The sequence below is a fragment of the Proteus sp. TJ1640 genome (assembly GCF_003144445.1).
Lineage (GTDB): Bacteria > Pseudomonadota > Gammaproteobacteria > Enterobacterales > Enterobacteriaceae > Proteus > Proteus penneri.
In genome coordinates this window covers 346027-403697 of the sequence record NZ_PENY01000022.1, presented here as the reverse complement: position 1 = coordinate 403697, position 57671 = coordinate 346027, and the positions used below count along the sequence as shown (strand labels likewise).

51 protein-coding genes (2 of these 51 only partly in view) are annotated in these 57671 nt (G+C 38.5%); 36 read left to right on the top strand and 15 right to left on the bottom strand.

The annotated features are described in order from the left end of the window. Both metH and DK861_RS11165 read left to right on the top strand, forming a co-directional pair. Positions 1–577: the 3' end of a methionine synthase gene (gene metH / locus DK861_RS11170; protein ID WP_109400134.1), read on the top strand. The gene continues 3101 nt to the left of window position 1, outside the view; only the last 577 of its 3678 coding nucleotides appear in the window; the start codon falls outside the window, past its left edge; the stop codon is at positions 575–577. A 133-nt stretch (positions 578–710) separates the two neighbouring features. Next, the gene (locus DK861_RS11165) at positions 711–1289 is read left to right on the top strand and encodes a hypothetical protein (RefSeq protein WP_237612576.1); all 579 of its coding nucleotides are present in this window, start codon (positions 711–713) and stop codon (positions 1287–1289) included. A gap of 86 nt (positions 1290–1375) precedes the next feature. Here DK861_RS11165 and lysC read toward each other — a convergent pair whose 3' ends face one another. Next, positions 1376–2755: a lysine-sensitive aspartokinase 3 gene (lysC, locus tag DK861_RS11160; protein WP_109400132.1), complete on the bottom strand. Its 1380-nt coding sequence runs from the start codon at positions 2753–2755 to the stop codon at positions 1376–1378. Positions 2756–3021: 266 nt separating this feature from the next. Between lysC and pgi the strand changes: the two genes are divergently transcribed. The 3 genes from pgi (at position 3022) to ubiA (ending at position 6282) form a co-directional block, all read left to right on the top strand. Further along, complete coding sequence (gene pgi / locus DK861_RS11155; RefSeq protein WP_109400131.1) at positions 3022–4668, top strand: glucose-6-phosphate isomerase; 1647 nt, start codon at positions 3022–3024, stop codon at positions 4666–4668. Positions 4669–4889: 221 nt separating this feature from the next. Then, on the top strand, positions 4890–5399 hold the full coding sequence (ubiC, locus tag DK861_RS11150; RefSeq protein WP_072065203.1) for a chorismate lyase: 510 nt from the start codon (positions 4890–4892) through the stop codon (positions 5397–5399). 28 nt (positions 5400–5427) lie between these two features. Next, a complete protein-coding gene (ubiA, locus tag DK861_RS11145) occupies positions 5428–6282 on the top strand; it encodes a 4-hydroxybenzoate octaprenyltransferase (RefSeq protein ID WP_006536376.1) in 855 nt (284 codons plus the stop codon). 102 nt (positions 6283–6384) lie between these two features. Here ubiA and plsB read toward each other — a convergent pair whose 3' ends face one another. Continuing rightward, entirely contained in the window at positions 6385–8868 is a 2484-nt protein-coding gene (gene plsB / locus DK861_RS11140; RefSeq protein ID WP_109400130.1) for a glycerol-3-phosphate 1-O-acyltransferase PlsB, read from the bottom strand. A gap of 130 nt (positions 8869–8998) precedes the next feature. On the opposite strand from plsB, the gene DK861_RS11135 reads away from it, so the two are divergent. Further along, complete coding sequence (locus DK861_RS11135) at positions 8999–9370, top strand: diacylglycerol kinase (protein WP_006536373.1); 372 nt, start codon at positions 8999–9001, stop codon at positions 9368–9370. Between the two features lie 127 nt (positions 9371–9497). Next, positions 9498–10109: a transcriptional repressor LexA gene (lexA, locus tag DK861_RS11130; RefSeq protein WP_023583074.1), complete on the top strand. Its 612-nt coding sequence runs from the start codon at positions 9498–9500 to the stop codon at positions 10107–10109. A gap of 110 nt (positions 10110–10219) precedes the next feature. Here the strand turns inward: lexA and zur are convergent, their stop codons facing one another. Both zur and ssb1 read right to left on the bottom strand, forming a co-directional pair. Continuing rightward, entirely contained in the window at positions 10220–10750 is a 531-nt protein-coding gene (gene zur, locus DK861_RS11125) for a zinc uptake transcriptional repressor Zur (RefSeq protein ID WP_006536370.1), read from the bottom strand. Positions 10751–11086: 336 nt separating this feature from the next. Next, positions 11087–11611, bottom strand: a complete 525-nt coding sequence (gene ssb1, locus DK861_RS11120) for a single-stranded DNA-binding protein SSB1 (RefSeq protein ID WP_109400129.1) — start codon at positions 11609–11611, stop codon at positions 11087–11089. 252 nt (positions 11612–11863) lie between these two features. Here ssb1 and uvrA point away from each other — a divergent pair, with 252 nt between their 5' ends. From uvrA to DK861_RS11105, 3 genes are all read left to right on the top strand, one after another. Further along, positions 11864–14698: an excinuclease ABC subunit UvrA gene (uvrA, locus tag DK861_RS11115; RefSeq protein WP_109400128.1), complete on the top strand. Its 2835-nt coding sequence runs from the start codon at positions 11864–11866 to the stop codon at positions 14696–14698. 666 nt (positions 14699–15364) lie between these two features. Continuing rightward, on the top strand, positions 15365–16696 hold the full coding sequence (locus DK861_RS11110) for an amino acid permease (protein ID WP_006536365.1): 1332 nt from the start codon (positions 15365–15367) through the stop codon (positions 16694–16696). 64 nt (positions 16697–16760) lie between these two features. Beyond that, a complete protein-coding gene (locus DK861_RS11105) occupies positions 16761–18110 on the top strand; it encodes an L-serine ammonia-lyase, iron-sulfur-dependent, subunit alpha (protein ID WP_109400127.1) in 1350 nt (449 codons plus the stop codon). Between the two features lie 106 nt (positions 18111–18216). Here DK861_RS11105 and DK861_RS11100 read toward each other — a convergent pair whose 3' ends face one another. The 3 genes from DK861_RS11100 to dnaB are packed head-to-tail and all read right to left on the bottom strand — an operon-like array spanning position 18217 to position 22008. After that, the gene (locus tag DK861_RS11100) at positions 18217–19413 is read right to left on the bottom strand and encodes an amino acid aminotransferase (RefSeq protein WP_109400126.1); all 1197 of its coding nucleotides are present in this window, start codon (positions 19411–19413) and stop codon (positions 18217–18219) included. Positions 19414–19466: 53 nt separating this feature from the next. Next, positions 19467–20558: an alanine racemase gene (gene alr, locus DK861_RS11095; RefSeq protein ID WP_006536361.1), complete on the bottom strand. Its 1092-nt coding sequence runs from the start codon at positions 20556–20558 to the stop codon at positions 19467–19469. Positions 20559–20598: 40 nt separating this feature from the next. After that, positions 20599–22008, bottom strand: a complete 1410-nt coding sequence (gene dnaB / locus DK861_RS11090) for a replicative DNA helicase (RefSeq protein WP_023583065.1) — start codon at positions 22006–22008, stop codon at positions 20599–20601. 155 nt (positions 22009–22163) lie between these two features. On the opposite strand from dnaB, the gene DK861_RS11085 reads away from it, so the two are divergent. Both DK861_RS11085 and DK861_RS11080 read left to right on the top strand, forming a co-directional pair. Then, on the top strand, positions 22164–23147 hold the full coding sequence (locus DK861_RS11085) for a quinone oxidoreductase (RefSeq protein ID WP_109400125.1): 984 nt from the start codon (positions 22164–22166) through the stop codon (positions 23145–23147). 196 nt (positions 23148–23343) lie between these two features. Beyond that, positions 23344–23658 carry a hypothetical protein gene (locus tag DK861_RS11080; protein WP_072065183.1) on the top strand — a complete coding sequence of 105 codons (315 nt, stop codon included), beginning with the start codon at positions 23344–23346 and terminating at the stop codon, positions 23656–23658. Positions 23659–23700: 42 nt separating this feature from the next. Here DK861_RS11080 and dusA read toward each other — a convergent pair whose 3' ends face one another. Further along, complete coding sequence (gene dusA, locus DK861_RS11075; RefSeq protein WP_109400124.1) at positions 23701–24735, bottom strand: tRNA dihydrouridine(20/20a) synthase DusA; 1035 nt, start codon at positions 24733–24735, stop codon at positions 23701–23703. Positions 24736–24904: 169 nt separating this feature from the next. Between dusA and cbrC the strand changes: the two genes are divergently transcribed. From cbrC to potD, 6 genes are all read left to right on the top strand, one after another. Then, positions 24905–25495: a PF03691 family colicin E2 tolerance protein CbrC gene (cbrC, locus tag DK861_RS11070; RefSeq protein ID WP_109400123.1), complete on the top strand. Its 591-nt coding sequence runs from the start codon at positions 24905–24907 to the stop codon at positions 25493–25495. A 409-nt stretch (positions 25496–25904) separates the two neighbouring features. After that, positions 25905–26942 carry a S8 family serine peptidase gene (locus tag DK861_RS11065; RefSeq protein ID WP_239452166.1) on the top strand — a complete coding sequence of 346 codons (1038 nt, stop codon included), beginning with the start codon at positions 25905–25907 and terminating at the stop codon, positions 26940–26942. Positions 26943–27488: 546 nt separating this feature from the next. Continuing rightward, the gene (potA, locus tag DK861_RS11060; protein WP_072064477.1) at positions 27489–28604 is read left to right on the top strand and encodes a spermidine/putrescine ABC transporter ATP-binding protein PotA; all 1116 of its coding nucleotides are present in this window, start codon (positions 27489–27491) and stop codon (positions 28602–28604) included. Beyond that, the gene (potB, locus tag DK861_RS11055; protein ID WP_072064476.1) at positions 28588–29448 is read left to right on the top strand and encodes a spermidine/putrescine ABC transporter permease PotB; all 861 of its coding nucleotides are present in this window, start codon (positions 28588–28590) and stop codon (positions 29446–29448) included. Before potA ends, potB begins: the two co-directional genes overlap by 17 nt. Next, positions 29445–30224 carry a spermidine/putrescine ABC transporter permease PotC gene (gene potC, locus DK861_RS11050; RefSeq protein WP_036934543.1) on the top strand — a complete coding sequence of 260 codons (780 nt, stop codon included), beginning with the start codon at positions 29445–29447 and terminating at the stop codon, positions 30222–30224. The genes potB and potC overlap by 4 nt, the downstream gene beginning before the upstream one ends. Before the next feature lie 114 nt (positions 30225–30338). Next, positions 30339–31382 (top strand): spermidine/putrescine ABC transporter substrate-binding protein PotD, encoded by a 1044-nt coding sequence (gene potD / locus DK861_RS11045; RefSeq protein WP_006536345.1) that lies wholly within the window; start codon positions 30339–30341, stop codon positions 31380–31382. Positions 31383–31517: 135 nt separating this feature from the next. Here the strand turns inward: potD and DK861_RS11040 are convergent, their stop codons facing one another. The 6 genes from DK861_RS11040 to DK861_RS11015 form a co-directional block, all read right to left on the bottom strand. Beyond that, on the bottom strand, positions 31518–31829 hold the full coding sequence (locus DK861_RS11040) for a helix-turn-helix transcriptional regulator (protein ID WP_072064475.1): 312 nt from the start codon (positions 31827–31829) through the stop codon (positions 31518–31520). 25 nt (positions 31830–31854) lie between these two features. Then, entirely contained in the window at positions 31855–32928 is a 1074-nt protein-coding gene (locus tag DK861_RS11035; protein WP_109400121.1) for a fimbrial protein, read from the bottom strand. Then, positions 32928–33446 carry a fimbrial protein gene (locus tag DK861_RS11030; RefSeq protein WP_072064473.1) on the bottom strand — a complete coding sequence of 173 codons (519 nt, stop codon included), beginning with the start codon at positions 33444–33446 and terminating at the stop codon, positions 32928–32930. Before DK861_RS11030 ends, DK861_RS11035 begins: the two co-directional genes overlap by 1 nt. Next, entirely contained in the window at positions 33446–35965 is a 2520-nt protein-coding gene (locus tag DK861_RS11025) for a fimbria/pilus outer membrane usher protein (protein ID WP_109400120.1), read from the bottom strand. Before DK861_RS11025 ends, DK861_RS11030 begins: the two co-directional genes overlap by 1 nt. Before the next feature lie 36 nt (positions 35966–36001). Continuing rightward, entirely contained in the window at positions 36002–36682 is a 681-nt protein-coding gene (locus tag DK861_RS11020) for a fimbria/pilus periplasmic chaperone (RefSeq protein WP_109400119.1), read from the bottom strand. A gap of 98 nt (positions 36683–36780) precedes the next feature. Beyond that, complete coding sequence (locus DK861_RS11015; RefSeq protein WP_006536338.1) at positions 36781–37341, bottom strand: fimbrial protein; 561 nt, start codon at positions 37339–37341, stop codon at positions 36781–36783. Between the two features lie 878 nt (positions 37342–38219). On the opposite strand from DK861_RS11015, the gene yddG reads away from it, so the two are divergent. The 18 genes from yddG to DK861_RS10925 all read left to right on the top strand — a co-directional run bounded on the left by yddG (position 38220) and on the right by DK861_RS10925 (position 55159). Next, entirely contained in the window at positions 38220–39134 is a 915-nt protein-coding gene (yddG, locus tag DK861_RS11010) for an aromatic amino acid DMT transporter YddG (protein WP_109400118.1), read from the top strand. 230 nt (positions 39135–39364) lie between these two features. Continuing rightward, complete coding sequence (locus tag DK861_RS11005) at positions 39365–40639, top strand: bifunctional O-acetylhomoserine aminocarboxypropyltransferase/cysteine synthase (protein WP_109400117.1); 1275 nt, start codon at positions 39365–39367, stop codon at positions 40637–40639. Positions 40640–41102: 463 nt separating this feature from the next. Continuing rightward, positions 41103–41690 carry a TetR/AcrR family transcriptional regulator gene (locus DK861_RS11000; RefSeq protein ID WP_109400116.1) on the top strand — a complete coding sequence of 196 codons (588 nt, stop codon included), beginning with the start codon at positions 41103–41105 and terminating at the stop codon, positions 41688–41690. 26 nt (positions 41691–41716) lie between these two features. Next, a complete protein-coding gene (locus DK861_RS10995; protein ID WP_109400115.1) occupies positions 41717–42571 on the top strand; it encodes a winged helix family transcriptional regulator in 855 nt (284 codons plus the stop codon). After that, entirely contained in the window at positions 42571–43089 is a 519-nt protein-coding gene (locus DK861_RS10990) for a FidL-like protein (protein WP_006536331.1), read from the top strand. Before DK861_RS10995 ends, DK861_RS10990 begins: the two co-directional genes overlap by 1 nt. A gap of 738 nt (positions 43090–43827) precedes the next feature. Next, the gene (locus DK861_RS10985; protein WP_004249182.1) at positions 43828–44106 is read left to right on the top strand and encodes a BMC domain-containing protein; all 279 of its coding nucleotides are present in this window, start codon (positions 43828–43830) and stop codon (positions 44104–44106) included. 20 nt (positions 44107–44126) lie between these two features. Continuing rightward, entirely contained in the window at positions 44127–44411 is a 285-nt protein-coding gene (locus DK861_RS10980) for a BMC domain-containing protein (protein WP_006536329.1), read from the top strand. Between the two features lie 14 nt (positions 44412–44425). Beyond that, complete coding sequence (locus DK861_RS10975; RefSeq protein WP_006536328.1) at positions 44426–44704, top strand: BMC domain-containing protein; 279 nt, start codon at positions 44426–44428, stop codon at positions 44702–44704. Between the two features lie 73 nt (positions 44705–44777). Next, entirely contained in the window at positions 44778–46445 is a 1668-nt protein-coding gene (locus DK861_RS10970; protein WP_072069146.1) for an acetaldehyde dehydrogenase (acetylating), read from the top strand. 26 nt (positions 46446–46471) lie between these two features. Further along, the gene (locus DK861_RS10965; protein WP_006536325.1) at positions 46472–46735 is read left to right on the top strand and encodes a EutN/CcmL family microcompartment protein; all 264 of its coding nucleotides are present in this window, start codon (positions 46472–46474) and stop codon (positions 46733–46735) included. A gap of 7 nt (positions 46736–46742) precedes the next feature. Continuing rightward, the gene (locus tag DK861_RS10960) at positions 46743–47891 is read left to right on the top strand and encodes a 1-propanol dehydrogenase PduQ (RefSeq protein ID WP_109400114.1); all 1149 of its coding nucleotides are present in this window, start codon (positions 46743–46745) and stop codon (positions 47889–47891) included. Positions 47892–47947: 56 nt separating this feature from the next. Further along, entirely contained in the window at positions 47948–51376 is a 3429-nt protein-coding gene (gene cutC / locus DK861_RS10955; protein WP_109400113.1) for a choline trimethylamine-lyase, read from the top strand. Between the two features lie 100 nt (positions 51377–51476). Continuing rightward, complete coding sequence (gene cutD / locus DK861_RS10950) at positions 51477–52427, top strand: choline TMA-lyase-activating enzyme (RefSeq protein ID WP_109400112.1); 951 nt, start codon at positions 51477–51479, stop codon at positions 52425–52427. A 13-nt stretch (positions 52428–52440) separates the two neighbouring features. Next, positions 52441–52932 (top strand): BMC domain-containing protein, encoded by a 492-nt coding sequence (locus DK861_RS10945; RefSeq protein ID WP_109400111.1) that lies wholly within the window; start codon positions 52441–52443, stop codon positions 52930–52932. Continuing rightward, the gene (locus tag DK861_RS10940) at positions 52932–53576 is read left to right on the top strand and encodes a phosphate propanoyltransferase (RefSeq protein WP_109400110.1); all 645 of its coding nucleotides are present in this window, start codon (positions 52932–52934) and stop codon (positions 53574–53576) included. Before DK861_RS10945 ends, DK861_RS10940 begins: the two co-directional genes overlap by 1 nt. A 17-nt stretch (positions 53577–53593) precedes the next feature. Further along, positions 53594–54298: a hypothetical protein gene (locus DK861_RS10935; protein ID WP_109400109.1), complete on the top strand. Its 705-nt coding sequence runs from the start codon at positions 53594–53596 to the stop codon at positions 54296–54298. 35 nt (positions 54299–54333) lie between these two features. Beyond that, positions 54334–54750: a multidrug efflux SMR transporter gene (locus tag DK861_RS10930; protein ID WP_109400108.1), complete on the top strand. Its 417-nt coding sequence runs from the start codon at positions 54334–54336 to the stop codon at positions 54748–54750. 82 nt (positions 54751–54832) lie between these two features. Next, positions 54833–55159 carry a multidrug efflux SMR transporter gene (locus tag DK861_RS10925; RefSeq protein WP_004245856.1) on the top strand — a complete coding sequence of 109 codons (327 nt, stop codon included), beginning with the start codon at positions 54833–54835 and terminating at the stop codon, positions 55157–55159. A 111-nt stretch (positions 55160–55270) separates the two neighbouring features. Here the strand turns inward: DK861_RS10925 and DK861_RS10920 are convergent, their stop codons facing one another. Then, positions 55271–57671: the 3' portion of a MexW/MexI family multidrug efflux RND transporter permease subunit gene (locus tag DK861_RS10920; protein WP_109400107.1), read on the bottom strand. The gene runs 677 nt beyond the window's last position; the window shows 2401 of its 3078 coding nt (coding positions 678–3078); its start codon lies beyond the right edge, outside the window; the stop codon is at positions 55271–55273.

The following is a 57671-nucleotide window of genomic DNA, read 5'->3' as shown; positions in this document are numbered from 1 at the left end:
AAAAGAGTTTCCTAACTACTGTTTAGCCGATTTTATTGCTCCTGTAGAAAGTGGTGTTCCTGACTATTTCGGTGCTTTTGCTGTAACAGGAGGGTTAGAAGAAGACACGCTCGCCAATGCTTATGATAATGCTCATGATGATTACAATAAGATTATGGTGAAAGCACTATCAGACCGTCTTGCTGAAGCTTTTGCGGAATACCTTCACCAACAAGTGAGAACAAAAATTTGGGGATATAACCCTGATGAAGCTCTCTCTAATGACGAGCTTATTCGAGAAAAATATCAAGGAACACGACCTGCACCAGGATATCCGGCTTGTCCTGAACACACAGAAAAAGCCAAAATTTGGCAACTGCTTGATGTTGAAAATCGTATTGGTATGAAGCTAACAGATGCTTATGCAATGTGGCCAGGTGCTTCAGTATCCGGTTGGTATTTTAGTCATCCTGAAAGTAAATATTTTGCAGTTGCTCAAATTCAAAAAGATCAGGTTGACGATTACGCAAAACGTCGAGGGATGAGTGTTAGTGAAGTTGAACGTTGGTTAGCGCCTAATTTAGGGTATGAGTCTTAATTTGTCTTTATTCTAAGATCTTCAACAATATAATAATCTAGAGGGGATAGCGATATCCCCTTGTTATTTCCTCTCGCAGTTCCCATTAAAGGTGTATAAGCTATAAGCCTGTATCAGAAAAAAGGACATGACGATGAACTATACTTTGTACCTTCAGAAAACCCCACCTGCTGGCGTTGAGGTGCCGTTTCCTTCTTTAGCAAAAGGGAATTATCCATTAAGTGAAGTTTTAATTAATGCTTTTTTAAATCTGATGCAATTAACAGGAAGTTTAGATACAGAGGCAATTTTAGACGAAAAAGCATTTGACAATATTTGGCTAAAAGCAGAAATGACGCCTGCACGAATTGAAGAAGTTGGAGACTATATTTATCATAAAATTCCTACTTCTCCAGAGCCTGTTGAAGAAGAAATCGTGTTATTTAAGCAGGCAATGAAAGAGGAAGAGGCGTTATTAGCCAAAGAAAGTGACAAAGAAGGTCATATTCCTATTCATAAATTTGCCACTAATGATGGTTGGATTGTCACTCCGAATGAGTGTGAAATCATTGCAGCTACGCTTACCGCTAAGTTACTAGAAGATAACCGAGTTTTTGTTGAGAAAATTGCAAAGATGTCTCATCTAGCTCATCGTTCTTTAGAAATTGCTTTAATTGATTTTGGTAAATTTAACCAATTTGCGAAAAAATATGGCGGTTATCGAGTGTATTAAAAATAAAATATTTTTAATGTAACGTATGAAAAGTAGAAGAGAAATAATGTCTTATCTCTCTTCTATATCTTGAAATTAGTCATTAATTAAAACAGTGTATCATGTAATTTACGCACAATATTATCCGCATCTTTGCCATCAACTAATAAGCATAAATTGTGAGTACTTGCACCATGGCTGATCATCCGAATATTGTAATCTTCTAATGCGCCAAAAATCTGGCTTCCTAAGCCATTCACTTGTGAGAGTGAATTACCGATAATCGCAACCAGAGCCAAATTTTCTTCTACTTCAACACGACATAATGCGGATAGTTCCGTTAAGAGCGCATTGGTTAATAAACTACCTGATGCGCTGGTGGTACCTGTTGTATCGAGGGTTAACGCAATGCTTACTTCAGATGTGGTTATCACATCAACAGAGATATGATGACGCGATAAAATAGTAAATATTTCTGCTAAAAAACCGCGTGCATGAAGCATTTTCAGGCTATGTAACGTGAGTAAAGTTTGTTTTCTACGTAGCGCAATCGCGCGAAATACAGGTGGATTTTCTGTTTGAGCACAAACTAATGTGCCACCTTCTTCGGGGGCTTTACTTGAGCCAACAAATACAGGAATACCACTACGAACTGCGGGTAATAATGTCGCAGGATGCAAAATTTTAGCGCCAAAAGTTGCCATTTCAGCCGCTTCATCAAAAGCGATTTGATCGATACGATGCGCCTCTGGCACTATTCTTGGGTCAGTGCTGTAAATGCCTGGTACATCTGTCCAGATATCTACACGAGACATTCCCAGCGCCTCACCAATCAGAGCAGCCGTATAATCACTACCACCACGACCTAGCGTTGTTGTTCTACCTTTTGGCTCTTGACCAATAAAGCCTTGTGTGACAATCACTGTTTCCTCTAAACGAGGTTGAATAAGGCTTTGTGTGAGCTCTGTTAATTGCATCATATCGGGTTCAGCATGGCAAAACAGATCGTTGGTTTTCATCACTTTTCTGACATCAAACCAGTCTGCTTGTACACCTTTTTCACGCAATAGTTCAACAAAGAGCAATGTTGACATTAATTCACCGTGGCTGACTAATTCATCTGTTAATGCATCAGATGTGGCAAGTGACGCTGCTTCTGAGAGCATCTCAATATTCTCAAGCAGGCGATTTATTTCTTGAGAAATAATTTCTGGCTGAGAAAGCTGATTGATAATCGCATACTCAATATCACGCACTTGTGAGAGTAAAGCTTCTCGTTGTGAAAGTTCAGTCCCTGATGCAAGTTCAATTAATAAATTAGTTATTCCCGCAGATGCCGAAAGAACGACGACACGAACTGATTTTTGTTTAAGAATAATATCTGCACACTTTTCCATTGCTGAATAGTTAGCAACACTAGTGCCACCAAATTTAGCGATAGTGTATGGCGATGATGCAGATGAAGGCGTAGCAGTATTATCAGTCATTGTCGTATTCCTTTAGGCAAAAATGAGATGTTGGACACAACTTAGAAATATCGGTTATTAAGTAGAGAGTCAATGTAGAGTGAAGAATAATCAATTTAATTAATAATCAGCTCTGCATTATCGGTTTTACCTATGAAAGTAATTAGTACTAGATTTGTTGAATGGTTTTGACCAATATCATCAAATGAGAAAGAATTGACTGTAACTATTAAATGTCAGGCTACAATCTGAGAATATCAGATTGTAATCTTAAGAGAGTATTGTGAATGAAAAATGTAAACCCAACCCAAACACTCGCCTGGAAGGCATTAGAAAACCATTTTTCGGTTATCAAAGATACCGAGATGAAAACACTTTTTGCTCAGGAACCATCACGCTTTGAGCAATTTTCAAAAGTATTTTCAGACCAAATTCTAGTGGATTTTTCAAAAAACCGTATTACGAAAGAAACATTAGATAAATTGCAGGCTTTGGCTAAGGAATGTGACGTAGAAGGTGCGATACATAGCATGTTTACGGGTGAAAAAATCAACCGTACTGAAGATCGTGCTGTATTGCATACCGCATTACGTAATCGTAGCAATACTCCCGTCATCGTTGATGGCAAAGATGTCATGCCAGAAGTTAATGCCGTGCTGAATAAAATGAAACAGTTCAGTGAACGTATTATTAGTGGCGAATGGAAAGGTTATACAGGCAAAGCAATTACTGATGTTGTAAATATTGGTATCGGTGGGTCCGATCTCGGCCCTTATATGGTAACAGAAGCATTACGTCCGTATAAAAACCACCTTACTATGCATTTCGTTTCGAATGTTGATGGTACACATATTGCCGAAACACTGAAAAAATGTGATCCCGAAACGACATTATTCTTAATTGCGTCAAAAACATTTACCACACAAGAGACCATGACAAATGCGCATTCAGCAAGAGATTGGTTCTTAGCATCAGCGAAAGAGAGTGCTTTTGTCGCTAAACATTTCGTCGCGTTATCTACGAATAGCACCGAAGTTGAAAAATTTGGTATTGATACGGCTAACATGTTTGAGTTTTGGGATTGGGTCGGTGGTCGTTATTCATTATGGTCAGCAATTGGTTTATCTATCGCGTTATCTGTTGGTTATGACAACTTTGAGCAATTACTGGAAGGTGCTCATGCAATGGATAACCACTTTAGAACCGCTGATGCTGAAAATAACATCCCAACAATCCTTGCACTGATTGGCATTTGGTATAACAATTTTTTTGGTACAGAAACTGAAGCGATTCTGCCATACGATCAGTACATGCATCGTTTTGCTGCTTACTTCCAACAAGGCAATATGGAGTCAAATGGTAAGTATATTGATCGCGATGGAAATAAAGTCAGTTACCAAACAGGGCCTATTATTTGGGGCGAACCGGGTACAAATGGCCAACATGCGTTTTATCAACTGATCCATCAAGGTACAAAAATTATCCCTTGTGATTTTATTGCACCTGCAATTAGCCATAATCCTCTATCTGATCATCATGCAAAACTGATGTCTAACTTTTTTGCTCAAACAGAAGCACTCGCTTTTGGTAAAACTCGTGAGCAAGTTGATGCTGAATTTGCCGCAGCAGGAAAAGATCCTAAAACCATGGACTATGTTGCACCTTTTAAAGTATTTGAAGGTAATCGACCAACAAACTCTATTTTATTAAAAGAAATTACGCCTTATTCATTGGGTGCATTGATTGCCATGTATGAACATAAGATCTTTGTACAAGGTGTTATTTTCAATATCTTCACGTTTGACCAATGGGGTGTTGAATTAGGTAAACAGCTAGCTAACCGCATTCTTCCTGAATTAGAAGGTAAGGAAAGTGTTAACAGCCATGATAGCTCAACAAATAATCTGATTAATCGTTATAAAGCATGGCGTTAATCGAATAAACTGAATATAAGTAGTCGGTTAGATACAAAGGAGGTTTTTATGGCCTCCTTTATTTTTCGAATGTTTCGTGCTCAATCTAATTTTCTTTTAACGCTTTTTTAGATTATTTATGCGAAATGTTATCAGCTTTTAACTTCCCTTAGTCACATCATGATATCCTTATGAATAATAAATCGCACAAGCTAGGATCATCAACGCGTGATGATGAAATAATGTTCAAAAAATCAATAATTACTCCCGCTCCTATCCATTGGTTACCTAATGAGGAACACGAAAGTATTAAAGAAAGTACATTAAGTTGGTTAATGGAATTAGGCTCGATGACTCGACGTTTTGAGCAATATTGTAATAAAGTCACTGTAATGCCTTACCAAGAAGGATTTGTTGACTTTATTGAACCCGCTGACGAAAGAGCGTGTTTACCCAAAAGTCAGCGTTATTGGTTAAGAGAAGTGGTATTGTGTGGTGATGATATTCCTTGGTTATTAGGGCGGACGTTAGTGCCAGAAGAGACATTGACAGGCGAAGACAGAAAACTGGTCAATCTAAGAACCGTTCCACTTGGGCGTTATCTGTTTCAGGAAACAACCTTAAGTCGTGATTTTATTCATATCGGGCAACAAAATGGGTATTGGTTACGCCGTTCTCGTTTTCAGCTTTCAGATAAACCTTTATTATTAACCGAGATGTTTCTACCTGCATCACCAGTTTATGAGAAGTAATTAAGGGGAGCTAAAATTGGAGGGAAGTATGACGCAAAGTAAATGGCAAGCATATAGCCGTTTAATGCGTATAGATAAACCTATCGGAGCGCTATTACTACTTTGGCCAACTTATTGGGCTTTGTGGATTGCTGCTAAAGGCTTTCCAGATTGGCATATTCTGATTGTCTTTACTATTGGCGTGTTCTCTATGCGTGCCGCTGGGTGTGTAATAAACGACTTTGCTGACCGAAAAATTGATGGCAGTGTTGAACGAACTAAAAATAGACCATTACCTAGTGGGGCAGTGACAGAAAAAGAGAGCAAAATCTTATTTATCGTTTTGGTACTCTTGTCATTTGCATTAGTTCTAACACTTAACACCATGACTATTTGGCTCTCTGTGGCAGGGCTTGCACTGGCGTGGTTTTATCCTTTCGTTAAACGGTTTAGTAACTTACCTCAGCTTATTTTAGGTATGGCTTTTGGCTGGTCAATTCCAATGGGATTTGCCGCCGTTTCTGAAACTTTGCCGTTAGTGTGCTGGCTATTATTCCTGGTTAATATTGTCTGGTCTGTTATTTACGATACGCAATATGCAATGGTTGATCGTAATGATGATATAAAAATAGGGGTTAAATCTACTGCTATTTTATTCGGTCGTTATGACAAAATTATTATCGGTATTTTACAACTGGTGATGCTGGCATTATTAGTGGGTATTGGTATTTTGCTGAATTTGAAAGGTATCTACTACTGGTCGCTATTGTTAGTCACAGCTCTGTTTATTTATCAACAGAAGCTTATTGCAGAGCGTGAAAGAGCGCCGTGTTTCCAAGCTTTTATGAATAATAACTATGTTGGTTTTGTTTTATTTGCGGGTATTTTATTTAGTTATTTTTAAGATAAATAAGCGCTAAAGTATTCTCTAGTATTGAGTAGAAATAAAAAGGGATAAGCAATGAGCTTATCCCTTTTCTATTTCGGTCATAATGCTATTTACTGATTATTCATCAGCTTTAGGCTCACTTTTTTCGTCAACAGTTTGTACTAAATTGTTATCTTCAGTGATCCCGACGCTTTCAATGGTTAAGCGAATTTCTGGTGACATTAATTTTGCAATCACTTGGTAAAGGGCAGATGCATCTGCTTTTAGGATATCTTCATTATCATTGAGATACCCTTCTTCACGTAGCGTTGAAACTAAGGTAGAGAATACCGCTTTATCAAAGAATTCAGGTGCGTTGATACCATGCAAAACTGAAAGACGTTGTGCCAAGATACGGCTCTCTTTTTCCAATAATGCACGGCTAATTTCAGGTGCAAAATTGAGTAAAGAGAGTGTAATGCCATAGCGTTGCAGTGTTTCTCTGACGCTGGCGGCTAAAAGCTGTAATGGACGAATACGCGCTGGGTTGATACGCAGTAAGCCATCACTATCACAACAAATCAGGCGCTGACGGCACAATTCTGCAATCAAAGTATTAATGACTTCAGGGAGTTCTTCTTTCTCATAACGAATAAATAGTTCCGCTTTAATAAGAGGGAAGATGAGCTCAACTTGTTTCATTAAATCATCACGATGAATTTTTTCATGATGTAAGACGATGCTTGCAATTAATGACGGAGTGATCATTAAGTGGATTGTGTTATTGCGGTAATAAGTCATTAATACCGCGCTTTCACGAGGGAGTACCACAATATCACCCAAACTGTCTTTTTCGACTTGGAATTTATCTGACTGTAGAGCGTGTTCTAATAAGGCTTTAGCGTTTTTATCAGACACAATCATATCCGTCGAATAAGGCACATTGCGTAATAATTGTAGATAACAATCTATTTGCTCTAACAGTTGTTCTCTCGTGAGTGCGCGTTGACGTGATGCCAATAAAGCTGTTGAAACAAGATTGATTGCATTAATAGATGCTGCATTATTGATATGAACCATAATGTTATCAGCGAGTGTGCTTACTGTTGGGTTTAACCAACTTGGGCGCTGTGGCTCAATGGGGTCAATATCATCACGCCATTGTGGTACAGCTTGATTTAAGTATTGTACAACAGAAATTGGCTCACCAAAGTTCACATAGCCTTGACCAAGGTTACGTAATTTACGTAATCCTCTGACCATCTGCATAAAGCCTTCTTTCTCTTTTGTTGCGCCACGTAATTCTTTGGCATAAGTTGCCACTTCCATAACGTGTTCATAACCAATGTAAATTGGAACAACAGAGATAGGACGTGTTTCACCACGCAACATGGCTTGTACCGTCATTGAAAGTGTTCCTGTTTTAGGATCTAACAATCGACCTGTACGAGAGCGACCACCTTCAACGAAATATTCAATGGAGTAGCCACGTGTAAATAGCTCGCCTAAATATTCACGAAAAATGGTGGAGTAAAGCTTGTTACCTTTAAAGGTTCTTCGAATAAAGAAAGCCCCTAAACGGCGGAAAATAGGGCCGGCTGGCCAGAAATTGAGGTTAATACCTGCTGCTATATGTGGGGGGACTAAACCTTGGTGGTAAAGTACATAAGAAAGCAGTAAGTAGTCCATGTGGCTACGGTGACAAGGAACATACACGATTTCATGCCCATCTTGCGCGAGTTTACGTACTCGTTCGGCATTATAAACGTTGATACCTTGGTAGAGCTTATTCCATGTCCAACTTAATACGCGATCACTAATACGCACTGCTTCATATGAGAAATTAGCTGCAATTTCTTCCATGATATCTGTGGCATTTTTACGCGCTTTGTCAAGTGAGATTTTCTTCGCTTTTGATTCATCTTCAATCGCTTTTTCAATTGCTTTTGATGAAAGCAATTTATTGAAGAGATCTTGGCGTGCTGGCAATTTAGGGCCAACAGCGGCTAAACGCTGGCGTGAAAAGTGAATACGTGCAACACGTGCAAGTTTTCTCGCTATACTCGTGTCCGTGCCGTGTTCGTTCGCCATTTCACGCATTGATACAGTGGGTGAAAAACGAACAAAACTATCACGACCTAACCAGAGGATAGCGATAAATTTTTGGATACCGTTAAGCACGCGTAAATGTGGAACACCATTATGGCCTTCACGACCAGGAGAGCGTCCAAACATCACAGAAACTGGCAACATCTCGATATCAAGATGTGGGTTATTACGGTGCGCATCAAGATAAGCGTGGAATGTCTTCACGGAATCTTTACGAGGATCGGGGGAGTAGTAACGGAATACTCTTGGGCCGTCATCAATAAAGACATAAGCAGGAAGCTTCGTACCGCCTATCTCAATGGGTTGCAGTGGATCAGGCAATCCTAAAGATAAACATTGCTGTCTTAATGTCAGTAAGTCCGCCTTTGAATGATAAGGCAGAACATAAAGGAAAGATCGCGACGTATCTAACCCTAATTCAGTGATAGGATCAGTCGGAACTCGTTTGCTTTTTACCAGTAATTTTAGTGGTAAATTCAATGTGTTATAATATAGTTTACGCCAAGCTGACATAAATAGTTGTAGCCTCTTATTAGCAATACTTCGAAAGCATAACAGAAAGTCTTTCGTAGATCTGTGGTGCTGTGACAATATTAATAGAGAAAAGTGGCAAAATAATCGTTTGTTTTCGATAGAGTTTATTATGGCTAATCAAAATAAAGGTCTTACCCGAATCATCAAAGCAGGTGGCTATTCATACAAAGGCATTCGTGCCGCTTGGATTAATGAAGCCGCTTTTAGACAAGAAGCAATTGTGACCTTGGTTGCAATTATCCTTTCATTTTTCATCGATGTCAGTGGTCTAGAGCGCATTTTACTCATTGGTTCCGTTGTATTGGTTGTGATCTTGGAACTGGTAAATAGCGCAATAGAAGCGGTTGTCGATCGAATTGGATCTGAATACCATGAATTATCCGGACGTGCAAAAGATATGGGTTCTGCCGCCGTTCTGATTGCTATTATATTGGGATTATTTACTTGGGTAACCATTCTTTGGGGGCATTTCTTCGCATAAAGTTAAAAATTTCGCTTTTTGTCGAAAAATAATCCAGAGATGCGTGTTTTATATTCATTTAAGGTTTCAAATCGTCATATACCTGTATATACTCACAGTTTGACTGTATAAACAAACAGGGGGCGGAATGAAAGCATTAACTGCAAGGCAGCAGCAGGTTTACGATTTGGTTCGTGATCACATTTCGCAAACGGGTATGCCACCAACACGGGCTGAAATAGCTTCCCAGCTTGGGTTTCGCTCACCAAATGCGGCAGAAGAGCACTTAAAAGCTCTTGCTCGTAAAGGCGTGATAGAAATTGTCTCTGGTGCATCCAGAGGTATCCGTTTGCTAATGGAAGAAGAGCCAGAAGGATTGCCATTAATTGGGCGAGTCGCGGCGGGTGAACCACTTTTAGCGCAAGAGCATATTGAAAGCCATTATCAAGTTGACCCAATGCTATTTAAACCAAGTGCAGATTTTTTATTGCGCGTTAATGGCATGTCAATGAAAGATATCGGTATTATGGATGGTGATTTACTTGCTGTGCATAAAACACAAGATGTTCACAATGGGCAAGTGATTGTGGCGCGTATTGAAGATGAAGTGACAGTAAAGCGCTTCAAGAAAAGCGGTAATAAAATTGAGCTTCATGCAGAAAACCCAGAGTTTTCACCAATTATCGTCGATTTACGCGAACAAAGCTTTACTGTGGAAGGTTTAGCCGTTGGGGTTATTCGTAACGGCGAATGGCTGTAATTTGTGCCAAAGTAAGTCAACAAAACTTATTTTAAAAAGATGCAGATGATGTGTAAAAACATAAAATCATCTGCATTTTTTTATGTCTAGACTTACTGACAGTTGCTCAATCAACGTGGCTTATAGTCACCGGTTTTTTTCTGCTTAAGATTATCATCCATACTATGATCATGATGACAACCTTCAGGATGGGTACACTCTTGTGCTTCGTGGCATTGTGAACACAATCCATGAATTTCGATGACGCTATGTCGTAAATGAAATCCACTCTCTTTTGCTAGTAATGAAATCGCATCTTCGATTTTATGACTATTCTTTTCAGTGACAGATAAGCAACGGTCACAAATTAGCATTACTGACGTATGTTCAACATCATCAAAATGATGACAAAGCACATAACTGTTGGTGGATTCTATTTTATGAATAAATCCTTGCTCAAGTAAAAACTCTAATCCGCGATAGACTGTTGGCGGTTTTGCTTGAGGCTCAACTTGGCGTAATAAATCCAATAAATCATATGCGCTGATAGCAGAAGGTTGCTGGATTATCAGACGTAATACTGCCAGACGTTGTGAAGTCAGGCGAACACCTCGTTTCTGGCAGATCTTTTCTGCCTGAGCGAGCAATTTCTCTTCATTCATGGGGATAAGATGCTCTCAGACGTTGTTAATAACATAGATCCTATCATATTTTTCAAGAGTAAACCTTTGTGTAAAGTGAGGTTTTGTGAAAATAACTGTAGGATTACATCCTTTTTAACAGGATCTGCTGTTCGATAAAAAACATGTTTTCTTTCAACAATATAAAGTAGGTACTTTTAAAGAGAGATAAATACGTAATAATTTATCGTGTAAAGCAAGTTGATTCACATGGGCGAAATAGTTTTTCATGTTGATATGTACTGACCATTAGTAACAAAAAACCCAGCCTAAGCTGGGTTAATTTTTTAGATGGTTTTAGATAATTTTTTCTGAACCTTAAAACGGAATGTCGTCATCAAAATCCATTGGTGGTTCATTGCTTGGTGCTGGAGCTGCAGCGGGTTGTTGTGGGCGAGATTGAGCACCACCGCTAAATTGTTGTGATGCTTGTGGCTGTTGTGGTTGACCCCAACTGCCTTGGCCACCTTGAGATGGCGCGCTATCTTGGCCGCCACGGCCACCTAACATCTGCATTGTGCCGCCGATATTAACAACAACTTCAGTGCTATATCTGTCTTGGCCGCTTTGGTCTTGCCATTTACGTGTTTGTAATTGGCCTTCGATATACACTTGTGAACCTTTACGCAGATATTCGCCTGCAATTTCCGCTAATTTGCCGAAAATTACCACACGGTGCCACTCGGTTTTTTCTTTCATTTCACCGGTTTGTTTATCGCGCCAGCTTTCTGATGTTGCCAATGTTAGGTTGGCAACTGCACCGCCACTTGGCATATAACGGATTTCTGGATCCTGCCCTAAATTACCGATAAGAATAACTTTGTTTACGCCTCTGCTCGCCATGTGAGGTACTCCTGCGAAAGTAAATTTTTTGAAATCATAAGCGAATAAGTTTATCACGTACGCTAAAATTTGAATATGACGTGTGATGAATTTCTCAATTGTGAACATTGTCGAAATTTTTTTGTCTCAAAATGACAGGTTTACATCATCATTCAATTTCACTATATATACTGTATATCCATTCAGTTAACTTTGTGTCATAATTATCCGATTATTTCTTTTTCGGCGACTCTCTCAATCCGGGATATATTCATGGATAAAATCGAAGTACGGGGCGCTCGCACCCATAATCTAAAAAATATCAATTTGGTCATTCCTCGCGATAAACTTATTGTTATTACGGGACTTTCAGGCTCAGGTAAATCCTCTTTAGCCTTTGATACGCTTTATGCAGAAGGGCAACGACGTTATGTTGAATCACTTTCTGCTTATGCTCGTCAGTTTCTTTCGTTAATGGAAAAGCCTGATGTTGATCACATTGAAGGTTTATCTCCCGCTATTTCGATTGAACAAAAATCTACATCACATAACCCACGTTCAACGGTGGGAACCATCACCGAAATACACGATTACCTACGTCTCTTATTTGCGCGTGTTGGTGAACCTCGTTGCCCTGATCATGATATTCCATTAGCCGCTCAAACAGTGAGCCAAATGGTTGATAATGTACTTGAGCAACCAGAGGGTAAGCGCTTAATTCTGTTAGCACCTGTGGTGAAAGAACGTAAAGGTGAGCATATTAAGCTACTCAATAATCTTGCTGCTCAAGGTTATATTCGTGCGCGTATTGATGGCGAAGTGTGTGATCTTTCTGATCCACCAACATTAGAATTACAGAAAAAACATACCATTGAAGTGGTAATTGACCGTTTTAAAGTACGTGACGATCTGGCTCAACGCTTAGCGGAATCTTTTGAAACTGCGTTAGAACTTTCAGGTGGTACTGCCGTTATCTCTGATATGGATGATAACAATGCAGAAGACATTATTTTTTCTGCAAACTTTGCTTGTCCTGTTTGTGGCTACAGCATGAGCGAGTTAGAACCTCGTTTATTCTCTTTTAATAACCCCGCAGGGGCTTGTCCAACTTGTGATGGTTTAGGTGTTCAGCAATTTTTTGATCCTGAATTAGTGATCCAAAATAGAGACATCTCCCTTGCTGGTGGTGCCATCAAAGGGTGGGATCGCCGTAACTTCTACTATTTCCAAATGTTACGCTCATTGGGTGAGCACTATCATTTTGATGTTGAAGCACCATTTAATTCGTTACCAGATAATATTCAAAAAGTCATTTTAACGGGATCAGGTAAAGAGAATATTGAATTTAAATACACAAACGATCGTGGTGATGTTGTTGTTCGTCATCATCCTTTTGAAGGTGTATTAAATAATATGGAACGCCGTTACCGCGAGACAGAATCTAGTGCGGTACGTGAGGAGCTTTCTAAATATATTAGTAATCGTTCTTGTGCTTCTTGTGGAGGTACACGTTTACGCCGAGAAGCGCGCCATGTGTATGTTGAAAACACCACATTGCCTGAAATAGCAGATTACAGTATTGGTCATGCCATGACCTTTTTCCAAAATCTAAAATTGAGCGGTCAGCGAGCGAAGATTGCAGAAAAAGTCTTAAAAGAGATCAGTGACCGATTAAAATTTTTGGTCAATGTGGGATTAAATTACCTCACACTTTCTCGTTCTGCAGAAACTTTATCAGGTGGTGAAGCTCAACGTATTCGCTTAGCCAGTCAGATTGGTGCGGGATTAGTTGGTGTGATGTATGTATTGGATGAACCTTCGATAGGGTTACATCAACGAGATAACGATCGTCTACTTGAAACGCTGATCCACTTGCGTAATTTGGGTAACACTGTGATCGTCGTAGAACATGACGAAGATGCCATCCGTGCCGCTGATCATGTTATTGATATTGGTCCTGGTGCCGGTGTTCATGGTGGTGAAATTGTCGCTCAAGGGACGCTTGAAGATATTATTAATAACCCGAATTCATTAACGGGGAAATTCTTAAGTGGTGAACGTCGCATCGCAATTCCAGAACAACGAGTGCCTGTTGATCGCGAAAAAATGCTGACCATTCTTGGCGCAAAAGGTAATAACCTAAAAAATGTAAATCTAAAATTACCAGTAGGTTTATTTACCTGTATTACAGGTGTTTCAGGATCAGGTAAATCAACGTTGATCAACGATACGTTATTCCCTATCGCACAACGCCAATTAAATGGGGCGACAAATAGTGTACCTGCACCTTACTTAGATGTTGAAGGGCTAGAATATTTCGATAAAGTGATTGATATTAACCAAAGCCCAATTGGTCGTACTCCTCGTTCAAACCCCGCAACTTATACCGGTGTTTTTACGCCTATTCGTGAGCTATTTGCGGGTGTACCTGAATCTCGTACTCGTGGTTATACACCGGGACGGTTCAGTTTCAACGTAAAAGGTGGGCGTTGTGAAGCTTGCCAAGGTGATGGCGTTTTAAAAGTTGAAATGCATTTTTTACCTGATGTGTATGTACCTTGTGATCAATGTAAAGGCCAGCGTTATAACCGTGAAACTCTTGAAGTTAAATACAAAGGAAAAAATATCCACGAAGCGTTAGATATGACCATTGAAGAGGCGAGAGAGTTCTTTGATGCTGTGCCTGCATTGGCTCGTAAGCTACAAACATTGATTGATGTTGGCCTTTCTTATATTCGCTTGGGACAATCAGCAACGACGTTATCGGGCGGTGAAGCGCAACGGGTTAAGTTAGCAAAAGAGTTGTCAAAACGTGGTACGGGACAGACTCTCTATATTCTCGATGAGCCCACAACAGGGCTTCACTTTGCTGATATTGAGCTGTTACTTGACGTGCTTCATAAGTTACGCGACCAAGGTAATACCATTGTTGTGATTGAACACAATCTTGATGTGATCAAAACAGCCGACTGGATTGTGGATCTGGGCCCTGAAGGCGGAAGCGGTGGTGGCCAAATTTTAGTGTCAGGTACACCAGAACACGTTGCAGAGTTTGAAGGCTCACATACTGCAAGATTCTTAAAACCAATCTTAGAACGCGGTTATTAAGATCACGCCGCTTATTTCCTTATGATCTAAGCGCTACAGACAATAACTTCTTTCTTGTTTGTAGCGCGATTTCTTCAAGAAAAGTAAATCCATGAAGTACGATAGAATTTAATTCTATCGAAAAAAGTATTCTCTTTTGGTTATACACTTCCTTATCTATCTTTATCTTATCAATCGCCTATTTTTATAAAAAACAGATTAAATGGTTAATTATGCTATTTTGTAACAGTATTTTAACCAAATACGAGATAACAAAGCTAAATAGAAAGGATTATCATAGTCTATCGTGATAGACAGCACAGTTTATTTGGTGATTTGTTTCAATTGTTATACTTGACTATTATTGTATAACAATATGTATTTTTTATTATTTATCAAATAGTTACTTGCTTTTAAAGGTTGCGGTAGAAGGTAGGCTATTATTTACTGTGCTCTTTGAACAGATAATCCTACTTTTCTCCTTACGATAGAATTTTTTTCCAAATCATTTCGGGCTATCACGATTTATAACAACTTTTTTCTCCGTAATATTTCCTATCATTTACCCATAATAAATAATACCTGCAAAGAGTAAGGTTATTTTGACATCGCAATGTTAGATAGACTTTTTTACCCCCAAAATTCGTTTTGCTATTAACAATTACAATATAAAAAGTGAGTACTAATATGGAAACGGCTTCCTCAAAAACAGAGACAACAAGCTATCCCGCAACTAGTGCTGGCGCGCGTCGCGCAGGTATGACTGAACAAGAATGGCGTGCAGCTATTAAATTCGACGGCAATGATGTGGGCTGGGTTATCATGAGTATCGGTATGGCGATCGGTGCAGGTATTGTGTTTTTACCTGTACAGGTAGGCCTGATGGGATTATGGGTTTTCCTACTATCTTCACTGATTGGTTATCCAGCGATGTACCTTTTCCAACGTCTATTTATTAATACGTTGGCTGAATCTCCAGAGTGTAAAGACTACCCAAGCGTTATCACAGGTTATCTTGGTAAAAACTGGGGTATTTTATTAGGCGCACTTTACTTTGTTATGTTGGTCATTTGGATGTTTGTTTACTCAACAGCCATCACCAATGACAGTGCTTCTTACTTACAAACATTTGGTGTAACTGAAAGTTTACTGTCAGAAAACCCATTCTATGGATTGATCTTGATTTGTGCTTTAGTGGCCATCTCTTCTCGTGGTGAGCAATTACTGTTTAAATTATCAAGCTTTATGGTGCTGACTAAACTGCTGGTTGTTGCAGCGTTAGGGCTCTCCATGATTGGTATGTGGCACCTTTATAACGTAGGAGCATTACCACCTGCTGGACGTTTAATCAAAGAAGCAATCATTACATTACCTTTTACATTGACTTCAATTCTGTTTATCCAAACATTAAGTCCAATGGTTATCTCTTACCGTGGTCGCAATAAAAACCGTGAAGTCGCTCGTCACAAAGCGTTACGTGCAATGAACATCGCGTTTGGTGTGTTGTTCTGTACAGTTTTCTTCTATGCAATCTCATTTACATTAGCAATGGGTCATGATGAAGCCGTTAAAGCGTATGAACAAAATATCTCTGCATTAGCGATTGCTGCGAAATTCTTCCCTGGCGGTTGGGTTACAGTAGTAAGCGTTATGCTGAATATCTTCGCTGTAATGACGGCATTCTTTGGTGTCTACTTAGGTTTCCGTGAGGCGACACAAGGGATCGTCATGAACATTCTGCAACGTTATATCCCATTAGAAAAAATCAACCAAAAATGGGTACAAAATGGCATCATGATTTTCGCTGTGCTACTGGCATGGGGTGCAATCATCCTTAATGCACCAGTACTAAGCTTCACTTCAATTTGTAGCCCAATCTTCGGTATGGTGGGTTGTCTTATCCCTGCATACTTAGTGTACAAAGTACCTATGTTACACAAATACAAAGGTGCGTCACTCTATCTGATTATCTTTACCGGTTTACTGCTCGTTATCTCTCCGTTCTTGGCATTTTCATAGTCGCCAGCTTCGGTTCTAGTTAGGAGTTGTTTTTAAAAACTAAATTAATCCAAGGTGTTAGATTATGAGCCAGAACAAAAATTCTCATTTATGGTCACAGTTTGTTCGTCAGTTACGTGAAGGTGTTAAGCCTGCAGTCGGTTGCACTGAGCCAATATCATTAGCATTGGCAGCAGCGAAAGCAACTGCGCTTTTAGGAGAGCCAGTTGTTCGTATCGAAGCTTGGGTTTCGCCAAACTTGATGAAAAACGGAATGGGCGTAACAGTGCCGGGAACGGGAATGGCTGGGCTACCTATTGCGGCAGCATTAGGTGCGACAGGAGGAGATCCTGATGCTGGATTGGAGGTCTTATTAAAAGCATCCGCTGATGCGGTTGCTCAAGCTAAAACACTGGTTGCTCAAGGTAAAGTCACCGTGGGTGTAAAAGCACCTTGTGAGGATGTTCTTTATTCTGAAGCGAAAGTGTATAGCCAATCTGGTTATGCCATCGTCAGTATTGCAAGAGAGCATACACACGTTGTTCGTTGTGAATGTAACGGTAGCGTTGTTTTTGAAGAAGATAAATCGGCGCTTACCAATAATTATGCATGTACTGATGAAAAACCTTTTACTGATGCTTGTGCTGAAGATATCTATAACTTCGCACTTAATGTACCCGTGAGCGAAATTGAGTTTATGCTTAATGCTGCTCGTTTAAATGGTGCTTTATCAGAAGAGGGGCTACAAAACACCTATGGATTAGCCATTGGCCGTACCTTAATTCTGCAACAAGAGAAAGGTTTGTTAGGTAAAGACTTACTTAATGAAATCATGATCAGAGCATCAGCAGCTTCTGATGCTCGCATGGGGGGCGCGGTATTACCTGCAATGAGTAACTCAGGCTCTGGTAATCAGGGTATTGCCGCAACATTGCCCGTAATGGTTGTTGCTGAATTTATTAAAGCAGATGATGAAACTTTATTGCGTGCGTTAGTTTTATCACACTTAATGGCAATTTATGTCCATAGCCATTTTCCACCACTTTCTGCTCTTTGTGCTGCAACCACAGCTTCAATGGGGGCAGCAGCAGGAATGGCATGGTTACTGACAAAAGATTTCACCACTGTCAGTATGTCTATCAACAGTATGATTGGTGATATCAGTGGCATTATCTGTGATGGCGCATCCAATAGCTGTGCAATGAAAGTATCAAGTAGTGCAGCGAGTGCCTATAAAGCAGTATTGATGGCGATGCAAAATCAAAGTGTTGCGGGTACTGATGGTATTGTCAGCGACAATGTTGATAGCTCAATAGCGAATCTCTGTGCATTAGCGAGTCGTGCAATGCAACATACAGATATTCAAATCATTGAGATTATGGAAGAAAAAGCGCGTCGTAATGCTGGGGAAAAGAAGCAAGTTGTCAATATATAAAAGGCGAAAACCTAAAGCGACAGTAATGTTGTGATGCAGTAAAAAGAAATACCTGCTTATGAAAAATAGGCAGGTATTTTTTTATCATGAAATCGTGTTAATTGGTTTAAATACTCACAGCCGCAAAGGCTTGAGCAATACGCTGAACATTACCGGTATTAACACCTGCCATACAAACACGGCCAGTACCAACAAGATAAATACCAAATTCGTCACGTAATCTGTCAACTTGTGCTTGTGTAAAGCCGGTATAGCTGAACATACCGCGTTGAGTTAATAGATGATCAAAATTCTTTTCAGGCAGTGCAACTTTTAAAGCTTTGACTAACGTAACACGCATCTCTTTAATGCGATCACGCATATGTGCGACTTCTTTTTGCCATTGTGCAGTTAAAACTTGGTCTGATAGCACTTTATTGACAATTTGTGCACCATAGTTTGCAGGGCTTGAATAAATACGACGTACACCCGCTTTCAACTGACCTAACACATGTTCGCATTCAGTGGCATTATCACAAACAACGGATAAGCCGCCTGCACGTTCACCGTAGATCCCAAATATTTTTGAAAAAGAGTTACTGATAAGTATCGGTAATCCTGCTTTTGCCATAGTACGGATCGCGTAAGCGTCATCATCTAAGTTTTCAGCAAATCCTTGATAAGCAATATCTAAAAATGGAATTGCTTGGCGAGATTTTAATACTTCAGTGACTTTATCCCATTGATCTTTAGTCAGATCAGAACCTGTTGGGTTATGGCAACAAGGATGCATCAATACAATGCTTTTTTCAGGCAGTTTTTTAAAGCAATCTAAAAGTGCTTCAAATTTTACGCCTTTGGTTTCAGGATCAAAGTAAGGGTAGTCATTCACTTTGAAACCTGAGCCTGCAAAAATAGAACGATGATTATCCCAAGTTGGATCACTTATCCACACTTCTGATCCTGGGAAATAGCGATGCAGAAAATCAGCACCCACTTTTAATGCACCTGATCCACCTAATGTTTGGATTGTGGCTATTTTCTTTTCTGCAATTAGAGGATTATCTGCACCGAAAAGGAGATCTTGAATTTCGCTACGATAAGGTGCTAGCCCTTCCATTGGTAAATAAAGTGTTGCTGTGGGGGTCATGGCATTGAGCTGCTGACGTGCAACTGACACTGTTCCTAAAATAGGGGTCTTGCCTTCTTCATCATAATAAAGACCAATGCTTAAATTAATTTTATCCTGACGCGGGTCTTTGTTATAAACATCCATCAATGAGAGAATCGGATCTCCCGGAAACGCTTCAACCTGTTGAAACACGGCTTCTTCTCCAATCACTTTTAGTGTGTCATAGGGATACAATATCGTGTGTATTATTGTTCGTCTAGGTATTCCATGATGACGCGCGAGGTTAATTTTGTAATCAACTCATAGGCGCTAATACCACTATATTTGGCAATTTCTTCTACAGGCAGCACATCTCCCCATAAAATAGCTTCATCACCGACACTATCAATCAGTTCAGTCCCTAAATCGACGCTGATCATATCCATCGAAACACGACCCACAATAGGCACTTTTCGACCATTAATCCACACCGGAGTACCTGACGGCGCACTGCGAGGATAGCCATCACCATAACCAATGGCGATCACACCAAGATAAGTGTCTTTTTCACTGACCCAGGTGCCGCCATAACCAACAGGTTCACCTGCTTTATGTTTACGAACGGCGATCAGACTTGTTTTCAGTGTCATTGCCGGGGTTAAACCAAAGTCTTTGCCCGTTCTTTCATCACCAGTAGGTGAGATGCCATAAGTGATAATGCCGGGGCGAACCCATTGATAATGAACTTGAGGCCAAAATAAAATACCAGCAGAAGCTGAGATAGACTTATCACCGGCTTTATCTTGAATAAAATCTTGAAATAGTGAGATTTGTTTTTGTGTTGCTTCAGGAACATCAGGTTCATCAGCGCGACTAAAATGGCTCACAATATTGACAGGTTGTTGTACATTTTTGCAGGCAGAAAGTCGTAAATAAAAAGCTTGTGCATCTTCAGGGCGTATACCTAAACGGTGCATACCAGTATCGATTTTCATCCATACTTTTACGGGTTCATCTAAATTGGCTTGTTCTAAGGCTTCTAATTGCTCTTGGCTGTGAACAACGGTTTCAATATGGTTGACGACCAAAATAGGTAAATCAGCAATATCAAAAAAACCTTCTAACAGAAGAATGGGTTTTACAATGCCCCCACTTCGTAAGGTTAATGCTTCACCAATACGTGCAACACCAAAACAATCAGCATTATCCATTAAGGTATACGCTGTTTCTAATAACCCATGACCATAAGCGTTTGCTTTCACGACAGCTATCAGGTGGCTATGTGGGGCATAGTCTCTCACATGCTGAAAATTGTGACGCAGAGCGCGGCGATCTATCACTGCGGTTGCCGCTTTCATATTATTCCAATACTTCCTCTAATTAAATCAAGGTTAGTGATTATTCATCGTCGTAAGCAGGGCCAGCGTAGTTATCAAAGCGTGACCATTGACCGTTAAAGGTAAGTCTGACTGTACCAATTGGACCATTACGTTGTTTACCGATGATAATTTCTGCAACACCTTTTAAATCACTACTTTCGTGATAAACCTCGTCACGATAAATAAACATGATAAGGTCAGCATCCTGCTCGATAGAGCCCGATTCACGTAAGTCGGAGTTAACAGGGCGTTTATCAGCACGTTGTTCCAAACTACGGTTTAACTGTGATAGTGCAACCACGGGAACTTGCAGTTCTTTAGCTAATGCTTTTAAAGAACGAGAAATTTCAGCAATTTCTAATGTTCTGTTTTCAGATAATGAAGGTACTCTCATTAGCTGTAAGTAGTCAATCATGATAAGACTTAAACCGCCATGTTCTCGATAAATTCGGCGAGCACGAGAGCGCACTTCCGTTGGTGTTAAACCCGATGAGTCATCGATATACATATTGCGTTTTTCAAGCAAAATACCCATGGTGCTTGAAATACGCGCCCAATCCTCATCATCAAGCTGGCCTGTACGAATTCTTGTCTGATCGACACGAGATAATGACGCCAACATACGCATCATAATTTGGTTACCAGGCATCTCTAAACTAAAGATAAGTACGGGTTTTTCTTCTGTCATTGCCGCATTTTCACATAAGTTCATGGCAAATGTGGTTTTACCCATCGAAGGACGTGCCGCGACAATAATTAAATCTGATTTTTGTAATCCTGCGGTTTTTTTATCAAGATCTTGATAACCACTTGAAACCCCAGTGACACCATCATGAGGTTTTTGATAGAGCTGTTCTATTTTTTCAACTGTCTCTTCTAAAATGGCATCTATTGCTTTAGGTCCTTCGTCTTTATTGGCTCTTGTTTCAGCAATTTGGAACACTCTTGATTCAGCAAAGTCGAGTAGATCTTCACTGGTGCGTCCTTGAGGATCAAAACCCGCATCTGCAATTTCGTTGGCGACTTTTATCATATCGCGAACAACAGCACGTTCTCGGACAATATCGGCATAAGCGTTGATGTTCGCCGCACTTGGCGTATTTTTAGAAAGTTCTGCTAAATAAGCAAAGCCGCCAACACTGTCTAACTCGGCATTTTGTTCTAATGCTTCTGATAGCGTAATAAGGTCGATAGGTTTGCCTAATTCCAACAAACGTTGCATTTGAGAGAAAATAGTACGATGAGGTCGGCTATAAAAGTCTTCTGCGGTGACGCGTTCAGAAACATTATCCCAACGTTCATTATCTATCATCAGACCGCCTAACACGGACTGCTCTGCTTCCAGCGAATGGGGAGGTAGCTTTAATCCCTCCATTTGTCGGTCTTTAATATCAGACATCAGCTTGTCAGTGGTCTTGTTTCTGGCCATAAATCCTGCATAAAATCGAAAAAGTCTCAGTCAGCGTATTAGTATACGCTAACCCAATTATCTGTGCCTTGTAGAAATAGCTATCCTTTGTCATTATCTCTAAAGGTCTTTTTGCGCTCGTGTATTTAACCTCTCATCCTACAAAGGAGATAGTAATGGCTAAACGTATTCAATTTGCAACTCATGGTGATGCAGATGTTCTTGAGTTAGTAACATTTACACCCGCTCCTCTTGGTGATCACGAAGTTCAAGTTGCCAATAAGGCAATTGGTATTAACTATATTGATACTTATGTACGTAGCGGATTATATCCTGTAAGCCAATTTCCAAGTGGATTAGGCACTGAAGCTGCAGGCATTATTATTAAAACAGGCGCTAAAGTGACTTCACTAAAAGAAGGGGACAGAGTTGTGTATGCGCAATCTCCGCTAGGGGCTTATAGCGATACGCATAATGTACCAGAAAATAAAGTGGCGCGTCTGCCTGATAATATCTCTTTTGAACAAGCTGCAGCCTCTTTTTTAAAAGGATTAACGGTTTATTATCTCTTCAATGAGACCTATAAATTACAAACTGGTGAAACTTTCTTATTTCACGCGGCTGCTGGTGGCGTTGGTTTAATTGCAAGCCAGTGGGCAAAAGCCATTGGCGCAAAAATGATTGGTACAGCAGGCAGTGATAAAAAAGTTGCTAAAGCAAAAGCCGCAGGTGCATGGGAAGTAATTAATTACCAGACTGAGTCGATTGTGGAACGTGTTTTGGCGCTAACTAATAACCAAAAAGTGCCAGTTGTTTATGATTCTGTTGGTAAAGCGACTTGGTTAGACTCGTTAGACTGTTTGCAACATCGAGGCTTAATGGTGAGTTTTGGTAACGCATCAGGTGCAGTAACGGGTGTTGATTTAGGTATTCTCAATAAAAAAGGTTCTTTATATGTGACGCGCCCATCTATTTCAGGTTATATCACAACGCGCGAAGAGCTAGATGCTGCAAGTGAAGCATTATTTGCGTTAATTGGTAGTGGTAAAATTGATGTCAGTGTGCCAGATAATCAGAAATTTGCTTTAGCAGATGCCAAAGAAGCGCATCATTATCTTGAAAGCCGACAATCTCAAGGATCAAGCTTACTTATTCCTTAATTATTATTTTTAAGATTTAAAAACCTGTTTAAAATAAATTAGACAGGTTTTAAATATTTATCTTTTATTAATAAATATAATGCATTCCTATTTTTATTATCAAAAAAAAACCTTATTTTTATTTTATATTTATTTTTAACTTTATCTCTTTTAATTTACGTTTCTACTGATTTTATTAATAGAGTATGGAGTGTTTATGCAAAAGAATGAGTTAAATGATTTTATTGATTTTATCTATGAGGATAATAAAGTCAGTAATGTTGAATTACAGTTTATTCGTGATGTGGCTGATGAAAAGATAGAAGCATTATTTAAACGATTGGGTGAAAATAATAATTTATCTGCATTTCAAAAATCAATGGATGTATCAGTTCAATTAATGCAAAACGCCTTTTTTGATATTAAAAAGAAAGAGGGTTCAGAAGAAGGTAAAAGTGAAGTTAAAGAGGCTTTTGAATTTCAAATCGCTTATTTAATTGCAAATTATAATCGTTTCTTCTCATTACTTTAATTAAAATAAACCAGCCTTTAGGGGCTGGTTTTATTTTTTACATTATTTATCAGTCACAAATTTCAGGGCATTTTCTAATACAGATAAATCAGCACCTTGTTTATGCGCATTTTCACTTAAATGACGACGCCATTGTCTAGCGCCCGGAATACCTTGAAAAATCCCTAACATATGACGAGTAATATGTCCTAAATAAGTACCTTGTGAGAGTTCTTTTTCAATATAAGGATACATTGCTCTTACGGCAGCGACAACATCAGCAATAGGCAATTGATTATCAAAAAGTTCATGATCAACATGCGCTAAAATTGATGGGTTTTGATAAGCTTCACGGCCAACCATAACACCATCCATATGTTTTAAGTGTTCCTTAGCTTCTTCTAATGATTTAATTCCGCCATTAATCGCCATAGTGAGATGTGGGAAATCACGCTTTAATTGATAAACACGAGGATAATCTAGAGGTGGAACTTCACGGTTCTCTTTTGGGCTTAAACCTGATAACCATGCTTTACGTGCATGAATAATAAAAGTATCGCAATTATTATCGCGACTGACAGTCTCAATAAAATCACATAAAAAGTCGTAGCTATCTTGGTCATCGATCCCAATGCGCGTTTTTACTGTGACAGGAATATCAACCACATCACGCATGGCTTTCACACAATTTGCGACGAGCTGTGCATCTCCCATTAAACAAGCACCGAAACGCCCATTTTGTACGCGATCTGAAGGACAACCGACATTTAAATTAATTTCATCATAACCACGTTCTTGTGCCAATTTTGCACATTGCGCTAAAGCTTGGGGATCGCTTCCGCCTAATTGTAATGAAACTGGATGTTCTTCTTCACTGTATTTTAGATAGTCACCTTTACCATGAATAATGGCACCTGTTGTCACCATTTCAGTATAAAGCAGCGTGTTTTTACTGAGCTGACGAAAGAAATAACGACAATGACGATCAGTCCAATCGAGCATCGGTGCAACAGAGAAGCGGTTCAAATTATATTTTTTTGAATTGCTATTAACATCATGATTTTCTGTTGATTTATTGAGTTCTATATTTTCTGACATGTTGTAATTCTTTCGTCTATTTAGGCGGTGATTATCTCTAAATTATTAAAGGAGATAAAATGAGCGCGCATTATAGCATAGAGGATAGCTTACACATGCTAGATCTGATGCTAGGATGATTTTATAAAGCCGAAGATAAGTGATAATAAACTATAAAATAGGAAAACATATGCCAACAGAAAAAAGAGCATTACCTTATTTTAAATATCATCCTGAACCGATAAAAACAGGTGTTTTTATCACAGATGATACCGTTATATGTGATTGTTGTGGAAAGGAAACTGATATCTATTATGGTAGCCCTTTCTACTCAGTAGAAGATATTGATGCACTATGCCCGTGGTGTATTGCTGATGGTTCTGCAAGTGAAAAGTTTGATGGTGAATTTCAAGATATTGCAAGCATTGAAGGCGGAGAAGTTCTTTATGACGAAGAAGGGGAGTATTGTGGTTCTACTTTACCTCCTATAGATAAAAACAAACTCGATGAATTAACAAAACGGACGCCAGGTTATCATGGCTGGCAACAAGAACATTGGCTAATACATTGCGATGAACCTTGCGCCTTTATTGATTATGTAGAATGGGACGATATCAAAGATAAATTAGAACAATTTGCTTCTTTAGAACAAGATATTCAAGACGTTGGTTTTGAACTTTCTGATTTATCAGAGCGCTTATGGGATGATGGTGGATGCCAAGGTTATTTATTTAAATGTTGTTGTTGTGGAAAGTTACGTCTACATATTGATTTTAGTTAATAAATATCATTCAAATAATATTAAGCCTATTTTTAGAGTACAGGCTTGATATTATTTTTTATAAAACAACCTATTTATATTATCTCTACTAAAAATGGAAATAGTCACTGCTCAATATTTTACGCTATAAAGCAAAAAAATAAAAAGAGGAGCATTGAATATGAACATTAAAAGAAAAATCCTTATAAAAGTAAAACACATTGATTATGATAATAAAAATCTGTTATTTTCTAATTTCCATAAAATATATTATCCCTTTTTAACTAATATATCTTTAGTTCCAATAATGTCCTCTGTTCATCAATTACCCCCAAAAAATTATATTGATTCTATTTCAATAAATTTTAATGATCTAAATAAATATTATTACCTTAATTTGCCAGAGAGTAATCATTATTCTTTAGATGAAATGATTAAAGTATTACAACAACACCCTGATATCGAATATGTACAAACGATACCGATACAGCCTATTGAACCTCCTAATATTACGCCTGATTTTACTCAATATCAGCAATACCTAAATATGCCAGAAAAAACGGTGAATATTAATAAAATTAATGGATTAGGGATTTCTGAAGCATGGAAACAAGAAGCTTATGGACAAGGGATACAAGTCGCTGATATTGAGTGGGATTTCAATCTTTCTCATCATGATTTATCAACGGATAATATTACACCATTACTCCCTTTTAATGAAAAAACCAGTCAGGCAGATCACGGTACTGCGGTTGCAGGATTAATAATGGGAAAAAAAGATGGTAAAGGGATCACAGGGCTCGCTTATAAATTAGATATGTTTTATGCCATCTCTGAATTAACTTGTGGACGCATTGATGCGATTATTGCCAGTAAACGCATATTACATGCGGGCGATATCGTTTTATATGAAATGCAAACCATCTGTGAGCACCAAGCATACGTACCCGCTGACTATGAAATGCATATTTGGGAAGCGACTCGCGCATTAACAGATGCTGGGATCATTGTGATTATGGCGGCTGGTAATGGAGGGGTAGATTTAGATTTACCTGCTTATGAAAGTTATCGACAACGTCATGATAATAATTCAATACGTGTTGGTGCGGGTTCACCCTATACATTAAATCGATTGCCTTTCTCAACGCATGGTTCACCTATTCATGTACAAGCGTGGGGAGAAGATGTTACAACGGCTGGTTATGGTGATCTGTTTAGAAGTGATGATAACCATACTTATACGGCTAATTTTAGTGGTACATCGTCAGCTAGTGCTTTAGTTGCAGGAGCTGCGGCGGTGATCCAATCTTGGTATAAAGACCATACAAACAGTGTGTTAACGCCGATACAAATGCGTGACTTATTAATTAGAACAGGTACATTTCCACTGTTAAATGACAAAATTGGCCCTTTACCCAATGTGAATAACGCAATTTTGTATTTAAAAAAATTAATAAAACGTCATTAAGTAAAATGGCATCAATTCCTTTAACACCTTCAAAATATTAGGAGGTGTTATTTCAATTTCATCTATATGATATATAAAGTTTTTATCATCATGATAAGATAAAAATATAAAAAGAAGCGTAATTTAATTAACTTTTTGTATGAATAACGATACAAAAAAATAGTACTGCAAATAAATGAGCTAATAAGTATTTATAGGAAAATAAGGCGATTAGACAACTTCTAGGCGAAATTTTATTTAATCATAAACTTAATTGGTTTTTGCTATTTATATAAATTAATAGTATTTTGATTTTATTGTGTTTTTATCATAAATCCTAAAGAGCATAGTTTATGATGAAAAACTTAAATATGAATAGTTTTTCATTGTTTAAGCACCTTTTTGCTTTCAATTTCACGTCACTGCGTTTATCATTTTCCGCTTGTACTATACATACGGCGTCGCTGGTTTTGGGCTTCTGTGGAGCATAATGCTCCGGCAGCTCACACAGTCTTTTCCAGTGGCGGTTCTATCTGCATTATTCTTCGGGATAGAGTATTACCTTAAATGACTGAGAAAACATCTCTGATACCAGTTGTCGAATTAAAATCCTTAAGTAAAGGTTTCGACGGAAAACAAATTATTTCCCGCCTCGATCTCACTATCAACCATGGCGAGTTTTTAACCATCCTTGGTCCTTCGGGCTGTGGTAAGACGACGGTTTTGCGCTTAATTGCGGGTTTAGAAGACGTTGACGATGGGCAAATAATTCTTGATGGGCAAGATATTACGGATATCCCAGCGGAACAACGTTTTGTAAATACGGTTTTCCAAAGTTACGCACTTTTCCCTCATATGACTGTTTTTGAAAACGTCGCATTTGGTCTTCGCATGCAAAAAACGCCTGCTGAAGAGATTAATGTTCGCGTTGAAGAAGCCTTGCGTATGGTGCAACTTGAAGATTTCGCCCAACGTCGCCCTGCACACCTTTCAGGTGGACAACAGCAACGTGTTGCGATTGCGCGTGCTGTTGTAAATAAACCAAAGGTCTTATTGCTTGATGAATCATTATCTGCACTGGATTACAAATTACGTAAACAGATGCAAAATGAATTAAAAGCCTTACAACGTAAATTAGGAATAACCTTTATTTTCGTGACTCATGACCAAGAAGAGGCGCTGACTATGTCAGACCGGATCGTGGTGATGCGTGAAGGGCGTATTGAGCAAGATGGAACACCGCGTGAAATTTATGAAGAGCCAACAAACCTGTTTGTTGCGCAATTTATAGGTGAAATTAATATCTTTGATGCACGTGTACTCCATCGTATTGATGAAACGCGTATTCGTGCTGATGTTGAAGGTCATGAATGTGATATTTATACCACATTACCTGTGACACAAAACCAGCACCTCAAAGTATTACTTCGACCTGAAGATCTCCGGGTTGAAGAAATTCACGATCTTGAAAACCTGCCTGGTCTGATTGGTTATGTTCGTGAACGTAACTATAAAGGCATGACGCTAGATTCTGTTGTTGAAATGGAAAATGGCAAGGTAGTGATGGTTAGTGAATTCTTTAATGAAGATGATCCAGATGTTGATCACTCGTTAGACCAAAAAATTGCAGTGACTTGGGTTGAAAGCTGGGAGGTCGTGCTGGCAGATGAAGAAAACACGTAAACTATTTCAAAACATCGTAATTACTGGTGTTGTGGGTTGGTTGATGGTGTTCGTCTTCTTGCCGAATATCATGATCATTGCGACCAGTTTTTTAACGCGTGATGATGCTAACCTTGTCGAGATGGTCTTTACACTCGATAACTATTATCGCTTATTTGATCCTATGTATGCAGAAGTATTACTGCATTCAATCAATATGGCGGCGGTAGCAACATTAGCGTGTTTATTATTAGGTTATCCTTTTGCTTATTTCCTTGCAAAAATGCCTAAGAAAATACAGCCATTAATGTTGTTTTTATTGATTGTACCTTTTTGGACAAACTCCCTTATTCGTATTTATGGATTAAAGATATTCCTAAGTACAAAAGGTTATTTTAACGAATTTCTGTTGTGGATTGGACTTATTGATAAACCACTCAGGATTATTTATACCCCAGAAGCCGTTGTACTGGGGCTGGTTTATATTTTGCTACCTTTTATGGTATTACCGTTATATTCCAGCATTGAAAAGTTAGATAAACCTTGTTTAGAAGCAGCGCGCGATTTAGGTGCTAATAAATTTCAAACCTTTATTCGTATTATTATTCCATTAACAATGCCAGGCATTATTGCGGGTTGTTTACTCGTGATGTTACCTGCTATGGGGTTATTCTTTGTCGCTGATTTAATGGGGGGGGCGAAGAATTTACTAATTGGTAACGTAATAAAAAGCCAATTCTTAAATATTCGTGACTGGCCTTTTGGGGCGGCAACCAGTATTTGCTTAACATTGGTGATGGGATTAATGCTGTTTGTGTATTACCGAGCCGTGAAGCTACTGCATAAGAAGGTAGAAATAGAATGATAGGACGGTTATTGCGTGGTGGATTTATGTCCATTATTTACGCGTATCTTTATATCCCGATTATCATTCTGATAGTTAACTCTTTTAACTCATCGCGTTTCGGGATTAATTGGAAAGGATTTACCACAGATTGGTACGCCATTTTATTTAATAATGACAGTCTGCTTCAAGCGGCTGGGCATTCATTAACGATGGCGGTCACGTCTGCGACATTTGCGACATTAATTGGCTCATTAGCAGCGGTTGCACTCTATCGCTACCGTTTTCGTGGCAAAAAATTTGTCGGTGGTATGTTGTTTGTTGTCATGATGTCACCTGATATTGTGATGGCAATTTCATTGCTTGTGCTGTTTATGATCCTAGGTGTTTCATTGGGATTTTGGTCGCTTTTATTTTCACATATTACATTTTGCCTACCTTTTGTTGTAGTAACGGTGTACTCACGATTAAGTGGATTTGATGTGAAAATGTTAGAGGCAGCCAAAGATTTAGGTGCGGGTGAATTTACTATTTTACGTAAAATCATTATGCCCTTAGCCATGCCAGCAGTGGCTTCAGGTTGGTTATTAAGCTTTACGTTATCCATGGATGACGTGGTGGTTTCTTCTTTTGTGACGGGACCAAGCTATGAGATTTTACCACTGAAAATTTACTCAATGGTGAAAGTTGGGGTTTCACCTGAGGTGAATGCGCTTGCAACCATCCTTTTAGGTCTATCCTTAGTATTAGTGTTAATTAGTCAGTTGATCTTAAGAGACCGAACTGGCAAAGCGTAATGACATGTATTAGTGCGAGTTTCTCGCACTTTTTGGGGTCTTAATGACCAATCTGTTGGAGGTAGGCTAGCTGCCTATTTGATATTAACGCATCAACCACTGAAGGAAACATAAATGAAAAAGTGGTCCTCTGTACTTGCTGCCAGTGTAATGGCATTAAGTATCGGCACAGCATCGGCTGATGATGGTAAGACATTATATTTCTACAACTGGACGGAGTATGTGCCGCCTGGTTTGCTTGAACAGTTTACGAAAGAAACTGGGATTAAGGTGATTTATTCCACCTATGAATCCAATGAAAGCATGTATACCAAGTTAAAGACCTATAAAGAAGGTGCATATGATTTGGTGGTTCCTTCTACTTATTTTATTTCTAAAATGAGTCATGAAGGCATGCTACAAAAAATCGATAAATCAAAATTAACTCATTTTGATAATCTCGATCCTAGTTTATTACATAAATCATTCGACCCAGAAAATGATTACTCAATCCCTTATATTTGGGGAGCGACAGCTATTGGTATTAATAGCGATGAAGTTGATGTGAGTAGCATTACTTCATGGGCAGATTTATGGAAACCTGAATATAAAGATAGCCTGTTATTAACAGATGATGCCCGTGAAGTATTCCAAATGGCATTATTGAAATTAGGTTATTCGGGCAATACAACTGATCCTAAACAGATTGAAGAAGCCTATAAAGAGCTACAAAAGTTGATGCCAAATGTATTAGCATTCAATTCAGATAACCCTGCTAACCCTTATATGCAAGGGGAAGTTAATTTAGGGATGATTTGGAATGGCTCGGCATTTATTGCTCGTGATGCTGGCGCCCCGATTGAAATGGTGTGGCCAAAAGAAGGGGGTATTTTCTGGATGGATAGCTTAGCGATACCTGCTAATGCTAAGAATGTCGAAGGTGCTCATAAACTTATCGACTTCTTATTACGTCCAGAAATAGCAGCCAAAGTTGCGGAGAATATTGGTTATCCAACACCAAACCTTGCCGCACAAAAATTACTGCCAAATGTGATCACTAAAGATAATTCTCTTTATCCAACAGAAGAGATTATTAACAAAGGTGAATGGCAAAATGATGTGGGTGATGCAACTGTATTATACGAAAGTTATTACCAAAAATTAAAAGCCGGACGCTAATTACCTTTAATTTTTACCCTAAAGCCACCGTTAAGGTGGCTTTTTTATAATAGAAAAGAATACATATTTATTTAATTAAAAATAAAGAGAAGTAAAAGATAGCCCGTAATGAGAAAAAGAGTAAATAGATTACGTTCAATTAAAATCATTCTTAATACAACTTTCGGCAATTAATCGATTGTTTTTTTCTTGAGTTTTTCTTCGTTGTTCAATACTTGAAATATGATTACTTTGTAAGAAGTAACTAATATGAACATCAAATTTCTCAGAGATACGATAAATTAATTCGATACTGATCCTATTTGTTCCTCGTTCATAACGAGAAAGCTGTTGCTGGCTTATCTCTAATTCTTTAGCGAATAAAGTACCTGAATATTTTAATTTTTTTCGTAAATGGCGTATTCGCTGACCTATACGAAAATTAATGGTTTTGCTGTTATCTATCATTTATCAGCCTTAAAAATTCAAATCATCATTGATAAGAAAAAGTCAGACTGGCCAACCCGTTTGCTTTACCAGGTTTTAGTGTTCCAGTCGTGATATACCGAGTTGACAGGTTTAATGTGTAGTTTTCGTTATTAGATGTTGTTATATGAAGTAAACGTTGGTTAGGTTGTCCCGTTGCACTAATGTCAGGTCCATAAGTTACGGGGGTAGGGATATCATTAAAGAAAAATTGAATACCAATACCTGATGCATCTGAATCTGATGTTAAGGTGAGAATATCCGTATTATTAGAATAGGTAGATTGATCGGTCATACTGGCGTACAAGTGAACATTGGTATCACAATTCACTGAAATGGGCTTTGTTTGTATTTTTGAGGTTGAACCAACAGCACTCATCTCTCTCATTGAGATATCACCTAATTCATAGGTTAGGTTTTTGGTATTAACTGTGCAGCCACGAGCTTTAATGGTGATTGTTACAGGATTTATCGCGACAAGTGAGGTGTTATTTCCTTTATGAGCACCGCCGTACTCAGACCAAGTATTGGCAATTACGGTGTAAGGAATATTATAAACGCCAGTTTCTAAGTGTTCGTCAGTAACGACAAAGACAACTTTTGCTTTTAATGAGACGCGGTCTACGCCTTTGTTTACTGTTGAGCCTGCTGCGGGATAAATAATCGTTGCACTTGAGCCTGTGCCGACATCAATAGGCACATAAGAAACATTGTCATTATTATCTTTTAACCCAAAGGCATAACCAATACCTTTTACGCCAGCAAGAGCATACACAGGATATCGATTACTGCCTTCATAATAGTAGATCCCACTTATTTTTGAACCTAATGCATTGGCATAGAGTGTTTCAACCCAACATTTTTGTAGGAATTTGTTCTCACATTTGAAACCATTATAAACAGATGTTTCCCCAATCCATGTTGAAGTGATTGGCGTACCGGCTGGCGTTCCATCTGCAGCACCATCAAAACTCATAGGTACAGGTGATACAATAAGAGGATCTGCCACTGCCCATACCCTTTTCTCAGGGATAAACACTAAAAAAACCAGTAATGATAAGAAAGAAAGGGAATATTTCATTATTGGTACTCCAGTAAAAAAGTCGCAGTCGCATTAGCTTGCCCTGAACTAACAGGCAAATGTGTTGCGACGTAGCGGGCATAGAATTGCAAGGTATTATCTTGATTAGGCAATAACAGGTAAGATTGGCTTTTCTCATTGATGGCAATAGGTGTGCCTGATTTATCCATAAGTGCAATAGCAATACCTTGAGCACCATCCTGATTAACTGCAAGTAATGTATTATCTGATGCAGAAGGCGTCCCTTTGAAGCTGACTTTCACGCCACTGGCTTCGGGTTGGCAATCTACCAACTTAATACTAAAAGGGATAATAGGTGTACGTTGTTGAGTAATTGTCGTTGAAGTGAAATCTTTAGTCGCAATATTACCTAGTTTCACCGTAATTGTTTTTGAGTTGGTTTCTACTGTACAAGTGTTGCCGGTCACTCGGGCATTAATTTGAATCAAAGTATCATAAGTATTGCCTTTGCTTATAGAAAGCATCAATAAAGCCAAAACAAGCATTAATCTGCGCATTATTGGCACTCCTGTGTCATTTTTACAAAGGGTTCATTGTGTTGTTCAATAGGTAATTGATAGTTCACTTGGCAATGTTTAGATGATTCATTGCCCCAGCGAACATCTAATAGGCCTGAGTGAGGTACGCCAGAGAGGTAGAGCAAACCATCATCGCCCACAATACCGGAGAGATGATTCTGTTTATCGGTAGCGATAGCACCGAAAGGCAGCGGTCGCCCTTGTTGTTTTAATGTCAGTAATAATCGATATCCTGTTTTGGCGTCAAAGTTAACTTTAATAACTGCACCTTGAGTAGGAATGACTTGTTGAATATTTTGTTCAATTTCGATGTTATCTGGGAGAGCCGTGGTATCTAGAGCAACTTTGTTTTGGCGATAAGCTGTGGCATAGGGAATAACCGCGAATCCACGCCAATCAGTATAAATTCCTGTTGCATTATCAATCGGTACATCTGCTGTTTTGCTAGCATCAACTAAAATGGTATTTGAGCTTAATGGCTGACTTAATGTGATCCCTTCACTGTGTAACAGCATGCCACCTGCAAGGCTGTAATTGAGTTGCTGAGCATCTTGATGGTAGTTATAACCAGCATTGAAATTGCCATAGCGACTTTGATATCCAAGAGAAGCACTTCCCGTATAATTGCCACCTTGATTGCTATATCCCTGTTGAACACTGTAATTTAACGTATTGTCGTCAAGCAATGTGCCAGCAACACCTGCATTATGAGCAGAATAACCGTTATTATTATGGCTGTAGTTATAAGTGAGATAGGCACTATTGATGGGTTGATAACCTGAAGGCATAAGAAGTTGTAACGGAATAGAAACGCCAAAAGAGAGTGTTTGATCCCTTTCTCCACTATTCATCATGCGGTTATAACTGTAAATAATGTTGTAAGAAAGTCCTTTGATATTGCCGTTATAACCCGTTTGGACTAAGACGTTTTTCTCATTCGTTCCCCAATAGTTTTGCCAGTGTGTTGTCATAAAAACAGAGCCATAATCGGCAAGTTGTTGTGATAAATTGATCTGGAGACTGCCTTTTTTATGATTACGCAAGTCAAAATAACGTGAAGGAGTTTGTTGATTATCTTCATAGAGATAGCCAGACATACGTGTATTGAGCGTCTCTTCTAGCGTGTAAAATCCAGAAGTAGAATAGCGATAGCCTAATAATTGAAAATTAGTACCAAATTGGTTAAGTGATTTTGCGTAGAGAAAGCGTAAAGAGTAGCCTTCTGATGTCGAATTATCAGGTAGTTTACTATGAGCAAAAGTGATATCTGTTGATAATGCACCTAAAGAGCCCATATTTTTACCGGCTCCAAGTGCATAAGATTGATAATCAGCGCTAACTAAAGCCCCACCATATACTGTTGTGTCATAAGGCAATCCATAGATTAGATGGCCTTGTAGAAAGCGTGGTTTTTTATTTTGGTTATTTTGGCGGATTTCACCTGCTTGAATAACAAATTGTTTTTGACCTTCTCGCTGTAAAATGGGCACTGCAGAATACGGCACAACATAATCATGTTTACTGCCATCATTCTCTTCAATAGAAACATAGAGATCTCCGCTATTTGATGTCGGATAGAGATCCTTAATTTCAAATGCCCCTGGCGCAACAAAGGTTTGGTAAATAACATAGCCATTTTGTTTTATAACGACTTTGGCATTAGTATTCGCTATTCCCCTAACAATGGGGGCAAAACCTCTTTGGCTATCAGGCAACATGGTGTCATCGCTTTCTAAGGAAATACCTCGGAAATTAATGCTGTCAAAAAGTGTTGATGACGTATAACTGTCGCCAATTTGTAATTGGCTTTTTAACGACACGATATTGCGTTGAAGATAGGTGTTGATGTGGTTCCACTGGTTTTTTCCATTAGATGAATGCCAAGTGGAATAATCTCTTAATCGCCAAGCGCCAATATTGATCCCACTACGTAGATTTAAATAGTAACTATTATTATGAGAATTTCCCCAACTGTTGGCACCGCTAAAGGTATAATTTAATATTCCCGCAGTAATACCGTTATCCCATTTTTCTGGTGGAATATAACCACGTGCTTTAAGATCTAAAGCTGCTTGAGGGATTTGAATTTTTAATGCTTGTTTCTCAATATCATAATTAACAACAGAGTCGGGAATAATGTCTTCAATATTAATACATTGTTTATCTGAGGCGTTTTCAATATCAGAAAATAGTTTAGTATTAATATTTAATGATAGATAAAAAGATTTATTTAAACAAGGAATTACACTTTTATCTTGGCTAATAAAATGAATGTTTTCTGTTCTCAGATATTCATTATTAAAAATAATATCAAGAGGGTAATCTCCTGGTTTGATACTATTTCCGGCTTCAAAATAGCTTAAGTCAGCGACAGAATCGGGAGAGTCAGCCAAAAATGCAGGATTAAATCGGTTTGCACTGTGTGCTAAAAATGGCAAAGCCATTAATATTGTGATAGCACCAGAAAAGAAGAAATAAACTGTATTTTTATTAATCATGTTTTTTGACCAAGAAGTCTTGAGCTGATGTAATCTTTAATGAGAAATTTCTTTTTTTAATACAGCCGTCTGTGCGCCATAATCATTAATTGTTTGGAATGAAATGAGATTTGCATTACTTTTTATTTTTCCTAACACTAATTGAGATAACGGATTTATCATGATGCTGGTAGGAAGTTGATTATCCTTTACCGCTAAATTCACCATAGTTATATGATAAGGTGTTGGGTTATTCGCAATAAGCTCACCATTCTGGTAAGAAAAAGAAATCTGATTTGCAAACTTTTCATTATAAGCAGGCAAATTTCCGGGGCGATAGAAAAGCTTTATTCGGCTCTGTATTGCAATTTGTAGTGTATTTTCCTTAGCTAGTTCATCTTGTAATGAAGGGATTACTTTTACATTCATCCAAAATAAACTTTCTTTATCTTCAGGTAGTGGTGCACCGGTATACATAATTCTTAATGCATTTTCTTTATTGGCATCAAGAATATATAAAGGAGGCGTGACAATAAAATTATTATTTTTAACTCCGTTATTATCAGAAACCCATGACTGAATTAAAAAGCTATTTTCTTTATCTGAGTTAGTAATAACAAGGTTGGTTTGTTTAATATTTGAATTATAAATAATACGTGTGGCACCTAATGAAACACCATTAGAATAAGATAATAATGGAAAGAGAAAAATAGTAAGGAATATAAGTATTTTTTTCATAATAAAAATATATTAGGTAATGAATATAGGGCAATTGTATTTTTTGATAAAAATATGCCGTCCTTGGCAATCAGATATCAATCAAAAATGATGAGCAATTAAGAGTAAGTAACCATAAAGTTTGTGGTAACGTTTGCGCTACCTGCCTTAACGGTGTCATCAGTTGAAACAAGCGATGCGTTATAATTTAATTGGTTTTCGCCTTCAATTAACTTTTGAGTTGTTGATGGTTGGCCAGGAATAACATTTTTACTGCTTGAGTCAGTAATTTTTAATGCTACATTTGTCGCTGCACCACTACCTTGCAACGCAAATGCGCTTGCATCGCCGTCAGAGGCTGTACCATTAAAAGTAATTGCAGCTAATGTTGAAACAGTAATATCGCAGTTATTTAATTTAATACTAAAAGGAATACGACCTGTTTCATCACCTTTTTTAGTAAATTCGGCAACGCGGAATTGACCTAAACGAACAGTTTGGTTTGCTGAGCTACTATCAACACCACAAGCTGCATTAACAACAGAACCTTCAAAGTTTACAGTACCGCCATTAACGGTGACTTCTGTTGGTGCAGGAGTGCCGGTGTCTTCTGCAAATGCAGGTGCTACAATAACTGCCATTGCAGAAGTGATAATTGCAGACAATAATAACTTTTTCATTAATTAATTATTCCTATGTTTTAAATATATATTTAACTATTAACTTAATATATTAAGTTAATAGTTAACGCTATTTATTCTCTATTTTTAAATAGAGAATAAAAGGGGGTAAATTATTTTTTAGACGTGTAACGTAAGGTTGTTTATATATATTTAACAGAGAGCTGATTACCGCAATTATCGTAAAAACGATAAAACAGTCATATTCACACCTAAGTCAAATTTACAAAAATTATAGATGTGCTAAAAAAAATAGAGAAATCGTTTTAAACGATCGTTTTTAGCTTGTTTTATAGGTGATATCTATTGGTATCTTGATAACTATCGGTAATAGCTAGTGTTAAAAAGTGGAATAATACATTATTTTATCTAATGATTTCATGGTGTCACATATCGTATTGATATTTATTGTATTTTTATTTTTTGTTTTTATTTCGTTGTGAGTCTCTAATAAGGAGCATCCTAAAAAGACTCTGTAAATATACTTATAAGATGATGTTTCATATGATATATTTCACAATGAAACTATTTATAAAAGGGTACAAAAAATAACACTTTTTATGCTCAAAAGAGACGGTCTGGTTTCTTTTTTATTCAAATATAAAATTGAAATTTATATTTGAATAAAAAAATAGAAATATTATTTATTCATTTTAAATTGAAATTAAAAGACGTATTTTAGAAATATAAAATTGATGATACTTTTTTTACTACACATGGGAGTAGATCAATATGTTTTCTGTTTGATATTAATTGTAACAAAATGTTTCAGTATTCAACTTTTTTTTGTTTTTTTGCATAAGAATGGTTAAAGCAATTATGCTGGTTTTATTTTAATATCGGCGCTAATGGCACAATCTTAAATCTGAAGGCACAAAATGATATCTAGCTCATCAAAAGGGACGTTATATGGCATTGTTGCTATTCTTCTTTGGAGCACCATTGTTGGTTTAATTCGTAATATTAGTGAGTATTTTGGTGCTGTAGGGGGGGCTGCACTGATTTATACTACAGGAACAGTGTTTCTTATTTTGATCTTAGGTATACCTAAACTATCACTTTTTCCTAAACGTTATCTTTTTTGGGGAGCGATATTATTTGTTACATATGAAGTGTGTTTATCCTTGGCATTAGGATTTGCAACAGATAGAACACAAGCCATAGAACTAGGAATGGTGAATTATTTATGGCCTAGTTTTACCTTAGCACTTGCTGTCATAGTCAATAAACAGCGATTCTCTATTTTACTGATCATAGGATTATTATGTTCATTTAGTGGATTAGTTTGGGTTGTTAGTGGGGATAATCCTCTAACTATTGAAGGCTTATGGCAAAATATTCAAAGCAATCCATTAAGCTATATATTGGCGTTTTCAGGTGCCATTTTATGGGCATTTTATAGCAATTTAACTCGTCTTATTTCTGGTGGGAATAATGGTATAGTGCCTTTTTTCTTATTAACCTCACTTGCGTTATGGGGGCAATACCTATTTTCAACACCAGTTGAATGGATTATTAATACAAAAAGTATCACGCTTTTGTTAATCACTGGTGCAGCAATTGGGCTTGCTAATGCGGCTTGGACAATCGGTATGATCAGAGGCAATGTAGCCTTATTAGCCACACTCTCTTATTTTACGCCTGTTATTTCTACTGCATTTTCCTCAATACTATTGTCTACCGCCCTTTCTTTCTCATTTTGGCAGGGGGTAATGATGGTGACAGGCGGTTCTTTAATTTGCTGGTTAGCAACTCGTCAAAAAACGATAAAACCACTTAAAATGACCAAATAACCTAAAATAGGGGGTTTTTAAGTTAAATATTGACGTAAATAGAGGTTGTTGGATCAAGAAATTCTATTTAAAAAGGGCATTTGTGTAAGTTGAAATTTTTTCACTATGCGATGAGGAAAATATCGGCTTATCTATATTACTTATAAACTGAAAAGTTACACTTGGAACATCTCCAATGAAGATGTGTTAAGTAATACGATAAGAACAAATGCAACAAAAAAGGAATTGCTATGAAACTTGAGACACTTTCTGTTCACGCCGGTTATTCACCTGATCCAACCACAAAAGCCGTTGCTGTACCTATTTACCAAACGACATCTTACGCATTTGATGATACGCAGCATGGTGCCGATCTTTTTGACTTAAAAGTGCCCGGTAATATTTATACCCGCATAATGAACCCAACCAATGACGTATTAGAAAAACGAGTTGCAGCATTAGAAGGTGGGATCGCAGCAGTTGCTGTAGCGTCAGGTATGGCGGCAATTACTTATGCAATTCAAACTATTGCACAAGTCGGTGACAATATTGTTTCTGTCGCGAAGCTGTATGGTGGTACTTATAACTTAATGGCGCACACTTTTCCTCGTATTGGTATTGAAGCACGTTTTGCTCCCCATGATGATATTACGGCTCTTGAAGCGTTAATTGACGACAAAACAAAAGCGGTATTTTGTGAAACTATTACAAATCCAAGCGGAAATATTGTCGATATTCAAGCATTGGCTGATGTTGCTCACCGTCATGGTGTACCTTTGATTGTTGATAATACGGTTGCAACACCTTATTTGTGTCGTCCTTTTGAACATGGCGCAGATATTATTATCCACTCGTTAACTAAATATATTGGCGGTCACGGCAACTCGATTGGTGGCATTGTTGTTGATTCTGGTAAATTCCCTTGGGCTGAGCATAAAGATCGTTTTGAAATACTCAATACACCTGATGTTTCTTATCATGGCGTAAATTACGTTGAGCACTTTGGTGCTGCTGCTTATATAGCAAGATGTCGTGTTGCTCCTTTGCGTGGAACAGGTGCTGCATTGTCACCATTTAATGCTTTTTTAATTCTACAAGGGTTAGAAACGTTGGCTCTACGTATGGATCGCCACACTGAAAATGCACAAAAAGTAGCAGAATATCTGCAGAATCATCCTCAAGTGGCATGGGTTAAATATGCGGGGTTAAACAATCACCCTGAACATGATTTAGCGGTACGTTATATGTCAGGTAAGCCCGCGGGTATTCTCTCTTTTGGTATTAAAGGGGGCGCTGAAGCGGGTGCAAAATTTATCGATGCATTGCAACTCATTGTTCGTCTTGTGAATATTGGTGATGCAAAATCATTAGCATGTCATCCTGCATCAACTACACATCGCCAATTAAATGATGAAGAATTAGAACGGGCAGGCGTTTCACGCGATTTAATTCGTTTATCGATTGGTATTGAGCATATTGATGATATTTTAGAAGATTTAGAACAAGCATTAAAAGCTAGTATTTAATTAAAGTTATCACATTAAGAATAAAAAACCTTCTTTATTTAAAGAAGGTTTTTTATATTTAAAGCTCTGAGTTTGTTTGATGCTAGATTTCTTTATAAAGTATTGATGAATTTATTTCAATAGATAATGATATTATGAAGTCTATTTAATATAAAATTAAAGTAGAAAAGAATATTAATTCTAATTTAAAATAAATAATGTATTATTTTTTATTTTTTTGATTTTTAATAAAATAATAAGTTAAATTTTATTCTTGATAAAAATCAAATTTAACTTATCTTCAATTTATTAATTTATCCATCTAGGTCAAAACTGTAAATTAATTTAAATTTTTAAATTAAATTTGATTAAAAATAAAGGAATGTGAAGTCAACTGCATTATTTACAGATAATTAGTACGAGTCTAAAAGTGATTGATTTTGATCAATAAGGAACATACCGACTGGTCGGTATTATCCTATGCATGAATACGACTGCGCATCACCGAAAAAAAGACCCCATCCGAGTTCAAGAACAATTATTGGAAGCGGCAAGCGTTATTGTGGCTAATGAAGGAATAGCCTCTCTTTCTTTAAATGCTGTAGCAAAAGAAGCGGGTGTAAGTAAAGGTGGTCTACTTCATCACTTCCCCGGAAAATTGGAATTAGTGCAGGCCGTATTTAAACGGCTATTAGGTATTATGGATAGTCGTATTGCAGTTATTATGGAAAATGATCCTATTGAAGCAGGGCGTTTTTCTCGTGCGTATTTAACTTATATTTCTGATTTAAAACAGTCTGACGAAAGTCGCCAATTAGCGATATTGTCTTTAGCAATGCCAAATGAACCTATTATGCGTAAATGCTGGCGAGATTGGATGCTAGACCATTTAGCCAAAGGCGATAAATTAGATAATAGTTATTTAGGTACTTTAATTCGTTATGCCGCAGATGGTCTTTGGTTATCTGAATTAACAGAGGGTCCTACGCTTTCACAAGAAGAGCGTAACGCATTAGTAGCAAGATTATCTGAGATGACATTTGACTATATAGCAAACACAAAAAATCAGTAATTTTAATCAGGATGAATGAGGGCACAATGAAATACAAAATAAATGCCTTAATTTATTACGACGCAACGGATGGCGCGATATCATTAGAAAAAGACAGTGTTGATACACATCTTTCTATTACTGCAAATGCGTTACTTTTTTATTTTATTCAGCACCCTGGAGTGGTTAATCGTGATGAAGTATTAAAACGTGTTTGGGATGATAATGGGTTAGTTTCATCAAATAGTAATTTAAACCAATATTTAAGTTTATTAAGAAAAACATTTCGCCATTATGGTATTGAAAATATCATTGTTACCATTGCGAAAGGACGATTAGAATTTAATCCAGAGATTTCAGTTGAATTAATTGATGATTCAACGCTATTACCTTCAACTAAAAAAAATGAAGAAGCGCCTATTTTAGTTAAAGATGAAAATCAAATAGCTGTTGAAACAGTGACTCCTTTATCTTTAACGCAAACACCTTTAGCGTCTACGCAAGAAGAAGCGCCTCAAAAAACACAGAAACCAGAAATTTGTTGGTATTTAGCCAGCATTGGTTTTTTATTAGGTGCGGTATTTCTTGCAGTGATCATCTTTTTTAACCAACATCAATCAAAGCCAATTTCACTAACACCATTAACACACAATGATTGTGAGCTACTTTCTAATGAAGCCATGATTAATTCCGCGGTAAGTGATAATTATGTGCGTAATTTTGACGCGGTAAGAAAGAAGCTTAATCTACAGTGTGTAAAAGGTGAGCGATTTGTTTTCTTTTATGGTGATAAATTACAAACAAATGGATTAGGGCGGGTATTTTTAGCTCATTGTGCAAAGAACGAAGATAACCCATTCAGTTATTGCGATAATTACTTTTACTATTCTTGGAAATACTAATGAAAATCTCAGGGAAACTTTTATGTTTTTTATCGGCCCTGATTTTTATCTTGGTCGCCACTTATGCAGCAACAAGATTATTAACGATTAAAAATGAAGGTGTCATGGTTTGCTCAACCAAAGGCATTATGCGTTTTGAAAATATGGAAGATGAAAATGTGAATGGTAATATTCATTTTTCATTTGGAGCCAATGGTAAAGGATCAATTGTTGTTGAAGGTTATACCACTTCAAAAGCAGGGTGGTTGTATTTACAACGTTATGTGAAATTTGATTATACGACCAAGCGTGTTTCACCGACAGAACGTCACTATTTTGTTAGCCAATGGGATGCTAGCGCATCATCAATTGATGAATCTCCAGACGTTATTTTTGATTATTTTATGCGCGAAATGTCAGATAGTCATGATGGGTTATTTATTAATGCGCAAAAGCTTAATGAGAAAACCTTACTATTAAGTTCGCTTAATTCACCTCTCTATATTTGTACCTTAAAACCGGGTAGTAAATTCGATTAACTTTGACGTTTTATCTCATGTTCTTTTTATCAAAAGGTGGTGCATTATAATCGCCTTTTGATTTAATCCCCTTCGTTTATAACTCTCTTCTTTCTTCTTTCTATCAGTGCTTATCGGCTTAGTTGAATGACAGTAATTAAAATTGATAACAGTGAGATTCACTCACTTCACTCACTTTGCTCATTTACGAGTAAAGATTTAATACGCTTATTCTTTGCAGGTTATCTGCTGATTATTTGAATAGAGTGTAGTAATAGTGATTCTGTGTCTTGCTACCAATACAAAGCACATCAATATTCACCTTGATAAAGACGTCATGACAAAAAAGAGCACGATTTGTATATAGACTTGATTTAGCCTTTTTCAATTATTGATCTTACGTTGAATTATCAGTGATATTCCGCACATCTTTCCCACCGATATGTACTGGCTTTTTGCACCTTTTAAACATCCTCCTAACAAAGTTAATTTGCCTGTTTTTTAATCTATCTTTTATGAGAGTGGGTAAATTTATAACGATGAAAAAAACAAATTAACAGGATAAATCTATAAATAGAGAAATAAAAAACGCTAAATACTAGAGTTAAATTCTATATTGTTTCATATCATGGATTTATATTTTGTTTTTGTTTTTCCGCGTTATAGTGATTTTGAAACCAACGTCTGCGTTTAAAAAATCACCACGCAGACACAATGGGCAAACGTAAACCGTTAAACGGCTTCTCGGAGGAAATGAAAATGGGTGATGCATTAGGTCTGATCGAAACCAAAGGTCTGGTGGCATGTATTGAAGCCGCTGACGCTATGTGTAAAGCCGCGAACGTTGAACTTATTGGCTATGAAAATGTGGGTTCAGGTCTCGTGACTGCGATGGTGAAAGGCGACGTAGGCGCAGTGAAAGCTGCAGTAGATTCAGGTGTGGAGTCAGCACAACGCGTGGGTGAAGTTGTTACATCGCTCGTGATTGCTCGTCCTCACAATGACATCAACAAGATTGTTATCAAACACAAGGCATAGTTTTTGCCTTAGGAGAACGTATGGGTGATGCATTAGGACTTATTGAAACTCAAGGGCTGGTGGCTTGTATTGAAGCTGCAGACGCGATGTGTAAAGCGGCAAATGTTGAGTTAATCGGCTACGAAAATGTGGGTTCAGGTTTAGTGACTGCAATGGTGAAAGGTGATGTAGGTGCCGTTAAAGCTGCTGTGGAATCTGGCTTAGAAGCTGCTCAACGTGTTGGTACTGTTGTGACTTCATTAGTCATCGCTCGTCCACATAACGATATTCAAAAAATCGTTGCCCAGTACAAAGTGACTGAATAACGAAGGAAATAAATATGAAAGAAGCACTAGGTCTAGTTGAAACCAAAGGTCTTGTCGCTTGCATTGAAGCTGCTGATGCAATGTGCAAAGCAGCCAATGTTGAACTGATTGGTTATGAAAACGTCGGTTCAGGTTTAGTGACAGCCATGGTGAAAGGCGATGTCGGTGCAGTCAATGCAGCGGTTGAGTCAGGTGTTGAAGCGGCAAAACGTATCGGCACCGTGGTGACTTCTCGTGTTATTGCAAGACCGCATAACGATATCGAGAAAATCGCACAACAGCATAAAGCCTAATTATTCAGGCGTGCTGTAAAGCAAAGAAATACGTTATTCAGCTAAATTTTTTAACTCCTGTATGGGGGAAAACATGGTTGCATTAGATAAAGATTTGCAATCCAGACAACTGGCTCGTGAGCTAGTTCGCAACGCGAAAAATGCACAACTTGTTTATGCTAAATTTTCGCAGGAAAAAATCGACAGTATTGTAAAACACATTGCATTTGAAGCGGCTCGTCACGCAGAAGAGCTGGCAAAAATGGCAAACGAAGAGACAGGCTTTGGTAAGTGGGAAGACAAAGTTCTGAAAAATACCTTCGCGTCATTGCGTGTGTATGAACATATGAAAGACATGAAGACCGTTGGCATTATCAATGACGATAAAGTGAAAAAAGTCATGGATGTTGGCGTGCCTTTAGGTGTTATCACGGCGTTAGTCCCTTCAACTAACCCAACATCAACCATTATCTATAAAACCCTAATTGCACTGAAAGCGGGTAATGCGATTATTTTCTCTCCGCATCCAAATGCAAAACAGTGCAGTTTCCGTGCGTTAGAAATTGTTAAAAAAGCGGCATTAGAAGCGGGTGCACCAGCAGGTATTGTTGATGGTGTGACATTACTGACACTGGAAGCAACAAAAGAATTAATGCACAGCAAAGATGTGTCATTAATTTTAGCGACGGGTGGTGAAGGTATGGTGCGTGCCGCTTATGCATCAGGTACGCCAACCATCAGTGGTGGCCCAGGTAATGGTCCTGCTTTTATCGAACGCAGTGCCGATATCAAAAAAGCAGTGAGCGATATCATCACCAGTAAAACATTCGACAATGGGGTTATCTGTGCATCAGAGCAATCCATTATCGTTGAGCGTTGCATTTATAACGAAGTTCACCGCGAGCTATTAGCGCAAGGTGCTTACTTTATGAATGACGAAGAAGCAACTAAAGTGGCTTCAATGTTACTGCGTGCTAACGGCACAATTAACCCAGCTGTCGTGGGTAAAGATGCGATTTATTTAAGTCAGCGTGCAGGTTTTAGTGTGCCAGCAAATACGCGTGTATTAATCGCATTACAAGATACCGTTTCACCTAAAAATCCGTATTCACGCGAAAAATTATGCCCAATCTTAGGAATGTATATCGAAGAAGATTGGAAATCAGCGTGCGATCGCGTGGTGCAATTACTGACTAATGAAGGTTTAGGCCATACCTTAGTTATTCATACCAAAAATGAAGATGTTATTCGTCAGTTCTCTCTAGAAAAACCGGTCAACCGTATTCTGATTAATACCCCAGCGGCATTAGGCGGCATCGGTGCAACCACTAATATTACTCCAGCGTTAACCTTAGGCTGTGGGGCTGTAGGTGGCGGTTCTAGCTCTGACAATGTCGGCCCAATGAACTTACTGAATATTCGTAAAGTAGGTTATGGCGTGCGTACCGTCGAAGAGTTAAAACAACCTTGTCCTTTAGCACAAGAAGCTGCTCAACCTGCTGTTTCTGCTTGCTCTGTTTCCAGTGCAAATCACCAGACCAGCATTCTTGATGATGACCGTTTTCGTTCACCTTCTTTAACCCCTGTTCATGCTGAATGTGCTACTGCACAACGTCAAACTCAAGGTGATGATCGCTTTGGTGCATCTCCTTATGCAACAACAGTAAGTGCTTGCGCGCAACAAGTGATTGAACAAGGTGATATTACTGAAGAAAACGTGGAACGCATTATCAAGGAAGTTCTCGGACGTCTGAGTAAATAACTCATTGATATAAGGCGATATAAACCATGATCCTCGCAAAGGTAATCGGACACGTAGTAGCGACACAAAAAAGCCCAGAACTTAAAGGTAGCAATTTATTAATGGTTGCCACTTTAGATGATGAGCTTAATCCACTGAAAAACAAAACCTATGTTGCAGTGGACAGTGTAGGTGCAGGTATCAACGACATTGTGTTGGCTGAAGAATACTTTGCACTGAACAAAGAACGTTACAAAGCGATGTCAGTGGTTGCCATTGTTGAGAAGGTTTATCGGGACAGTAAGGAGTAATAACGACATGAGTGAGTTTCTGATAAAACCCAAAATTCAGTTTGGCACCAATGCACTGAATTTTCTCTCTGGGTTAACTGCCCGCCGCGCATTTGTGGTGACAGATAAAGCAATGGTGAAGTTTGGCTTTGCAAATAAAGTTACCGATAAATTATTGCAACGGGGTATCGAGTTCCAAGTTTACGATGATGTTGCGTCAGATCCTGATATTTCAGCCATTGTAAGTGGTATGAAAATCATGGATGCCCATTATCCAGATTTGGTTATCGCACTCGGTGGTGGGTCGGTGATTGATGCCGCGAAAGCCGTTATGTACTCCCTCTGGCATACCCGTAAAGAGAGCAACAGAACAAAACCACAATTTATTGCGATCCCAACCACCAGTGGTACAGGTTCGGAAGTGACCTCTTTTTCAGTGATCAAATCACGCAGTGAAAAATTGGTCTTGGTTGATGCGTTTATGTTGCCTGATGTCGCCATTCTCGATCCTGAGTTGGTGAAGTCTGTACCGCCAGCAATTACTGCTGATACGGGAATGGATGTGCTTTGCCATGCGCTAGAAGCGTATGTTTCTAAAGCTGCTTCTGATTTTTCTGATGCAATGGCAGAGAAAGCCGTCAAGTTAGTGTTTGGTCATCTTATTGATTGCCATCATCAAGGCGACAACTTATTTGCTCGTGAAAAAATGCATAACGCATCTTGCATTGCGGGGATGGCATTTACTAACGCTTCGCTGGGTATTACACACAGTCTTGCTCACGCCTTAGGCGGTGTCTTCCACGTCCCTCACGGTCGAGCCAATGCGTTATTGATGACGCATGTTATTGCTTTTAACGCGAATTTTCATGGCGATTGCAATAGCGAAGCAGCAAAACGTTACGCCTATCTTGCTCAAAGCCTAGGACTTCCGGCTAATACGGTAAGAGAAGGGGTCACCAGTTTAATCGTCGCTATTAATGTATTGAAAGATGAAATGGGTATGCCGAAGAGTATTCGCGATACCGGTGTCAGTGAAGCGGACTTTTATGCCCGTTTAACGGAAATGGTCGGACAGGCTTTACGAGATAGCTGTACGCCGACAAATCCGCGTGACGTAAACACACACCAATTAGAAACATTGTATCGTCAGGCATTTGCCGGTGTATCACACAGTTAATGCTCAACCGAATTAATACCGATTAGGTCAAGTAAAGAACATCAGGAGAGCCTCACATGGCCAAATATTCTTTGACGCCACGCGTAAAAATGCTGGCAGAACGTTTAGTTTCACGTAATAGCTCCATCAGCACAGAGCGTGCAACCATTTTTGATTCATTAGACAACAGCATTGCAGGTGTGCCTCAAGCGATAAAACCTGCGCAACGTTTTTATGAGTTTATCCGCCATTTTCCAAGCTACATTGCACAAGATGAACTGATTATCGGCAGCCAGTCATCAACACCACGTGGCGCGATTTTCCACACTGAAGAAGAAGTGCGTAGCGACTCTATCTACCGTTTCTTAAGTATTAACAATAGCGTTGCATCACCCGATTACATGCTGGTGGTAAACCAAGGTTTCTTAGCAATCAAAGCACAGCTTGAAGACAGAATTAGAAGCATTGGCAGTGCCGTAAATCGTAGCAGTATGGATGAAGCTAATTACTGTAAATCAGCGATTTATGCATGTGATGCAGCACTATATTTTGCACAAATTCTATCTGCAAAAGCAGAGAATTTAGCCGCAATGGAAGGTAATCCATACCGTAAAGCTGAATTATTAGATAGCGCAGCAATATTACGTAAAGTCCCTGCAAAACCCGCAGAAACTTTTAAAGAAGCGGTTCAAGTATTCTATTTGCTGCAATTAGTCTTACACTTGGAAAATGGTAGCTATGCCATTAATCCAATGGGATTTGATAAAGCACTTTATCCATTCTATCAACGTGATATAGACCAAGGTCGTTTAACACAAGCACAAGCGTATGAAATTATTGAAAGTGTATGGCTGAAATTAGCAGAGCTTTCCGAAGTACGTGCGACCAAAGAAATTGATGGTTATCCAATGTTTGATGCAATGACGCAAGGTGTTGATATCAACGATCCACGTGTCAGTATTAACGAACTGTCAGAGATGCTGTTATCAGCTCGCGCTAATCTGTCAACCTTACACAGTTCACTGCAAGTACGTTTATATAATGGTCGTGCGAATTCACAGCCTCAATACGCTGCACCTTCTGCAAACTTTGTTGCACCTAGTGCGGATGCTGGCGAATTCAAAGTAATGGAAGGTTTAACACCTCGATTACAACGTTTACGTAATCGCTATTTAGAAGCACGTCCAAGTGTCTCCATTTATAGAGCATTAGCATTTACTGAAATTGTCCGTAATAACCCAGGGTTACCACCCATTTTACTGCGCGCTAAAGCATTCCGTCGTGCATGTGAAACCGCACCTATCTTAATTCAAGATGAAGAGCTAATTGTTGGACATCCTTGTGGAAAACCGCGTGCTGGCGCTTTTTCTCCTGATATTGCATGGCGTTGGGTTCGTGATGAACTCGATACTATGAGCACGCGTCCACAAGATCCATTCCAAATTTCAGAAGAAGACAAAAAAGTTATTCGTGAAGAGATTGTTCCATTTTGGGAAGGGCGCTCTTTAGATGAGATCTGTGAAGCACAATATCGCGAAGCGGGTGTGTGGGAATTTAGTGGTGAAACCTTTGTCAGTGATCTTTCTTATCACCAAATCAATGGTGGTGGCGATACTTGCCCAGGTTATGACGTTCTGTTATTCACCAAAGGTATGAACGGTATTAAAGCTGATGCGCAAGCTAAATTAGCTGAATTAAGTATGGAAAATCCTGCTGATATCGATCGTATTTACTTCTATAAAGCGTCGATTGAAAGCTGTGAAGGTGTGATTGCTTACGCTCACCGCATTGCAGAGCATGCGCGTGAATTAGCATCAAAAGAGAGCAATCCTCAACGTCGTGAAGAGTTACTGACGATTGCTCAAGTCAACGAAAACGTACCAGCTAACCCGCCTAAAACACTGCAAGAAGCACTGCAAAGTATCTGGACAGTTGAGTCACTGTTTGAAGTTGAAGAGAACCAAACGGGCCTTTCTTTAGGTCGTTTAGACCAATATTGCTTCCCAATGTATGAAAACGACATCAAATCAGGTCGTTTAACGCGTGAACAAGCACTGGAAATGATGCAAGCCTTTATCATCAAATGTGCTGAGTTAATGTGGATGTCGAGTGAGTTAGGTGCGAAATATTTCGCAGGTTATCAGCCATTTATCAACTTAACTATTGGCGGACAAAAACGCTCTGGTGGCGATGCATGTAACGACTTAACTTACTTAATTATGGATGCTGTGCGCTTTGTGAAAGTGTATCAACCATCACTTGCATGTCGTATTCATAACCAATCTCCACAGCAATATATGGAAAAAATTGTTGATGTGGTGAAAGCGGGTATGGGCTTCCCGGCATGTCACTTCGATGATTCTCATATCAAGATGATGTTGCGTAAAGGCTTCGATTTTGAAGATGCGCGTGACTACTGCTTGATGGGTTGTGTTGAACCACAAAAATCAGGCCGTATTTATCAATGGACATCAACGGGTTACACCCAATGGCCTATTGCGATTGAGTTTGTATTAAACCGCGGTCGTATGGTGTTGTTTGATAGCTATCAAGGTCTAGATACAGGTGATTTACGTGACCTGCGTACTTATGAAGATTTTGATCGCGCTGTAAAAGAACAAGTGGCACATATCATTCGTTTATCTGCAATTGGTACGGTGATCAGCCAACGTGTTCACCGCGATGTTGCACCGAAACCATTAATGTCTCTGTTGGTTGAAGGCTGTATGGAACAAGGTAAAGACGTGACCGCAGGTGGTGCAATGGTTAACCATGGTCCAGGTCTGATCTTCTCCGGTTTAGCGACTTATGTCGACTCAATGGCTGCTATTCGTAAGTTAGTTTATGAAGATAAAAAATACACCTTAGAACAAATTCGTGACGGTCTATTAGCCAATTTTGAAGGTCATGACGAGCTTCTACGTGACTGCTTAAATGCACCGAAATTTGGTAACGATGACGATGTTGTTGACCAATATGCATTAGATATTACGGAATGGACTGAGCGTGAATGTCGTAAATATAAGATGCTCTACTCCACATTCAGTCATGGCACGCTATCTATCTCTAATAATACACCAATTGGCGAGTTAACCGCGGCTACACCAAATGGTCGTTTGGCATGGAAACCATTATCAGATGGGATCAGCCCAACGCAAGGCGCGGATAAACATGGCCCAACAGCGATTATTAAATCAATCAGTAAAATGAATGTTGAAACCATGAATATTGGTATGGTTCATAACTTCAAATTCCTGAAAGGATTGTTAGATACCAATGAAGGTCGCCAAGGTTTAATTACCTTATTAAGAACGGCTTCCATTTTGGGTAACGGCCAGATGCAATTTAGCTATGTTGATAATGAAGTACTGAAAAAAGCGCAATTAGAGCCTGAAAAATACCGTGACTTAATTGTCCGTGTTGCTGGCTACAGTGCTTACTTCGTTGAATTATGTAAAGAAGTTCAGGATGAAATTATCAGTCGTACTGTGATTGAGAAATTCTAATCATAGCCATAGGGATGGCGCAGGCTATCCCTTTTAATCGACAAGACAAGATTTAAATTTATCGAACAGGGATGTTTGATGCAGATTTGGAGGCGTAAAGATGGAGACGGCGGCAGAAACAAGAGGTCGGATATTTAATATCCAGAAATACTCTATTTATGACGGTGATGGTATTCGTACTCTCGTTTTCTTAAAAGGCTGTAATATCCGCTGCCCTTGGTGTTCCAATCCAGAAGGTCTCAGCAGTGAATTTCAAGTGATGTACTCTCGCGACAAATGTGTAGATTGTGGTAAATGCGTCGATGTTTGTCCTGCAGGTGTGCATTACATGACAACCAATGAAAATGGTAAGCAAGTTCACCGTGTTGATCGTGGCGTCGATTGTATCGGTTGTCGTAAATGTGAAGAGGTCTGTATCTCTGATGCGCTTGATATTATGGGAAAAGATGTTTCTGTCTCTGAATTAATGAAAATCATCATGCAAGATTATGACTTTTACATCTCTTCTGGAGGTGGTGTCACTATCGGTGGCGGTGAAATGAGTTTACAAACTGATTTCGCGGTTGCGCTTTTACGAGAATGTAAAAAGATGATGATCAATACCGCTGTGGAAACTCAAGCGACCACCAACGTGGCGAATTATGAAAAATTAGCGGAAGTCGTTGATCAATTTCTGATTGATATCAAACACATTGATACTGCTCAGCATAAAGCGTTGTTTGGCATTGGTAATGAGAATGTCCGCCGTAATCTAGAGCGTTTAATGGATCTCGGTGCCAATGTGGTTATTCGTATGCCTTTAGTGCGAGGTTATAACGATTCTTATGATGCGATCACTGGTGCGATTAACTACGCCATGGAGCTCTCAAAACGCGGTAATCTTCAGCGCATCGATATTCTTCCTTATCACCAATTTGGACGTAATAAGTACGAAAAATTGGAGATGATCTATCCAATAAAAGTCGATCCAAGTTATACGCCAGAAGAGCTAGATAGCTTAGAAGCCTTCTTTAAGAAATTTGATTTCGATATCCGTCTTGTCCGTCATTAAGTAGGAGAGAAAGATGAACAGTTTAGGTGTGATTGAAACACGAGGATTAACCGCAGCCATTCAGGCGGCAGATGCGGCTTGTAAAGCAGCAAACGTGGAAATTATTGGATACCGAAAAGTAGGCTCTGGGTTGGTATCAATCTGTTTTCAAGGCGAGATCAGTGCAGTAAGAACGGCGGTTGATCATGGTGTTGATGTGGTTAGCCAAAAAGAGCTGGTTATTGGCTCGTTGGTTATTGCAAGACCAGAGCCAAGCGTTATTACTAAATTACTGACAATAAAAAGTAAGAAAAAATCGCCCGCTATTGCTGAAAAAGTACAAGAAACCGTACTTGAAGCAGTCGTTGAAGACCCTGTTAAAAACGACGTTGAGAAGCTAGAGGCTGCAAAAGCTGTTGCAGATTTACCGGCTCAAAATATTGCCGCTGAAACTAAAGCTACGACAGACAAAGTACAAAGCAGTAAGAAAGAGATCAAACCAGAAGGCCGTAAAGGTAAAAAATAATGATTAATCAACAACTCATGGGAAAAATCCTCTCTCGTTTACCTGTACACGGCGTGATGTCGGGAGAGACGCAAGGAATGGCAATCCCTGTTGGTATTTCTAATCGACATGTGCATCTTTCACAACAAGATGTTGAAGCATTATTTGGCAAAGGTTATCAACTCACTCCGTTTAAAGATCTTAAACAACCGGGTCAGTTTGCAGCAAAAGAGTGTGTGATTGTTGTGGGATCTAAAGGTTCGATCAGTAAAGTTCGTGTTTTAGGGCCAGTTCGTCCACAAAGCCAATTAGAAATTTCAAAAGCTGACTGTTTTGCATTAGGTATAAAAGCACCAGTACGTGAATCGGGTGATTTAGTTGGTTCTGGCAATGCTGTTTTAATGGGGCCTGCGGGTCATGTGGAATTAAAAGAACAAGTCATTTGCGCACAACGCCATATTCATATGAGTGAAATTGATGCCAGAATGTTAAACGTTACGAATGGGCAAAAGGTACATGTAAAAACAGAAGGTGAGCGTAGCCTGATTTTTGATGAAGTCGTTGTTCGTGTCAGTGAGAAATTTTCTTTAGAATTTCATATAGATACTGATGAGGCCAATGCAGCAGGACTTCGTAACAACGATAGCGTATTTATTGTCAGTTAAGACAATGAGGTGACGTAATGGACAATCTGTTAATTGAAAGGATAGTGGCTGAAATAGAAAAAAGAATGAAAAAGTCGGTGTTGTTAGCACTTACACCTGCACCGGGATACCAAGATGAAATCTGTCAGCGTATCAACACATTTTCTCATGTTCGATTTTCTCTTTTTGTCACAACACAGGCACAAGTCAGTCATGATTTGTCGAAATGGCGTCATCTAGGAGAAATGTATAATGCGGGTGAGTTTGATATTAATACGTTATCTTCTTATCACGCTTTATTCATTCCTTATTTCGATAAAAAGCTGGTGGGAGAGATTATTAATGGTCTATTTATCAGTGAAGAAGGGAAATTAATTCATTCTGCGCTTGCTAAAAATATTCCTATTATAGCATTACCTTATTTTTGCCAACCAGAAAGTGAATTAAATGAGATTTTAGGTTTAAATAAAAATAAAGAATATAACCTGCTTATTCAGGAAAATATTAGCCGATTAAAATCAATGGGGATTGTGTTTCACTCTATAAATAATGTTGAAGCTAATTTAATAAACCATGATATTAACCATCAAGCTAAACCTGAACATAAACCTGAAATTAAACAAGAGAATAATAATCGCTATATTACTTTAAATGAAGTAATGAATAATCCTAGAGAATATCATTTATCGCAAGATAAATTGACGGATTCTGCTATTGAATATTTAAAAAGCTTAAAAAATTAATATTAAACTATATCTGATAACTCAGGAGTCTTATTATGTCCCCAAAAGCAAAATCATGGCTTTGGATGTTGGCGGTTATTATTTCAGAAACCTCAGCAACCTCTACCTTAAAAATGTTTGATAATAGTGAAGGTACCACTAAAACATTATTATTAGGCTTAATTGTTGTTCTTTATGTTATTTGTTATTACTCATTATCGCGTGCAGTAAAAAATATTCCAGTTGGTTTAGCTTACGCAACATGGTCTGGTACAGGCATATTAGTTGTATCAACATTAGGTATGGCATTTTATGGCCAACATCCTGATACTGCGGCCATAATCGGTATGGCTGTTATTGCCAGTGGTATTGTGATTATGAATCTCTTTTCCAAAATGGGATCAGAAGAAGGGGAAGAAGAAACAACCGAAACTCCTAATATTAAACAGGCTGCATCGCCAGTTAATAAATAAATCTATTTCTTAATAAATCTATTTTTTAATAAAATTATTTTTGATAAATAAGTATTTATTAAAATAAATAAGGATAACAATTATGTTTACCGGATTCTTATGGCTGGCGCTGTCTATTGGTTCTGAAATCACTGGTACGTCAATGATTAAAAAAACAAACGGTTTTAGTAAATTGGCCCCTTCTGTTTTAGTTATTGCTGCTTACTGTATTTGTTATTTCGCCTTAACACGCGCAATGGGATATATCCCTGTTGGTGTTGCTTATTCACTATGGTGTGGATTTGGTATTGTCGGTGTGACCTTAGTGGCGATGATTTTATATAAGCAAAAACCAGATTTACCAGCCATATTCTCTATGGCATTGATTATCTCTGGCGGGATAATTATGAATACATTCTCAACAATGTAAATTGAATTTATAAGTGTTATATTTTACTTTGTTAATAAAACCCCCATTGCCTTCACAATGGGGATTATTTTTACAACATTACTATTTATTATTTCTTGTCATTTATCTGACTTATAACTCACTCACTTGCTGTAACTGTTTTTGACGCTCAGTTTGAGCGCTGACTTGATGATTTCGCGCTAAGAAACTATACATCGTTGGTAATACAAATAGCGTGAACAGGGTGCCGACTAACATGCCCGACACAATAATCAGCCCTAGACCATAGCGACTATTCGCTCCAGCACCACTGGCAAATAAAAGTGGAATAAGCCCAATAACCATTGCCGCCGTAGTCATTAATACAGGACGTAAGCGGATTTTTGCTGCTTCAATAATGGCATCTCGACGATTTAGATTTTTATGAACTTGTAATTCATTAGCGAATTCCACCATTAAAATTCCGTGCTTACTGATAAGCCCTATTAGTGTGACTAAACCAATTTGAGTGTAGATATTTAGTGTCACCATCCCTAAAGCGAGAGGGACTAATGCGCCGCAAATTGATAGCGGTACAGTAACTAAGATAATTAAAGGATCGACCAAGCTTTCATATTGCGCAGCTAACACTAAGTAAATAATGATAAGTGCTGCAATAAAGGCAAAGACTAGTGTATTTCCTTCTTGGGTAAATTGGCGAGAATCAGATTGCCAATCATGACTAAAACCTGCGGGTAATGAATCTGCCACCGTTTCAAGAAAAGCGACCGCTTGTCCCATCGTGACGCCGGGGGCGGGGATCGCTTGGAAAATAGCTGCGTTCTGTTGATTAAACTGTGTCAATTTATTCGGTTCAACTTGAGTCGTAATATTCACAACGGTTGATAATGGAATTAACACATTATCTTGAGTACGAATATAGTGCCCTGCAAGTGCTGCTGGCGTTAAGCGTTGATGGCGTACACTTTGTGGGATCACGTCATAAGAGCGACCATCCATACCAAAGCGATTGATATAGTGTTCACCCACTAATAGTGAGAGTGATTCACCAATATCTTGCATACGAATGCCTAAGCTATTGGCCTTAGCTCTGTCTATGGCAACTTGAACAACGGGATTGTTGTAATCTAAATCGCTATCCACCACGACAAACAAACCGCTTTCTCTTGCTTGCTGTTTGATTTGTTCCATTGTTTCAAACAAAACGGGATAACCTAATGGGCTACGTAACACCATTTGTACAGGCAATCCACCCACTGAGCCGGGTAGAGAAGCTAATTGGAAAGCAAAAATACTGGTACCTTCCACATTATTGACGCGATTTTGCAAATCAGCTTGGATTTGATCTGCATTGCGATCACGTAAATCCCAACCATCAAAGTTAATACCACCAAAGCTGGCTGATGGGCCATCAGTACCATTAATTATCCATGTGCTGTCAGTTTCAGGCAGACTCATATAAATTTCATCAAGCTTTTGATTAAATCGTTCAGCATAGGCAAGATTTGCATGTTGTGGTGCTTTTACCGCGGTTAATACACTCGCCTGATCCTCTGAAGGCGCTAGCTCTTGTTTTGTCTGGCTATATAAAAACGGCAAGCTGACAAATACAGCTAAGGCGAAAATAACGGTTAACCAGCGATTAGCTAATGAAAAATTGAGTATGTAACCATAATGATGAGCTAATTTATCAAAGACATACTCGGCTATTTTAGCCATTTTGCCTTCATTTTCTTTTGGTTTTAGCATTAATGAGCTCATCACGGGGGATAGCGTTAATGCCACAATACCGGATACAATCACACTACCTGCCAGTGTTATGGCAAATTCTTTAAATAATGCGCCCGTTAATCCAGCCATTAAACCAATCGGAGCATAAACAGCCGCTAGCGTTATGGTCATTGCAATAACAGGGCCAGCCACTTCTCTTGCCCCCACTAAAGCGGCTTGAACAGGTGATAATCCCTCTTCAATATGGCGATGGACATTTTCAACAACCACTATCGCGTCATCTACCACAAGTCCAATGGCTAAAACCATTGCCAGCAAAGTGAGCAAATTGATACTAAAACCAAAGGCAAGCATTAATCCGGCAGCACCTAGCATTGATAACGGAATGGCAAGTACAGGAATAAGAACAGAACGGAACGATCCCAAACAGAGATAAATAACCGCGATAACGATTAAAATCGCTTCAATTAAGGTTTGTACTACTTGATTAATAGAGGCTTTGATAAAACGTGAAGTTTCAAATGCCAGTTCTACATCGACGCTCGGCGGTAAGGTTTTTTGAATATCAACAAGATGTTCGCGAATGCCATCAACAATCACTAATGGATTACCTGTTGGTGTCGGGAATAAACCCAAAAATACCGCTTTTTTACCATTCATAATACCGCTAGTTTCAGTGGCCGCAGCACCTAGCTCGACGGTACCAATATCACGTAAGCGGACAAGATTATTACCATCATTAATGATAACCATGTCTTTAAATTCTTCGACATTAGTGAGATCGGTATTGACATAAACGTTG

Excerpts from the sequence above, each read along its gene's own strand:
- dnaB (WP_023583065.1), bottom strand. The coding sequence starts at position 22,008 with ATGGCCAGAAACAAGACCACTGACAAGCTGATGTCTGATATTAAAGAC.
- DK861_RS10940 (WP_109400110.1), top strand. The coding sequence starts at position 52,932 with ATGATTAATCAACAACTCATGGGAAAAATCCTCTCTCGTTTACCTGTA.
- uvrA (WP_109400128.1), top strand. The coding sequence starts at position 11,864 with ATGGATAAAATCGAAGTACGGGGCGCTCGCACCCATAATCTAAAAAAT.
- potB (WP_072064476.1), top strand. The coding sequence starts at position 28,588 with ATGAAGAAAACACGTAAACTATTTCAAAACATCGTAATTACTGGTGTT.
- ssb1 (WP_109400129.1), bottom strand. The coding sequence starts at position 11,611 with ATGGCGAGCAGAGGCGTAAACAAAGTTATTCTTATCGGTAATTTAGGG.
- DK861_RS10935 (WP_109400109.1), top strand. The coding sequence starts at position 53,594 with ATGGACAATCTGTTAATTGAAAGGATAGTGGCTGAAATAGAAAAAAGA.
- DK861_RS11025 (WP_109400120.1), bottom strand. The coding sequence starts at position 35,965 with ATGATTAATAAAAATACAGTTTATTTCTTCTTTTCTGGTGCTATCACA.
- plsB (WP_109400130.1), bottom strand. The coding sequence starts at position 8,868 with ATGTCAGCTTGGCGTAAACTATATTATAACACATTGAATTTACCACTA.
- potC (WP_036934543.1), top strand. The coding sequence starts at position 29,445 with ATGATAGGACGGTTATTGCGTGGTGGATTTATGTCCATTATTTACGCG.
- DK861_RS11065 (WP_239452166.1), top strand. The coding sequence starts at position 25,905 with ATGATTAAAGTATTACAACAACACCCTGATATCGAATATGTACAAACG.
- DK861_RS11030 (WP_072064473.1), bottom strand. The coding sequence starts at position 33,446 with ATGCGCAGATTAATGCTTGTTTTGGCTTTATTGATGCTTTCTATAAGC.
- ubiA (WP_006536376.1), top strand. The coding sequence starts at position 5,428 with ATGACGCAAAGTAAATGGCAAGCATATAGCCGTTTAATGCGTATAGAT.
- cbrC (WP_109400123.1), top strand. The coding sequence starts at position 24,905 with ATGCCAACAGAAAAAAGAGCATTACCTTATTTTAAATATCATCCTGAA.
- cutC (WP_109400113.1), top strand. The coding sequence starts at position 47,948 with ATGGCCAAATATTCTTTGACGCCACGCGTAAAAATGCTGGCAGAACGT.
- DK861_RS10975 (WP_006536328.1), top strand. The coding sequence starts at position 44,426 with ATGAAAGAAGCACTAGGTCTAGTTGAAACCAAAGGTCTTGTCGCTTGC.
- alr (WP_006536361.1), bottom strand. The coding sequence starts at position 20,558 with ATGAAAGCGGCAACCGCAGTGATAGATCGCCGCGCTCTGCGTCACAAT.
- zur (WP_006536370.1), bottom strand. The coding sequence starts at position 10,750 with ATGAATGAAGAGAAATTGCTCGCTCAGGCAGAAAAGATCTGCCAGAAA.
- DK861_RS11020 (WP_109400119.1), bottom strand. The coding sequence starts at position 36,682 with ATGAAAAAAATACTTATATTCCTTACTATTTTTCTCTTTCCATTATTA.
- DK861_RS10960 (WP_109400114.1), top strand. The coding sequence starts at position 46,743 with ATGAGTGAGTTTCTGATAAAACCCAAAATTCAGTTTGGCACCAATGCA.
- DK861_RS10970 (WP_072069146.1), top strand. The coding sequence starts at position 44,778 with ATGGTTGCATTAGATAAAGATTTGCAATCCAGACAACTGGCTCGTGAG.
- DK861_RS11110 (WP_006536365.1), top strand. The coding sequence starts at position 15,365 with ATGGAAACGGCTTCCTCAAAAACAGAGACAACAAGCTATCCCGCAACT.
- potA (WP_072064477.1), top strand. The coding sequence starts at position 27,489 with ATGACTGAGAAAACATCTCTGATACCAGTTGTCGAATTAAAATCCTTA.
- DK861_RS11005 (WP_109400117.1), top strand. The coding sequence starts at position 39,365 with ATGAAACTTGAGACACTTTCTGTTCACGCCGGTTATTCACCTGATCCA.
- DK861_RS11085 (WP_109400125.1), top strand. The coding sequence starts at position 22,164 with ATGGCTAAACGTATTCAATTTGCAACTCATGGTGATGCAGATGTTCTT.
- DK861_RS10990 (WP_006536331.1), top strand. The coding sequence starts at position 42,571 with ATGAAAATCTCAGGGAAACTTTTATGTTTTTTATCGGCCCTGATTTTT.
- lysC (WP_109400132.1), bottom strand. The coding sequence starts at position 2,755 with ATGACTGATAATACTGCTACGCCTTCATCTGCATCATCGCCATACACT.
- cutD (WP_109400112.1), top strand. The coding sequence starts at position 51,477 with ATGGAGACGGCGGCAGAAACAAGAGGTCGGATATTTAATATCCAGAAA.
- DK861_RS11165 (WP_237612576.1), top strand. The coding sequence starts at position 711 with ATGAACTATACTTTGTACCTTCAGAAAACCCCACCTGCTGGCGTTGAG.
- pgi (WP_109400131.1), top strand. The coding sequence starts at position 3,022 with ATGAAAAATGTAAACCCAACCCAAACACTCGCCTGGAAGGCATTAGAA.
- DK861_RS10965 (WP_006536325.1), top strand. The coding sequence starts at position 46,472 with ATGATCCTCGCAAAGGTAATCGGACACGTAGTAGCGACACAAAAAAGC.
- DK861_RS10925 (WP_004245856.1), top strand. The coding sequence starts at position 54,833 with ATGTTTACCGGATTCTTATGGCTGGCGCTGTCTATTGGTTCTGAAATC.
- DK861_RS11035 (WP_109400121.1), bottom strand. The coding sequence starts at position 32,928 with ATGAAATATTCCCTTTCTTTCTTATCATTACTGGTTTTTTTAGTGTTT.
- DK861_RS10930 (WP_109400108.1), top strand. The coding sequence starts at position 54,334 with ATGTCCCCAAAAGCAAAATCATGGCTTTGGATGTTGGCGGTTATTATT.
- ubiC (WP_072065203.1), top strand. The coding sequence starts at position 4,890 with ATGTTCAAAAAATCAATAATTACTCCCGCTCCTATCCATTGGTTACCT.
- DK861_RS11105 (WP_109400127.1), top strand. The coding sequence starts at position 16,761 with ATGAGCCAGAACAAAAATTCTCATTTATGGTCACAGTTTGTTCGTCAG.
- DK861_RS10995 (WP_109400115.1), top strand. The coding sequence starts at position 41,717 with ATGAAATACAAAATAAATGCCTTAATTTATTACGACGCAACGGATGGC.
- DK861_RS11015 (WP_006536338.1), bottom strand. The coding sequence starts at position 37,341 with ATGAAAAAGTTATTATTGTCTGCAATTATCACTTCTGCAATGGCAGTT.
- dusA (WP_109400124.1), bottom strand. The coding sequence starts at position 24,735 with ATGTCAGAAAATATAGAACTCAATAAATCAACAGAAAATCATGATGTT.
- DK861_RS11040 (WP_072064475.1), bottom strand. The coding sequence starts at position 31,829 with ATGATAGATAACAGCAAAACCATTAATTTTCGTATAGGTCAGCGAATA.
- DK861_RS10980 (WP_006536329.1), top strand. The coding sequence starts at position 44,127 with ATGGGTGATGCATTAGGACTTATTGAAACTCAAGGGCTGGTGGCTTGT.
- potD (WP_006536345.1), top strand. The coding sequence starts at position 30,339 with ATGAAAAAGTGGTCCTCTGTACTTGCTGCCAGTGTAATGGCATTAAGT.
- DK861_RS10945 (WP_109400111.1), top strand. The coding sequence starts at position 52,441 with ATGAACAGTTTAGGTGTGATTGAAACACGAGGATTAACCGCAGCCATT.
- DK861_RS11000 (WP_109400116.1), top strand. The coding sequence starts at position 41,103 with ATGAATACGACTGCGCATCACCGAAAAAAAGACCCCATCCGAGTTCAA.
- DK861_RS10985 (WP_004249182.1), top strand. The coding sequence starts at position 43,828 with ATGGGTGATGCATTAGGTCTGATCGAAACCAAAGGTCTGGTGGCATGT.
- DK861_RS11080 (WP_072065183.1), top strand. The coding sequence starts at position 23,344 with ATGCAAAAGAATGAGTTAAATGATTTTATTGATTTTATCTATGAGGAT.
- DK861_RS11135 (WP_006536373.1), top strand. The coding sequence starts at position 8,999 with ATGGCTAATCAAAATAAAGGTCTTACCCGAATCATCAAAGCAGGTGGC.
- lexA (WP_023583074.1), top strand. The coding sequence starts at position 9,498 with ATGAAAGCATTAACTGCAAGGCAGCAGCAGGTTTACGATTTGGTTCGT.
- yddG (WP_109400118.1), top strand. The coding sequence starts at position 38,220 with ATGATATCTAGCTCATCAAAAGGGACGTTATATGGCATTGTTGCTATT.